Below are 55,584 nucleotides of genomic sequence, written 5' to 3'. Positions count from 1 at the left end.
GCGCCGCGGATCTCGATCTCCGCCCGGCCGGCCGCGACCGCCTGGACCACTTCGGACAGTGCCACGGGTTCGAGCCGGTCCGGCCCGGCGTGGTCGAGCTTGCCGAGCAGCACGAGGTCGGCGACGAGGTCCTGCAGGCGGGTGACGTCGAGCAGCGCGTTCTCGCAGGAGTGCCGCCAGTCGAGCCGGTCCGGGTGGGCCAGCAGCACTTCGAGCTGGGTCCGCAGCGAGGCGAGCGGCGTGCGCAGCTCGTGCGAAGCGTCGGAGGTGAACCGGCTCTGGCGCGTGACGGCTTCGTCGAGCCGCGCGAGCATGGTGTTCATCGTCCCGGCGAGGCGCGCGATCTCGTCGCCGGTGCGCGGCGCCGGAACGCGGCGGCTCAGGTCGTGCGCGCCGATCTCGGCGACCTCCCCGCGGATGGCCTCGACCGGGCGCAGCGACCGGCGGACGGCGAGCCACGCGATCACGCCGATGAGCAGCGCGACCGCGGGGACGCCGAAGGTGAGCACAGTCCGGACGGAGTCGACGGCCGCCTGGCCTTCGGGGTCGAGCTGCGCACCGGCGTAGACCTGGTACCTGCTGTCGCCGCTGGTGGCGTGGACGACGTGCAGGGTCAGGTCGTCGTCGAGCCCGCGCAGCTCGGGAGCACATCCCACCGACCGCTGGTCGGCGCGGTCGATTTCGTACGGCCGCAGAGTGACATCGGCGTCGTACGCCGTAAGGGTGGCGCCGCTCAGGACGGGGCAGGACGCGACGCTCTTGCCCGTCCGGTCCTTGACCTCGTAGATCGAGTCACGCACGAGCAGCGTCAGGTCGCCGGGCCGGGCGCCGGTGTTCAGGAGCTGGACGATCGCGTCGGCGTGGGCGTCGGCGAGCTGGGTGGCGGCGTTCCGGAGCCGGCTCTCCGCCTGGAGCACGAACCACAGCGACACCGCCCCGAGCGCCACGGCCGAGGCGGCGAAGGCCGTCACCGCGACGCGGAACCGGGTGGAGCGAAGGAAGCTAGGCACCCGAGCCGGCCACGTGGTAGCCGGCGCCGCGGACCGTCCGGATGGTCTCGGCGCCGAGCTTGCGCCGCAGGGCGCTGACGTGGACCTCGACGAGGTTGGCGGTCGCGGAGGCGGCGAAGTCCCAGAGGTTGTCGAGCAGCTCGGCCTTGGTGACGACCTGCCCTGGCCGTTGCATGAGGTAGGCGAGGAGGGCGAACTCCTTGCCGGTGAGGGTGATGTCGGCGGTGCCGCGCCGGCACGTCCGGCCGGCCTGGTCGAGTTCGAGGTCACCCAGTTTGAGGACCCCCGGGCGGGTGGCGCCGCCGCGCCGGATGAGGGCGCGCAGCCGTGAGAGCAGGACTCCGTAGGAGAAGGGCTTGGGCAGGAAGTCGTCGGCGCCGGTGTCGAGGGCTTCGATCTCGTCGTCCTCGCCGTCCTTGGCGGTGAGCATGAGGATGGGGGTGCTGTCGCCCTGGTCGCGCAGCCGCCGGCAGACGCGGTAGCCGTTCAGGCCGGGCAGCATGATGTCGAGGATGATCGCGGAGTAGGGGTGCTCGGTGGCGAGCCAGAGGGCATCCCGCCCGTTGTGGGCGACATCGACGGCATAGCCCTCGGCACTCAGCCCGGCCCGCAGCGCTTCGGCGAGCCGCCGTTCATCTTCCACGAGCAAGATCCGCACCGCGCAACGATGCCACAAGCCACACGAAAACACCGAGACCACCAAATGGCCACCCGTCCCCGGCCAACGCCGGGAGCTGCGCCCGAGGCACCGTGAGGTCCAAGCACAACCCGGGCGGCCTACCCGGACAACGCTGGGAGGTGCACCCGAGGCACCGTGAGGTCCAAGCACAACCCGGGCGGCCTACCCGGACAACGCTGGGAGGTGGGCCCGAGGCACCGTGGGGGTCCGGGGGCTCGGCCCCCGGGCAACATGGAGTGAGTTGCCGCTGAGGAGCGAAGCCCGAAGCGGAAACGTAGCGGCGACCCGCTCAACCAACCTGGGGGTCATTGGGAGCGGGCCGCCAAGGACAAGCTTAGAGGGGTTCGCCGGACTTTGCTGCACCGGGTCGGCAAGTCGAACGAATTCTTTACCAAGTTGATCTGCCCTCCAGCGCACCTCGACCGCGAAACCTGAGGTCAGCGCCGTGCAAGCGCCACGCAGGGCGACCGCTTCCGGTAGCGGAACGTGACGAACGTCGCTCTCCGCGGGTTCGGCCGTTCCGTGCGCGCGGGCGGCGCGGTTAGGGCAGGATGACGCCGCATCAGCGGGGAACGTTAGGGGACGGTATGCACGACGGCAGTGGCCGGATTGTGGTGCAGAACCTGAGCAAGCAGTTCGGCGCGGTGAACGCGGTGCAGAACCTCAGTTTCACGGTCGAGCCGGGTTCGGTGACGGGTTTCCTGGGCCCGAACGGCGCCGGGAAGACGACGACGCTGCGGATGCTGCTCGGGCTGGTGACGCCCACGGCGGGGCAGGCGACGATCAACGGGCGCCCGCACTCGCAGCTGGGGAACCCGGCGCGGGTGGTGGGCTCGGTGCTGGAGAACGAGGGCTTCCACCCGAGCCGCACGGCGCGCAACCACCTCCGCGTCTACGCGGCGGCGATCGGGGTGCCGGACCGGCGCGCGGACGAGGTGCTCGGCCTGGTCGGCCTGGGGGCCGTCGCGGACCGGAAGGCCGGCGGTTTCTCCCTCGGCATGCGGCAGCGGCTGGCGCTGGCGACGGCGTTGCTGGGTGACCCGCAGGTGCTGGTGCTGGACGAGCCGACGAACGGCCTCGACCCCGAGGGCATCCTGTGGCTGCGCAACTTCCTGCGCTCGTACGCGCGGGAGCAGCGGCGGACCGTCCTGGTCTCGAGCCACCTGCTCAACGAGGTCGAGCAGCTGATCGACCAGGTCGTGATCATCAGCCAGGGCGTCACGCGGTACTACGGCTCGCTGGACCAGCTGCGCAAGAGCCAGCAGTCGCGCGTGCTGGTGCAGCCGGCGGACCCCTCCGCGCTCGTGAAGGCGTTGCAGGAGAACGGCATCACCGCCGTCTCGCCGACGCCGGACGGCCGGGTCGCGGTCGCCGGGTCGAGCGTCCAGCAGATCGGGGACATCGCCGCGAAGGCCGGCATCGCCGTCTACGGGATGCAGGAGGACCACGCCGACCTGGAGCGGATGTTCTTCCAGCTGACGCAGGGCCAGTACGCCGGCGGCCCCCAAGGTTACCCGCCGCAGCCGCAATACCAGGGTCCGCCGCCGGGGTATCCGCCGTCGGGTCCGCAGCAGCAGTACCGGGGAGGACCGCAGCAGTGATGGGCAACCTGATCAAGGCGGAGTTCCGCAAGACGCTGTCGCTGAAGACGTGGTGGGTGCTGCTGATCCCGCTGGCGCTGGTGGCGTTCTGGCTGACGTTCGCGTGGGGCAAGATCACCAACGACTTCGCCGACTTCCTGAGCTCGGACAGCGATGCCCGGCAGGTCACCCGGCTGATCGGCCTGGACCCGAGCCAGGTGCCGGTGGGGCTGCTCGCGCTCGCGCACGGCGTCAACATCGCGCAGCTGGTCCCCGGGCTGTTCGGGATCTTCGCGCTCGCCGGCGAGTACCGCAGCAAGACGATCACGACGACGTTCCTGACCGCGCCGAACCGGATTTCGGCGCTGACGGCGAAGATGCTCACCTACGTCGGGTGGGGCGCGATCTACGGGCTGGTCAGCTTCGGCGTCTCGGCGATCGCCGTCATGTCGTCGGTCGACTCGGGCCGGTGGCCGTCGGCGGGCCAGTGGCTGGCCGCGCTCGGCGGGACGATCCTGGCCTCGGTGCTGGTGACGTTGTTCGGCATCGGGTTCGGCGCGGTGCTGCGCAACGTGCCGCTCGCGGTGGTGCTGTTCCTCGTGTGGTTCCTGATCGTGGAGAACGTGCTGGTGATCCTGCTGTGGGGGCAGACGACCCTCCTGGGCGGGATCCTGCCGAACGGCACCGCGAACGGGATCGTCGGCGGGATCGCCGCGGACGCGTTCGGGTTCAACTCGCTCAACCTGCCGGACGACGTCAACTCGGGCGCCCAGCTGCTGCTGCAGTACACGGCGGCCGCGCCCGGCGTGCTGTCCTGGTGGGCGTCGGCGCTGATCTTCTTCGCGTGGACGATGCTCTTCTTCGGCCTCGGCTGGGCGGGCAACCAGAAGCGCGACATCACGTAGTTTCACCCGTCCGGGAAGGCCGTCTCGAAGTCTTCGAGGCGGCCTTCCTCGCGTTCGGGGAAATATTTTGTCGGTGGCGGCGCTTAGTGTGACAACGTGACCATCGCTCCTCCTCGCTCCCGTCAAGAGCTCCCACCCGCTGAGACCGTCGGCTGGGTCCGCCGGCTGTCCGCCGCGGCTTGGGAGCACCGCGCCATCGTCGTGCTGTCGCTGCTCGCCGCCGTGTTCAGCGTCGGCGTGCAGGCGGCGAGCCCGCTGCTGGTGCGCACGGCGGTGGACGACGCCGTGGCGGGGCAGACCGGTGCGCTGCCCGGGATCGCCGTCTTCCTGGTGTCGTTGCAACTGGTCGCGTTCGCCACCGCCTTCCTGCGCCGCTACTTCGGCGGGAAGCTCGCCCTCGACGTCCAGCACGACCTGCGGCAGAAGGTCTTCAACGCGGTCTCGCGCCTCGACGGCGGCAAGCAGGACGCGCTGCGCACCGGCCAGGTCGTCTCGCGCGCGATTTCGGACCTGCAGCTGGTCGTCGGAATCCTCATGCAGATCCCGCTGTCGTTCGGCTCGGTGATCTTCGCGGTGCTGTCGTTCGCCGCGATGCTGTGGATGTCGCCGGTGCTGACGCTGATCGCGCTGGTCGTCACGCCCGCGGTCGGCGTCGTCATCGCCCGCAGCCGCAAGCGCCTCTTCCCGGCGACGTGGTCGGCGCAGCAGCGCGCGGCGGACGTCGCGCAGCAGGTCGAGGAGACCGTCACCGGCGTGCGCGTCGTGAAGGGCTTCGGCCAGGAGACACGGGAGGTCTCGAAGCTCGAAGGAACCGCGCGCAAGCTGTTCGCGGAGCGGCTTCGCGCGGCGAAGCTGTCGGCGGTGCCGACGGCGACCACCGCGGCCCTGCCCGCCGCCGGTCAGGTCGCCGTGCTCGGCATCGGCGGCGTCCTCGCGCTGAACGGCTCGATCACCCTCGGCACCTTCCTCGCCTTCGCGACCTACCTCGCGACGCTGATCGGCCCGGCCCGGATGCTGTCCGGCCTGGTCGTGCAGGCCCAGCTGACCCGCGCCGGCGCCGAGCGCGTGTACGAGCTGATCGACGCGCAACCCGAGGTCGTCGACGCCCCCGACGCGCGGCCGCTGCCGCCGGGGCCGCTCGGCGTCGAGCTGGCCGACGTCCGATTCGGCTACACGCGGACCGACCCGGTGCTGGCCGGGCTGTCGGTCACCGCGAACCCGGGCGAGACCCTCGCGCTGGTCGGCACCGCGGGCTCCGGGAAGTCGACGATCTCCCTGCTGCTGCCCCGGTTCTACGACGTGCACGCGGGCTCGGTGCGGGTCGGTGGTCTCGACGTCCGGGACGTCCCGCTGCGGCAGCTGCGGCAGGCGATCGGCGTGGTGTTCGAGGAGGCATTCCTGTTCTCCTCGTCGATCCGGGACAACATCGCCTACGGCCGTCCGGACGCGAGCGAGGAGGAGATCGTCGCGGCCGCGCGCGCGGCCGAGGCGGACGAGTTCATCCGCGCCTTGCCCGACGGCTACGACACGCTGGTCGGCGAGCGCGGGCTGACGCTGTCGGGCGGGCAGCGGCAGCGGCTCGGGCTGGCCCGGGCGCTCATCACCGACCCGCGGATCCTGATCCTCGACGACGCGACGTCGGCCATCGACACCGTCACCGAAGCGGCGATCCACGAAACCCTGCGCTCGGTCACCGCGAGCCGCACGACACTGCTGATCGCGCACCGGCGCTCGACGCTGGCGCTGGCCGACCGGATCGCGGTCCTGGACGAGGGCCGCGTCGTCGACGTCGGCACCGAAGCCGAGCTGACGGCGCGCTGCCCGCTGTTCCGCGAGCTGGTCGCGGGCCCGGGCGACGACGTCGAGGAGAAGCACCGCTGCGAAGGCCTCGACCGCGGCCCGGCGGGGATCACGCGGGCGCTGTGGCCGCGGGACGAGAGCCGCGACGAGGTCGACGACCTGGCCGACGCGGCGCGGCAGCGCAGCGGCAACCCGAACAGCAGCGGGTTCGTCGGCGGGGGCGGGGGCGGCGGCCTCGACGTGCCGCCGACGCCGGAGCTGATCGAAGGCGTGCGCAAGCTCCCGCCCGCCGCGGACGAGCCGCGGATGTCCGATGTGGACGTCACCGCGCCCGACCCCGGCTTCCGGCTGGGCCGGCTGCTGCGGCCCGTCCGCTGGCCCCTGGCGCTGGTCATCGGGCTGGTGGCGGCGGACGCGCTGGCGTCGATCGCGCTGCCGGGGCTCTACCAGTTCGGCGTCGACCACGGCGTCCGCGCGGGCGTGGAGTCGATGATCTGGCTGGCCGCCGGCATCGGCGCCCTGGTGATCGCGGCCGACTGGGCGGTGGTGTTCGCCCAGACGCGCCTGACGTCGCGGGTCGGCGAGACGGTGCTGTACGCGCTGCGCGTCCGCAGCTACGCGCACCTGCAGCGGCTCGGGCTCGACTACTACGAGCGGGAGCTGTCCGGGAAGATCATGACCCGGATGACGACGGACGTCGACGCGCTCTCGACGTTCCTGCAGACCGGGCTCGCGACGGCGGTGGTCAGCGCGCTGACGCTGGCCGGGATCACGGCGGCGCTGCTGGTCACCGACGCCGGGCTGGCGATGTTCGCGCTGGCGATGGTGCCGGTCCTGGCGGTGGCCACGGTGATCTTCCGGCGGGCGGCGTCGAAGGCGTACAACGAGGCCCGCGAGCGGGTCAGCGTCGTCAACGCGGACATGCAGGAGAACGTCAGCGGGCTGCGCGTCGCCCAGGCGTTCACGCGCGAAGACCGTTCCGCGGAGGCGTTCGCTTCGCGCAGCGACGACTACCGGCGCTCGCGGCTGCGGGCCCAACGGTACGTCGCGACGTACTTCCCGCTGGTGGCGCTGCTGTCCGACCTGGCGACGACGACCGTGCTGGTCGCGGGCGCCGACCGCGTCTCGGCCGGGACGCTGTCGGCCGGCGTGCTGCTCGCGTTCCTGCTGTACCTGCAGCAGTTCTTCTCGCCGATCCAGCAGCTGTCGTCGGTGTTCGACGGCTACCAGCAGGCCCGCGTCGGCCTGAACCGGATCGGCGACCTGCTGCGGACGCCGACGTCGGTGCCGGCGGCGGAGAACGCCGTCGCGGTGCCGCCGCGGCTGCGCGGCGAGGTCTCGTTCAAGGAGGTCGACTTCTCCTACACCGGCGCCGAGACCCCGGCGCTGGAGCAGTTCTCGCTGGACGTCGCGGCCGGGGAGACGATCGCGCTGGTCGGTGCGACCGGCGCGGGCAAGTCGACGGCGGTGAAACTGGTGGCGCGCTACTACGACGTCACCGGCGGCGAGGTCCGGATCGACGGCACGGACGTCCGCGAGTACCAGCTCGACGGCCTGCGGCGCCGGATGGGCGTGGTGCCGCAGGAGGCGCACCTGTTCTCGGGCACGGTGGCGGACAACGTCCGCTACGGCCGGCCGGCGGCGACCGACGCCGAGGTGGAGGCGGCGGTCCGCGCGGTGGGCGCGTTCGACGGCGTCGCGGCCCTGCCGGCGGGCTTCCTGCAACCGGTGGGCGAACGCGGCCGGTCGCTGTCGGCGGGGCAGCGCCAGCTGGTGGCCCTGGCGCGGGCGGAGCTGGTGGACCCGGACGTCCTGCTGCTCGACGAGGCGACGGCGGCCCTGGACCCCTCGACGGAGGCGGCGGTCCTGCGCGCGACGGAGACGGTGTCCCGCCGCCGCACGACGTTCGTGGTGGCCCACCGCCTGGCCACGGCGGCCCGTGCGGACCGCATCGTGGTCCTGGACCACGGCCGCATCGCGGAAACCGGAACCCACGAGGAACTCCTGGCGGCCGACGGCCTCTACGCCCGCCTCTGGTCCCTCGGCTGAACGCCGAAAGTCCGTGGCCGGGCGGCCGGGGCGCTGGGAGCATGGCAGGCATGTTCGAAGAGAAGCGGGTCCCCGACCGGCAGGTGCGAGCTGCGCAGACCGAGACGACGGTCCGCGTCTACCAGGCGTGCTCACCGGCCGTCGCCGACGCCGCGCTCGAGAAGCAGACCTTCGGGGAGCCGGACCGCACCGTCTGGCTCGACCTGTCCTTCCGTCTGGCCGCCTACCACAGCGGCAACGGGAGCAAGCCCGGCCACGAGCGCGTCCTGGCCGTCGACCTCGAGCGCGAGGGCTTCGAGTGGGCCCTCTCGCATGAGGGTCCGGTGCTCATCCAGTGGGACGCCGAGCGAGATCTCGACCACACGCCGCTGAACTTCGAAGCGATCCGCATCGGCCTCACCGGCGAAGCGGTCGGCCACTACGTCGATGAATGGATCCAGTCGATCACCGACGTCACCCCGGTGGTGCGCGACATCTCCGGCCTCCTGGCCACCGACCAGCTGCACAAGGCGGTGAAGCTCGTCCCCCACGAGCCGCCGTACGAGCTGTCAGCCGAGGTGAAGAAGGCCATCGAGGCCACCGTCTAAGGCAGCGCCCGCCACTTCAGGGAGCCCAGCCCCGCCGCCTCGACGTCCGGCCGCGAAGCCCACCGGACCGTCCCCGGGCGCACGTGCACCCCGGCTCCGACCAGCCAGTCCGGCTCGTCGGGCTCGACCCACTCCATCTCCTCGAAGTCGGCCAGCGTCGGCCAGACCGCCTGGCACGAGTCGCACCGCAGCACGACCGTGCCGGACTCCGTCACCAGCGGCCGCACCAGGCCCTGGTCCCAGAACGAAGGACATTCGACCAGCCACATCCCTCCAGTGGAACCCGCCATGGTGAACGTCCCCACACCGGAGGACCAACCCCGGCGAAAGAGCCCGCGAACCCTGTACCGGGTACAGCGCTTAAGGTTCCCTTAGCACATCTTGATCGAGTCAGTGACCGATCCCCTAGTGCGCCACGCCTCACACAGGCCGGTTCCATCACATCGCGGTCACCGAGGGGGTTAGCCTGGTAGGCGCATCAGCGGATTCATGATCGAGATCGAGACGGATAGAGGCGAGCCCCAGCCGTGTCCAGCAGCAGCCCTGCGTCACAATTCGGCCCCAACGAGTGGCTGGTCGAGGAGATGTACGACCAGTTCCTCGCCGACCCTTCCTCAGTCGATGCCGCCTGGCACGACTTCTTCGCGGACTTCAAGCCGACGCAGAACGCGCAGGCCAAGGCGGACAACGCCCGGCAGCAGGCCGAAGCCAAGCCGGCCACCAACGGCCAGGCTTCGCAGCCGTCGCCCAAGGCCGTGCAGAACGCCGAGTCGGCGGCCAAGCAGGCGGCCACCAAGCCGGCCCCGGCGAAGGCGGCCCCCGCGAAGACCGAGCCGAAGGCCGCGCCGAAGCCGGCCGCAGCCAAGGCGGAGCCGAAGGCCGACGCGAAGAAGGACGAGCCGGAGTCGAAGCAGCTGCGCGGCGCCGCGGCCGCCATCGCGAAGAACATGGACGCCTCGCTGAGCGTCCCCACCGCGACCAGCGTGCGCGCGGTCCCGGCCAAGCTGATGGCCGACAACCGCATCGTCATCAACAACCACCTCAAGCGCACCCGCGGTGGCAAGATCTCCTTCACGCACCTCATCGGCTACGCCATGGTGCGGGCGCTGAAGAACTACCCGAACATGAACCGGCACTACCAGGTCATCGACGGGAAGCCGTTCGCGATCACGCCGGAGCACGTCAACTTCGGGCTCGCGATCGACATGAAGGGCAAGGACGGCTCGCGCAACCTCGTCGTGGCCTCGGTCAAGAACACCGAGGACATGTCGTTCCTGCAGTTCTGGCAGGCCTACGAGGACGTCGTCAAGAAGGCCCGCAACAACAAGCTGACCGCGGACGACTTCGCCGGCACCACGATCTCGCTGACCAACCCGGGCGGCATCGGCACCAACCACTCGGTGCCGCGCCTGCAGGCCGGCCAGGGCGCCATCATCGGCGTCGGCGCCATGCAGTACCCGGCGTCGTTCGAGGGCACCAGCGAAAAGACGCTGGTCGACCTGGCCATCAGCAAGATCATGACGCTGACCTCGACCTACGACCACCGCATCATCCAGGGCGCGGAGTCCGGCGAGTTCCTCAAGCGCATCCACCAGCTGCTGCTCGGCGAAGACGGCTTCTACGACGACGTCTTCACGAGCCTGCGCCTGCCGTACGAGCCGATCCGCTGGGTCGCCGACATCCCCGAGGGCCCGGTCGACAAGACCGCCCGCGTGATCGAGCTGATCGACGCGTTCCGGATGCGCGGTCACCTGATGGCCGACACCGACCCGCTGAACTACCGCCAGCGCAGCCACGCCGACCTGGACGTCCTGTCCCACGGCCTGACGCTCTGGGACCTCGACCGCGAGTTCCCGGTCGGCGGCTTCGCCGGCCAGGAGCGGATGAAGCTGCGCGACATCCTGGGCGTGCTGCGCAACTCGTACTGCCGCACGGTGGGCATCGAGTACACGCACATCCTCGACCCCGAGGAGCGCCGCTGGATCCAGGAGCGCGTCGAGATCCCGCACGAGAAGCCGGACCCCGCGGTCCAGAAGTACGTGCTCTCGAAGCTGAACGCCGCCGAGGCGTTCGAGACGTTCCTGCAGACCAAGTACGTCGGCCAGAAGCGCTTCTCGCTCGAAGGCGGCGAGACGGCGATCCCGCTGCTCGACACGCTGCTGGACAAGGCCGCCGAGCACGAGCTCGACGAGGTCGTCATCGGCATGCCGCACCGCGGCCGGCTGAACGTGCTGGCCAACATCGTCGGCAAGCCGATCAGCCAGATCTTCCAGGAGTTCGAGGGCAACCTCGACCCGGGCCAGGCGCACGGCTCCGGTGACGTGAAGTACCACCTCGGCGCGGAGGGCAAGTACTTCCGCATGTTCGGCGACGGCGAGACGAAGGTCTCGCTGACGGCGAACCCGTCGCACCTGGAGACCGTGGACCCGGTGCTCGAGGGCATCGTCCGCGCGAAGCAGGACCTCCTGGACAAGGGCGGCGAAGGCTACACCGTGCTGCCGGTCCTGATGCACGGCGACGCGGCCTTCGCGGGCCAGGGCGTCGTCGCCGAGACGCTGAACCTGTCACTGCTGCGCGGGTACCGCACCGGCGGCACCGTGCACGTCATCGTCAACAACCAGGTCGGCTTCACGACCGCGCCGGAGCACTCGCGCTCGTCGCAGTACGCCACCGACGTCGCGAAGATGATCGGCTCGCCGATCTTCCACGTGAACGGTGACGACCCGGAGGCGGCGCACTGGGTGGCCAAGCTGGCCGTCGAGTACCGGCAGGCGTTCCACAAGGACGTCGTCATCGACCTGATCTGCTACCGCCGCCGCGGCCACAACGAGGGCGACGACCCCTCGATGACGCAGCCGGCGATGTACGACATCATCGACACGAAGCGTTCGGTGCGGAAGACCTACACGGAGTCGCTGATCGGCCGCGGGGACATCTCCGTCGAAGAGGCCGAAGCCGCGCTGCGCGACTTCTCGAGCCAGCTGGAGCACGTCTTCAACGAGGTCCGGGAGCTGGAGAAGCACCCGGCGAAGGCGAGCCCCTCGGTCGAGGAGGAGCAGCAGGTCCCGGCCAAGGTCGCGACGGCGATCACCAAGGAGACGCTGGAGCACATCGGCGACGCGTTCGTGAACGTGCCCGAGGGCTTCACGCCGCACCCGCGCGTCAAGCCGGTCATGGAGCGCCGCCACAAGATGTCCCGCGAGGGCGACATCGACTGGGCGTTCGGCGAGCTGCTCGCGTTCGGGTCGCTGGCGATGGAGAGCCGGCTCGTCCGGCTGTCCGGCCAGGACTCCCGCCGCGGCACGTTCACCCAGCGGCACTCGGTGTTCATCGACCGCAAGACCGGCCAGGAGTACTCGCCGCTGCAGAACCTGGCCGAGGGCCAGGGCCGCGTGATGATCTACGACTCGGCGCTGTCGGAGTACGCGGCCGTCGGCTTCGAGTACGGCTACTCGGTGGCGAACCCCGAGTCGCTGGTCATGTGGGAAGCGCAGTTCGGTGACTTCGTCAACGGCGCGCAGACCGTCATCGACGAGTACATCTCCTCCGGCGAGGCCAAGTGGGGCCAGCGCTCGGACGTCGTGCTGCTGCTGCCGCACGGCCAGGAGGGCCAGGGCCCGGACCACACGTCGGGCCGCATCGAGCGGTTCCTCTCGCTGTGCGCGGAGGGTTCGATGACCGTGGCGGTGCCGTCCACCCCGGCGAACTACTTCCACCTGCTGCGCCGGCACGCCCTCGACGGCATCCAGCGCCCGCTGATCGTCTTCACGCCGAAGTCGATGCTGCGCAACAAGGCCGCGACCTCCTCGACCGAGGACTTCACCGGCCAGAGCCGGTTCATGTCGGTCATCGACGACGTGACGCCGGACCCGGCGAAGATCCGCAAGGTGCTGCTGACCTCCGGGAAGCTGTACTGGGAGCTGGTGGCGGAGCGGACGAAGCGCGAGGCGGACGACGTCGCGATCGTGCGGATCGAGCAGTACTACCCGCTGCCGAAGAAGAAGCTGCTGGCGGCGCTGGAGCGCTACACGAACGCTTCGCAGGTCGTGTGGGTCCAGGAGGAGCCGGAGAACCAGGGCGCGTGGCCGTTCTTCGGCCTGAACCTGCCCCGCAAGTTCCCGGAGCTCTTCTCGAACCTGGAAGTCGTCTCCCGCCGCCCGATGGCGGCGCCGTCGGCGGGTTCGTCGAAGGTGCACGAGGTGGAGCAGAAGGCGCTGATCTCGAAGGCGTTCGACTGATCGCTTGACCACGACGAAGGCCTCTTCCCGCCGAGCCGGGAGGAGGTCTTCGTCGTCTGCGAGGTGCTACGCCGAAAACCGGCTTTCGCCCGCGACCGGTTCGAGGCAAGGTGGCGGACATGCTGATCCGCCGCGAGACGCCCGCCGACCGGACCACCGTGTACGCGATCCACAGCGAGGCCTTCCGGCGCGAACCCGGCGTCACCCCGGTCGAAGCACCCCTGGTCGACGAGCTGCGCGCGGACGGCGACCTGCTCGACGCGCTGTCGCTGGTGGCCGTCCGCGACGGTGAGCTCGCCGGGCACGTGTGCTGCAGCCGGGCCCGCATCGGCGACGACACGACGTCGGCCGTCGGGCTGGGGCCGCTCGGCGTGCTGCCCGGGCACCAGGCCGTCGGCGTCGGGTCGGCGCTGGTGCACGCGGCGCTCGGCGCGGCGGACGCGCTCGGGTACGGCGTGGTCGTCCTGCTCGGCGACCCGGCGTACTACGCGCGGTTCGGCTTCGTCACGGCGTCGACGCTCTCGATCGCGGCGCCGGATCCGGCCTGGGGCAAGCACTTCCAGGCCCGCACGCTCACCGGCTACAAACCCACGCAGGCGGGCGCGTTCGAGTACGCGCCGGCGTTCTCCCGGATCTGAGGAGTTGCATGTACGTACCGAGCTCGTCCGTCGGCGTCCGGATCAACCGCGAGCAGCCGCCGGCCAAGCTGGTCGAGCTGGCCCGCCAGGCGGAGGCCGCCGGTCTCGACGAGGTCTGGCTGGTCGAGGACTGTTTCTGGGCGGCGGGCATCGCCACGGTGGCGACGGCGCTGGCGGTGACGTCGACGATCAAGGTGGGCATCGGCGTCCTGCCGGCGGTGGCCCGCAACCCGGCGATCGCGGCGATGGAGCTGGCGGCGCTGGCGGAGCTGCACCCGGGCCGGCTGATCGGCGGGCTGGGCCACGGGGTGGCGTCGTGGATGCGCCAGATCGGCGCGTACCCGGCCTCGCCGCTGGCGGCGCTGGAGGAGACGCTGGTCGCGGTCCGCCGTCTGCTGGCGGGAGACCGAGTGTCGGTGCGGGGCCGGCACGTCGACCTGGACGAGGTCGAGCTGGTGTTCCCGCCTGCGGTCGTGCCGCCGGTGCTGGCGGGAGTGCGCCGCCCGAAGTCCCTGGCCGTGGCGGGATCGTCGGCGGACGGGACGATCCTCGCCGAGCCCGCGCCGCCGGAGTTCGTGCGAACGGCGCTGACGGGGATCGCCGCCGGGCGGTCGGCCGAAGGTGCCCCACCGCGCCACACCCTGGTGACGTACAACTGGCTCGCGTTGGGTGACCCCGATCGAGCGCGGGTGACGATCGCGGAGTCGCTGACCCCCGGCGCGCGCGTGCAGGTCGAGGGGCTGCCGTTCGCTTCGGAGCTGCTGGAGCTGGTGGACTCGGCGTCCACTGTGGACGAGCTGGCGGCCGGGCTGGATCCTTCGTGGCTGTCGCGGTTGGCCGTGTGCGGCGATGTGGACGAGTGCGTGGCCGCGGTTCGCGCGTTGCACGAGGCCGGCAGCGGCTCGGTGGTGCTGCTGCCGCTGCCGGAGGAGCCACCGGAGCGGGGCATCGAGGACGCCGGCCTGGTCGCGGCGGCCTTACGTCGTTAGGCGGCCTCGAGGACGAAGAACAGGAAGCCCAGGAAGGCCCCCGATGGGAATCCCGCGAGTTCGTCGGGGAACAGGTCCCGGGCCTCCGGCGCGAACGGCGGTTCGCTGACGACGGCGGTGCGGAAGCCGGCCGCGGTGAAGGCGTCGGTCATCGCGTGCAGCGGCCGGTGCCAGTAGGTCAGGACGGTCTCCCGGCCGTCGAAGGTGTACTCCTCGGACCACCGGACGGTCGCGAAATAGTCACCTTCGGGATGGATGAGCTTGTAGAGGAACGGGTGGTTGACGGCCGCGATCAGCCGGCCGCCGGGCGTGAGCACGCGCCGCAGCTCGCCGAGCGGCGCGGTCCAGTCCTCGAGGTAGTGCAGGACGAGGGCCGCGACGACGTCGTCGAAGGCGCCGTCGGGGTAAGGCAGGGGTTCGCCCAGGTCGGCGACGCGGAGGTCGGCATCGGGTCCGAGACGCCGACGGGCCAGCTCGACCATCTTGGCGCTGGCGTCGAAGCCGGACACGGCGGCGCCCCGCTCCCGCAGTGCGGCGGCGAGGGGCCCGGAGCCACAGCCGGCGTCGAGGACCCGCCGCCCGGCGACGTTCCCGGCCAGGTCCAGGACGGCGGGCAGCGTGTAATAGGCGTTCTGCAGACTGGTCTCGTTCTCGGCGGCATACGCCTCGGCGAAGGTGTCGTAGTCAGTGGCCACGCACCCCATCGTGGCAGCGCGCCGGGAGCGGAAAACAAGTTCGTCCACTCCGCCCCGCGTGTCAGGATCGGGGCATGCCGGTCGACCCGCACCTCCTCCTGGCCTTCGTCCTCACCACCATCGTCGCGATGGTCACCCCGGGCCCGGACATGCTCTTCATCCTCGGCTGCGGCATGCGCGGCGGCCCGAAAGCCGGGTTGCTCGCCACCGCCGGGGTCGCCACCAGTGAAGCCATCCACGTCGCCGTCGCCGCCGCCGGCCTCGCCGCTCTCTTCGCCGCCGTTCCCGTCGCCTTCACCGTCGTCCGGATCACCGGGGCCGCTTATCTCATCTACCTCGGCGTGCAAGCCATCCGGAACCGGAAGCCGCTCGTCGAGCGGAAGAGCGACCGCGCCTACCTCAGCGGCCTGCTGACCAACCTGCTCAACCCGAAGATGGTCACCTTCACCATCGCCTTCCTCCCGCAGTTCATCGACCCCGCGCGAGGGCACGTGGCCCTGCAGTTCGCGGTCCTCGGCGCCATCATGATCGTGTTCGAGTTCCTCGTCGACGGCGCCGTCGGGGTGCTCGCCGGCCGCGTCGGCGGGTGGGTGCGCCGGAAGAAGAACCAGCGGCGCATCGAGGTCGCCACCGGGGGCATCTTCATCGGGCTCGGCGTCAAGCTCGCCCTGGACTAGGACTTCAGGTTGTTGCGCGCCAGGAAGTCCTCGGCGATGTCCAGCGGGTTGCGCTTCTTCTCGGTGAACTCGACGTTCAGCTCGGTCAGCTGCTCGGTCGTCAGCGCCGCCGAGACGCGGTTCAGCGCGGCCACTTCGGACGGGGACAGCGTTCCGCGCGCCACCAGGGGGACGATGTTCTGCGCCGGGAACATGTTCTTGTCGTCGACCAGCGGCACGAACCCGTTCGCCGCGATCGTCGACGACGTGCTGAACAGGTCCGCCACCTGGACGTCGCCCGACTTCAGCGCCGCCACCGTCACCGGCCCGCCCGTGTCGGTCGTGCGGATCTCCTTGAACTCGCAGCCGTACAGCTTCTTGATCTGGTCCTTCCAGCGGCTGCTCCACTGGCCCGGCCCGCCGAACACCAGCTCGCCGCAGCGCTTCCCCAGGTCGGAGAACGTCTTGACGCCCGAGGCCGCCAGCTGCGCCCCGACGACCAAGAGGTCCTTGTCCTCGGCCGGCGCCTGGTCCAGGACCTCGAATCCGGCCGGGATCTTCTGCTTCAGCTGCGCGTAGACGTCCTGGGACGTCGTCGCGGACGTCTCCTTGTCGAAGTAGCGCAACAGGTTCCCGCTGTAGTCCGGCACCACCGACAGCGACTTGTCCTGCAGCGCCTTGACGACGACCTCGCGGCTGCCGACCGGCGGCCGCACCGTCACGTTCGTGGCGCCGGCGTTGCGAAGCGCGCCGGCGTAGATCTGGGCCAGCAGCAGGCTTTCCCCGACGTCGGACGCGCCGATGATGATGTCACCGGACGCGCCGCCCTCGCCGCCGCCCGCCAGCGGGTTGCCGCACCCGGCGGCCAGGACCAGAGCAAGCACCACGACCAGCCGTTTCACGCCGTCACCTTCTTCACGGCCGCCGCGAGCCGGACGCCCCGCGGCACCAAAGCCCGGTTCAGCAACGAAAAGAGCAGATCCAGGACGATGGCGAGCAACGTCGTCAGCAACGCGCCCGCGATCACCTCGGAATAGTCCAAAATGGCCAGTCCGTCGAGCAGGAACCGGCCCAGGCCACCGAGTCCGACGTACGCGGCCACCGCGGCCGTCGCCACGAGCTGGAGCACGGCGTTGCGGATGCCGCCGAGCACGAGCGGCAGCGAGATCGGGACCTCGACCTTCCAGAGCCGCTGCCAGCCGGTCATCCCGACGCCCTCGGCGGCGTCGACCACGCCGTGGTCGGTCGCCTGCAGCCCGGCGTACGTGCCGGCCAGGATCGGCGGCACGGCCAGCACGACGAGCCCGATGATCGTCGACGTGACGCTTTCGGTGAAGAGCAGGAACAGGAACGTCACGAGCCCCAGCGTCGGCAGCGCGCGGATCGCGTTGCCCGCGCTCACCAACGCGACACCGCCGCGTCCGGTGTGCCCGACGAACAGTCCCAGCGGGACAGCGATGACCAACGCGATCACCAAGGACAGCAAGACGTAGCCCAGGTGTTCCAGCAGCCGCTGCGGGACGCCGTCCGGGCCCGACCAGTGCGCCGGGTCGCCGAACCAGTGGAAGAGGTCGGTGATCATGCGACAGCCACCCTTTCCCACAGCGTCAGCAGGTTCCGGATCCCCACCAGGACCAGGTCGACGACCAGCGCGAGCAGGAGCGTCAGCACGATGCCGACGACGATCGGCGAGAAGTACTCACGCTGGAAGCCGTCGGTGAACAGGACACCGAGGCCGCCGGTGCCGATCAGCGCACCGACGCTGACCAGGCTGATGTTGCTCACCGACGCCACCCGCACGCCGGCCGCGAGGACCGGCACGGACAGCGGAAGCTCGACGGCGAAGAACTTGCGCACCGGCTTGTACCCGACGGCGGTGGCGGCGGCGATCACCGACGGCGCCACCGCGTCGAGCGCGTCGAGGACCGGGCGGACCAGCAGCGCCGTGGTGTAGATCGTCAGCGCGACGACGACGTTGACGCTGTCGAGGATCTTCGACCCGATCAGGCCGGGGATGACGACGAACAGCGCCAGCGACGGGATCGTGTAGAGCAGGTTGGCCAGCACCATCAGCACCTGCCGGGCGGGCCGCCAGCGGTGGCCGAGCCAGCCCGCCGCGATCGCGAGGACGATGCCCAGGACCAGCGGGAGCAGGGCCAGGTAGATGTGGTCGCCCAGGTCACCGAGGATTTCGACGCGCGTGTTCGCGCTGCTCAGGTACTGCCCGAGCTCGTCGAAGAAGCTCATGACGCCTGGGGCGTCGCCTCGATCACGTCCAATACCTGTCTCGCGACGACGCCACCAAGCACACGGTGGTCTTCGTCGACGACCACGCCGAGACTGGCGGGCGAGGACAGCGCGGCGTCGAGCGCGCCGCGGATCGGCGTCCCGTGGACCCACAGGGAACCACCGGCGACGAGGTCGTCTTCGGACAGTGCGCCGTCCACTGTGGAGTTCGGGCGCAGCCAGCCGCGGGGTTGCTTGTCGGTGTTGACACCCAGCCGCCAGCCGTCGCTCGCGGCGACCGGGGAGCCGATCTCGACCAGCTCGATCTCCTTGACCTCGACGCCCTCGGCGGAGAGGAAGGACAGGCCGCGGTAGCCGCGGTCGCGGCCGACGAACGACGCGACGAAGTCGTCCACCGGGTGGCGCAGGACGTCGGCGGGGGTGCCGTACTGGGCGAGCTTGCCGCCGACGCGCATCACCGCGACCTTGTCGCCGAGCCGGACGGCCTCGTCGATGTCGTGGGTGACGAACACGATGGTCTTGCCCAGCTGCGACTGCAGCCGCAGCAGCTCGTTCTGCAGGTCCTCGCGCACGATCGGGTCGACCGCGGAGAACGGCTCGTCCATCAGCAGCACCGGCGAGTCCGCGGCGAGCGCGCGGGCGACGCCGACGCGCTGCTGCTGGCCACCCGAGAGCTGGGCCGGGTACCGCTTGCCGACCTCGACCGGCAGGCCGATGGTCTCGAGCAGCTCGGCCGCCCGCTTGCGCGCCTTCGCCTTGTCCCAGCCGGACAGCAGGGGCACGGTGGCGATGTTGTCCAGGACCGTCCTATGTGGAAAGAGCCCGGCGTGCTGGATGACGTAGCCGATGCCGCGGCGCAGTAGCGCCGGGTCGCCCTCGGCGACGTCCTTGCCGTCGAGCAGCACCTGGCCGCCGGTGGGCTCGATCATCCGGTTGATCATCCGCAGCGACGTCGTCTTGCCGCAGCCGGACGGGCCGACGAACACGGTGATCGTGCCGTCCTCGACCGTCAGGTTCAGCTTGTCGACGGCGACCGTCCCATCGGGATACTGCTTGGTCACGTCGCGGAATTCGATGGTCACTTGCCCACTCCCCATGTCCGGTGCAATCGACCGTAGCCGAGTTGGCGACGGTTGGCACGGTGTTCCGGCAGGTGGTGACTGAGGCTTGTTCTGGTCAGGCCGCCGCTTCCCGCGCGCGGGCCGACTGGTCGGCGCAGCTGTCATGCGGCGGCCGACGGCTTAACAAGCCTCACTACGCTCAGAGCCTGTGAAGGCACTCGACGATGTCCTCGCCGCGCACGGCGTCGGCGTCCGCCCGCTGCACCGCGTCATCGACCTCCTGCGCACCGGCGACCACGACCTCGGCGAGCTGGTGCGGCTGAGCACGGCGCCCCGGCGCAGCGTCGAGGACGTCCTCGCGGCCCTGGGCGACGACCTCGACCGCAGCGGCGACCGGCTGCGGCTCTCCCCCGGCGTCGCGGCGTCGTACCTGCAGTACAGCACCCCGCGCTACGCCGACCCGCTCGACGAAGCCGTCGCGACCCACGAGCTGCTGCCGAAGGTCGCCGAGTGGGTCGCGGAGGTCCCGCCGCCGCTGGCCGCGCTCGACCACGTGCAGGCCACGCCGGAGACGGTGCTGCGCCGCGCGTTGTGGCTGGACGCGCGGTACGACCTCGCGTCGGCGCGGCTGCTGTTCCTCGGCGACCACGACCTGACGTCGCTGGCGGTGCGCGCGGTCTGCCCGGCGGCGTCGCTGACCGTCGTCGACCTCGACGAGCGCGTGCTGGCCTACCTCGACGAGCGCGGCGGGCGCGAGATCGCCACCGCCCACGCGGACCTGCGCGTCGGCCTGCCGCCGGCCTTCAACGGCGGCTTCGACCTGGTGTTCAGCGACCCGCCGTACACGCCCGAGGGCATGGGCCTGTTCGCGGCGCGCGGCGTCCAGGCGCTGCGGGAGCCGTCCGAGGGACGGCTGCTGTTCGCGTACGGCTACAGCCCGCGCCACCCCGCGCTGGGCGCGCAGGTGCAGCGTTCGCTGGCCACGCTCGGGCTGACGTTCGAGGCGATCCTGCCGGACTTCAACCGCTACTTCGGGGCGCAGGCGATCGGCAGCGCGGCGGACCTGTACGTCTGCCAGCCGACGGCGAAGGCCAAGAAGATGCGTGGCGCCAAGGGGAAGTCCGCGATCTACACCCACGGGCCGCAGTCGGTGGAGGCGTCCGGGACGAAGCCGGCACTGCTGGAGAAGCTGAAGGAGATCGCCGTCTCGGGCGGGCTTTCGCCGGAGACGCGGCCGGTGGACTGGTCGATCTCCGGGCCCGAGGGCGACGCGGTCGCGATGGACCTCTCGGCCGACCCGGGCCCGTGGCTGCTGCGCGTCCTGCTGGGCACGAACGCCCGGCGCCTGGCGCTGCTGGTGCCGAACGCGCACCCGGACCTGGCGGACGAACGGTCCCAGACGGCGCTTTCGGAGCTGATCCGCGGGAAATACGCGCTGCGGTACCTGCGCAGCACGCCGGACAACCGGCACGCGGTGGTGGTCGCGGACGCCGTCGAAAACCAGGAAGAGGTGCTCACGCGCGCGCACGCCCGGCTGGCGAACGTCTCGCTCGACGTCCCCGGCGACCTGACGGACCTGCGCCTGGTCGACGTCCCCCGCCACCGCCTCACCGAACTGCTCTGAACACGCCGAAGGGCGGCACTTTCCGTGAAAGTGCCGCCCTTCGGACCAACGTCAGGCCGTGACGCCGTCCGCTTCCGCGGCCTTCGCCACCGCGGCCGCGACCTCGGGGGCGACGCGCGGGTCGAGCGGCGAGGGGACGATGCGGTCCGGGCCCAGGTCATCCATCGCCACCGACACGATCGCCTCGGCGGCCGCCAGCTTCATGCCCTCGGTGATCGCCCGCGCGCCGGAGTCCAGCGCGCCGCGGAACACGCCCGGGAACGCCAGCACGTTGTTGATCTGGTTGGGGAAGTCGCTGCGCCCGGTGGCCACGATCGACGCGTAGCGCGCCGCCACCTCGGGGTGCACCTCCGGGTCCGGGTTGGACAGTGCGAACACGATGCCACCGCCCGCCATCCGGCCGAGCAGCGTCTCGTCGATCGTCGCGCCGGACAGGCCGAGGAAGACGTCGGCACCTTCGAGCGCCTCGGCGAGGCCGCCCTTCAGGCCGGCCTTGTTCGTCGTCGCGGCCAGGCGTTCCTTGACCGGGTTCAGGCCGTCGCGGCCCTCGTGGATGATGCCGCGCGAGTCGAGGACGGTGACGTCGCCGATGCCGGCCTCCTGCAGGATCCGCGCGCACGCGACACCCGCGGCGCCGGCGCCGGAGACGACCACGCGCTGGTCGGCGATCGCCCGGTCGAGGACCAGGTTGGCGCCGCGCAGCGCGGCCAGCGTGACGATCGCCGTGCCGTGCTGGTCGTCGTGCATGACCGGGCAGTCCAGCGCCTGCTTGAGCTTGTCCTCCAGCTCGAAGCACCGCGGCGCGGAGACGTCCTCCAGGTTGACGGCCCCGTAGGACGGCCGCAGCCGCACCATCGTTTCGACGATTTCGTCGACGTCGGTGGTGTCGAGCACCAGCGGGATCGAGTCGAGCCCGCCGAAGGTCTTGAACAGGACCGACTTGCCCTCCATGACCGGCAGTGACGCGCTGGCGCCGATGTCGCCGAGGCCCAGCACCGCCGTCCCGTCGCTCACCACGACGACGAGCCGGTCCGCCCACGTGTACCGCTTGGCCTTGGCCGCGTCCTCGGCGATCGCGCGGCTCACCTTCGCCACACCCGGGGTGTACGCGATCGAAAGGTCACGCGGGCTGGCAATCGGGCGGGTGGCCGCCACCGAGAGCTTGCCGCCCTCGTGCCCGGTGAAGATCTCTTCGTCGGTGACCGGCGCTCCGGCGCCGGTGGGGTCGCTCATGGGGATTCCTGTCGTCGTTTCCGTCATTCCCCCAGTGGGAATGACGGAACTCGCGGATCGGACTTGGGTCACTGGAATTTCTCCTGGGCATGCGAGACGGGACCACGGCTACAGGGGAAACCGTGGTTGTTCCCGGCACGGCAGCCCAGCGCGGTAGCGCCGGCCTGTCGGCGAGGCGTCACGTCGGCCATCGGTGCCGTGGGTCTGGCGATGGCCGCGGACGCGGCGGTCCAGTCAGTGTGACAGGTCCGGTCCGGAAGGTGACCCCTCGGTGCGGCTGATGTCACATCGGACCCCTATTCCGGCAATTGCCAAGACGTCCGTTCGGTTTTTTAAGCGCCCGATATGGTGACGCCATGGAATTCCGCCGGCTGAGCGTCCCGGACGCCTTCGAGTTCTCCCCCCGGGCGTTCCCCGACGAGCGAGGCCTGTTCGTCGCCCCCTTCCAGGAGGGCGTCCTGCGCGAGGCGACCGGGCACCCCCTGCGGCTGGCCCAGGCGAACCACAGCGTGTCCCGGCGCGGCGCGATCCGCGGCATCCACTTCGCCGACACGCCCCCCGGCCAGGCGAAGTACATCTACTGCGCACGCGGCTCGCTGCTGGACGTCGTCGTGGACCTCCGCGTCGGCTCGCCGAGCTTCGGCACGTGGGACGCCGTCCGGCTCGACTCCGAGCGGTTCAACTCGGCGTACCTCGCCGAAGGTCTCGGACACGGCTTCATCGCCCTCGAAGACGACACGGTGATGGCCTACCTGTGTTCCGAGCCGTACAACCCCACGGGCGAGCACGGCATCACCCCGCTCGACCCGGCACTGGGCCTGCCCTGGCCGGCGGACATCGAGCCGATCCTGTCCGAGAAGGACCGCACGGCGCCGACGCTGGCCGAAGCCCAGGAGCAGGGCCTGCTGCCGTCCTACCAGGACTGCGTCGCCTACTACGACAAGCTGCGCTCGGCGCACTGACTCAGCGCACGACCGGGTCCGCGTGACCCCTTGCGCAGTTAATATGCGCGCATATAGTCTGCCCGCATGGCACCTTACGAGTACGAGCACAGCGAGACCTCGACCGCCCCCGCCGCCGCGATCTGGCCGCTCTGGGCCGACACCGCCCGCTGGCCCGAGTGGGACGCCGGCGTGCGCTCGGTGGCCATCGACGGCCCGTTCACCGCCGGGACCAGCGGCACCATGACGATGGACGGGATGCCGCCGATCCCGTTCACACTGACCGAGGTCACCGAGGGCCGGAGCTTCACCGACGAGACTCGCCTGCCCGACGCCCACCTGCGGTTCGAGCACGTCCTGACCGACGTCGACGGCGGCACGCGCATCACTTATCGCGTCACGATCGACGGGCCCGAGGGCTTCGGTGAGCAGGTCACGTCGGACACTCCGGAGGCGATGCAAGCGCTTGCGCGCCTCGCTGAGGCTGAGACATCCGGGGCTTCGCCCCAGGCCGGGGGCTCCGCCACCCGGAACCCCCGAAGGGCAGGATCACGAGTATGACCGCCCCGGAGTCCAGCCTGCCCGGCCCCGACCGCAGCCCCGGCTTCCTGCTGTGGCGCGTGACGCTGGCCTGGCAGCGGGCGATGCGGGCCGCGCTGGCCCCGCACGACCTCACGCACGTCCAGTTCGTGCTGCTGACCACGACGTGGTGGCTCACCCGCTCGGGCGAGCCACCCACGCAGCGACAGCTGGCCGAGCAGGCCGGCACGGACACGATGATGACCAGCCAGGTCGTCCGCAAGCTCGCCGAACGTGGCCTGCTCGCCCGCGCCGACGACCCGGCCGACGCGCGCGCGAAGCGCCTCGAAATCACCCAGGCCGGCCTGGACCTGGTCGCAAAGGCCCTGAAGGACGTCGAAGCCGCCGACGCGTCCTTCTTCGAAGCCGCCGACGACGGGTTCGTCGACTCGCTGGCGAAGCTCAGCCCCTGAGGTCTTCGGCGAGGACGCGCTCGATGTTGCGCTCGGCCAGCGCCGTGATCGTCACGAACGGGTTGACGCCGGTGCTGCCCGGGATGAGCGAGCCGTCGGTGACGTACAGGTTCCGGTAGCCCTTCACGCGGCCGTAGTCGTCCGTCGCCTCGCCGAGCACCAGCCCGCCCAGCGGGTGGTAGGTGAAGCGGTTCTCGAAGGCACGGGTGTCGCCGAACAGGTCGTAGCGGTAGATCGTCCTGTTCGCCCGGTTGACCTTGTCGAACAGCGCCTTCGCGGCGTCGATCGACGGCTGCCCCTGCGACGCCGTCCAGTGCAGCTTCGCCGAGTCGCTCGCGGCGTCGTAGGTGAAGTGGCCGCGTTCGGGGTTCTTCGTGATCGCCAGGTAGAGGCTGACCCAGGTCTCGAGGCCGGCGGGCACCGGCGCGATCTCGGCGAACGCCGGGTGCACCGGGTCCGCCCAGTTGTCGATGCCGAGCGCGGGCATGCCGGACTGCAGGCTGCCGGTGGTGTCCCAGACGTGGTTGGCGCGGCCGCACATGACGTTGCCGTTGGTGCCCCAGCCCCGTCCGACGGCTTCGCCCAGGCCGGGGAGGCGTCCGGTGTCGCGGGCGCGCACCAGCAGCTCCGTCGAGCCGACACTGCCCGCGCCGAGGAACAGGTACCGGGTGTTCACGTGCCGCGTGCCCAGGACGGTGCCGTGTTCGTCGATCTCGCGGACGACGAGCGTGTACGTCCCGTCGGGCTGATGGAGGATCTCGCGGACCTCGCGCAGCGTCTCGATGGTCACCTTGCCGGTGCCGAGCGCGGCGGCCAGGTAGGACTTGTCGAGCGAGCGCTTCCCGTGGTTGTTGCCGTAGATGACCTCGGACGCGTCCGCCGAGCGCGGGACCTCGCCCGCCTCCTCCCGCCGCAGGTAGTCCATGTCGTACACGCTGGGCACGAACACCGTGCCGAACCCGGCCCGGCCCGCGGCCTTCCGCGAGACGCGGGCGTACTGGTAGGACCGGCACGTCTCGAACCAGCCGGGGTCGACGACGTTGACGCCCAGCGCCGCGTTCGCCCGCGGGAAGTACTTGCCGTACATCTCGGCGGCGTCGACGCGCGGGAGGATCTCCTCGAAGTAGGACCGCTTCGGCGTCACGGCCATCGCGCCGTTGACCAGGGACCCGCCGCCGACGCCGCGGCCGAGGTACACCGCCATGTCGCCGAAGTTCACCCGGTCGAGCACGCCGGCGTAGCGCCCGATGTCGCGGTTGGCCAGGTCGAGCCAGAGGAACGACGCGAGCGGCGCCTCGGTCCGGTCCTTGAACCACATCGCGCGCTCGTCCGGGTTCAGCATCGGGCAGAAGACCTTGCCGTCGGCACCGGGCGTGGTCCACAGCTTGCCCATCTCGAGCATCAGCGTCGGGATCCCGGCCTCGCCGAGCCGCAGGGCCGTGACGGCGGCGCCGTAGCCGGTGCCGACGACCACCGCCGGCGCGTACTCCGGGAGCGGCGACGCGGCGGCGGGCCGCGTCGAGACCGTGGTCAGCCCGAGGGCGGCGGCGGAGTTCAGGGCGGCGAGGCCGAGGAACCGGCGGCGGGAGAACGCAGACATGGTCCCGAGCATGCCCGAGGTCAGTAAACGGCGTTAACTAAATGAAACGTGTTTCACTCGATCGAGGGAAATCTCGGGTGTCCCCTGGGGGCGATCCCGGATGTCCGGTCCGCGCGGGACGAGCAGGCTCACGGCCATGAAACTTCTCGCACTGGGGGCGGCCGCGGTCGCCGTCGCCGCACTGGCGGTCATGCCAGGGGCGGCGTCCGCCGACGAGCTGCCGACGTTCGACTTCACGGACTGCCCGGCACCGCCCGCGAACGCCGACCCGGGCACGTGGCGTTGCGAAGCCTTTGTCTCGCAAGGGAAACTGACGATCGACGGCAAGGAGATCCCGCTCGGGGAGATGCGGCTGACCTTCAGCGAAGGCCGGGTGAACGGCCAGTACGCGCAGGTCTTCGGCTCGCTGCGACACGCTCCCGTGAGCGTTCCCGGCCTGGCCGGCACGACGATCCAGCTGCGCTACGGCGGTCACTCCGACTTCCAGAGCAACGACGAGCGCCGCGGCGAGCTCGACGTCTACGCCGTGCTGCGGCACCCGTTGCTGCGCGAGGACTGCGGCATCGGCTCGGCGTCCGCGCCCCTGCACACCGTCGTCCACGACGACCCGGCCGTGCCGCCGCGGCTGATCTCGGACAACCCGAAGACCGCGTTCTTCGGCGTCGTCGACTCGGACCTCGCCCTCCCGGCGACCCACGGCTGCGGCCCGCTCGGCAAGCTCGTCGACCGGCGCCTGGGCCTGCCGTCGCCGTCCGGCGAGAACGCGTTCTACCAAACCACGTACGTGCAGTACAAGCCGCTTTAACGCCTCTTGGGCGTCACCCAGATCGTGATCGTCCCGGTGACCACCGGCTTGCCCCGCGAGTCCGAAATGGTCACCGGGACGTCGATCTCCGCACCTTCGTCGCCGAACTCCGGCAGCGCGGGCAGCGACGCGATCGCGCGCAGGCCCGTCTCGGCTTTCGCGACGTACTGGACGTTCATGCCCTTCGGCAGCCAGCGGTGCGTCGCCGGGACCGTCGCCTCGGCGAGCATGCCCATCGCGATCTCGGCGAGGTTGCAGGCGGCGATCGCGTGGAACGTGTGGATGTGGTTGTAAACACCCCACCACTTCGGCGCGGTGACCTCGCAGTGGCCCGGCCGCAGCTCGCGCACCGAGGGCAGCACCGTGCGGAAGTACGGCACGCGCAGGCACATCGCGGCGCTGAACAGCTGTTTCCCGCCCGGCTTCGCGGCCAGCTTGTGCCACAGCGCGAACGTCGGCGTGTCGGACATCGGGGTCTCCTCCAGCTAAGCTACTGCTCAGTAGCCAAGCAGACGACCGGCCGCCACGCAAACCGCCGGATATATTCGCCCGTGTGGCGAACCGTCTCTTCCTCCTCCGGCACGGCCAGACCGAATGGTCGGTGAACGGGCGGCACACCGGCCGCACCGACATCCCGCTGACGCCGGCCGGGGAAGGTCAGGCGCTGGCCGCGGGCGGCACGCTCCGGAGCCTCGTCGGCGGGCCGTCGCTCGTGCTGTCGAGCCCGCGGACCCGGGCGCTGCGGACCGCCGCGCTGGCCGGCCTGCGCGTCGACGAAGTGACCGAGGACCTGTCCGAATGGGACTACGGCGAGTACGAGGGCATCACCACGCCGGAGATCCGCAAGACCGTGCCGGGCTGGACCGTGTGGACCCACCCGATCCCCGGCGGCGAAAGCGCTGCGGAGGTCTCCGACCGCGCGGACCGCGTGCTGGCGCGCGCCCGGAAAGACATCGAAGCCGGCGACGTGATCCTGGTCGGCCACGGCCACTTCAGCCGCGTGCTGGTGGCCCGCTGGATCGGCCTGCCCGCCACCGCGGGCGTCCACTTCGGACTCGACGCGGCCGGCATCGCGGTGCTCGGCGACGAGCGCGGCGAACCCCAGATCGAACACCTCAACCTGCCGCCCGCCCTGGAGGACTGACGTGCCCGACGACCGCATCCGCCGGATCCGGCCCGACGACGTCGAGGCCGCCGTCGGCTTGGCGTACGCGCTGGCCGACTACGAGCGTGCCCCGGACGAGTGCCACCTGACGGCTCCGCAGCTGCACGAGGCACTGTTCGGCGACGCGCCGAAGCTGTTCGGGCACGTGGCCGAAGTGGACGGCGAGATCGCCGGCTTCGCGGTGTGGTTCCTCAACTACTCGACCTGGCGCGGCGTGCACGGGATCTACCTGGAGGACCTGTTCGTCCTGCCGTCCCACCGCGGGTCCGGCCTGGGCAAGGCCCTGCTGGCGGCGCTGGCCGCGGAGTGCGTCGCGAACGGCTACGCGCGGCTCGAGTGGTCCGTCCTGGACTGGAACCCGGCGACGGAGTTCTACAAGGCCCTCGGCGCGGTCCCGATGGACGAATGGACGGTCAACCGCCTCACCGACGAACCCCTGAAGGCGCTGGCCGCCCAGGCCTGACCAGCCGTCGTGAGTGAGAAACTGGGTTAGAACACTGTTTCTCACTCACGACCACCACGTGCTCAATCCTCTTCGTGGCCTTCGCGCTCGGCGCGGCGGCCGGCCAGCCCGCCGCGTTCGGCGGCTTCCGTCTCCGTCTCGCCTTCGCGCAGGCCCAACGCCCAGGCCCGGGACGGGGCGCGGAACAGCAGCACCAGCGTCGCGATGCCGAACAACGCGATCGGCACGCCCCACGCCGGCTCGCCCGACGGGCCGAGCAGGTACCAGCCCAGGCCGACCACGATCAGCGCGATCACCACCCCCGGCGAACGCGCCCACGTCTGCCCCAGGACCAGCCCGCCCGACGCGGCCAGGAACGCCAGCGCCACCACGATGAACGTCCCCGACTCGACGTAGACGTTGTTGCCCGGCTGCGCGGGCGAGCCCAGGCCGTTCACCAGCACCACCACCCCGAACACCAGCAGGGCGAGCGACGGCACCGCGGTGACCACGCCGGCCAGCCGGACCTCACGGGGAGCGGGCGAGAGCTTCACTGCGACAGCCTTCCGGAGGTCTTTTTCGCGGGAGCACAGTGGACTCGACCAGGGCGGGTCACCGTGCGTGAGCTGATTCGATCGTATGCCACCCGGTCGGCCGTTTTCGCGGGACCGCCCGGGCGCTGAGAATTCAGGTGTCGTCGATGAGCGGGCGGTCGGCCCGGGTGCACTTGTCACGACGAGCGGACACTCGTCACACGAAGGAGGGCCGCCCGGCACAGGGTCACAGGTGCGGTTCGGAGCGTCGCCACGACCGGTGCTTCCGGTCACCTTGCGCCGTCGAGAGGTTCTCGGGGCGGTGGGCGTCACCTACCCTGCGGTAGTGCGCGCAATCCTCGTCGTGAACCCCCAGGCCACCTCGACCACCGCCGGTGGCCGGGACGTCCTGGCGCACGCGCTCGCCAGCCAGGTCAAGCTCGACGTGGTCGAAACGGACTACCGCGGGCACGCCATGGCCATCGCGCGCTCGGCCGCGCGGGACGGGATCGACCTGGTCGTGGCGCACGGCGGCGACGGCACGGTCAACGAGGTCGTCAACGGTCTCCTGGCCGATTCCGATGGCGACCCGACCCAGATCGGGCGGGTCCCCGCGCTCGGCGTCGTCCCCGGCGGCTCGGCCAACGTGTTCGCGCGCGCCCTCGGCATCTCCTCGGACCCGGTCGAAGCGACTCACCAGCTGCTCCACGCGCTGGAGAACGACCGCTCGCGCCGGGTCGGGCTCGGCCTGGCCGACGGCCACTGGTTCACCTTCAACTCCGGGCTCGGCTGGGACGCCGACGTCGTCGGCCGCGTGGCGAAGCGCCGGGGCAAGCAGACGACCGCGGGCCTCTACATGAGGGCCGCCGTCCGCTCCTACTTCCGGCCGCCGCTGGGCCGGCCGGCCCTCACCATCCGCGTCCCGGGTGAAGAGCCCACCGAAGCGCTGACCGCTTTCGTGTCGAACACCGATCCGTGGAGCTACCTGGGCCAGCGTCCGATCCACCTCAACCCGGGTTGCTCGTTCGAGACGGGATTGGGTCTGTTCGCGTTGAACGGTCTGGGGTTGCCCACGGTGTTCAAGCATGTACGGCGTGCTTTGGCTACGAAGAGCAACCAAAAAGGGAAACGTCTCGTGCGTCACGACGACGTGCCGATGATCCGCATCGACGCTGCTGAACCGGTAAACTTCCAGGTGGACGGCGACCTCGTCGGCCAGCGGACCCGAGTGGAATTCTTCAGTGTCCCCAGTGCACTCACGGTAATCGTGTGACGACGGGACCGCTGATCGCCTGCGGCAAAGTGCAATCTGCCGTTCGTCGACGCAGAAGCTCCACTCAGCGCATCAGCCTTCCCTTCGGGCGGCTGTTTCGGAGAGAAACCGCAGGTCAGAGGGGTCGCTCGGCCGGGTGACCTGACTCACCGATCTTCAAGAAACCCTTGTCGAACGCGGTGCTTCGTGAAAGCATTCACAAGCACCCAAGAACACGACCGCCATTGACGACTGTGGCGCGGCCCTCCCGCGCCCTATGAAGGAGCTCACGAACATGGACTGGCGCCACGACGCGGCCTGCCGAGACGAGGACCCCGAGCTGTTCTTCCCGGTGGGAACCAGCGGTCCTGCTCTGTCGCAGGTAGCTCAGGCGAAGGCCGTGTGCCACCGCTGCACCGTCGCTTCCGACTGCTTGGCCTGGGCTTTGGCCAGCGGCCAGGACGCCGGCGTGTGGGGCGGAATGAGCGAAGACGAGCGACGCGCGCTCAAGCGCCGCCGTACGCACATTGGCACGCGTACCAACGCCTGATTTCACCAAGATCCACCGAGCCGAGTAGGAAAAATCACCCGGCGGGCATTTTTCGTGCCCACGCCGTCTGGGGTGATACCTACCCAGCTCAAGTTTAACAACCGAGGTGAAACCGCCCCACGACGGGTGTGCTGAAACCTCACCAGGACTTCAAGTCCTCGAAAACGTTGAACGGCCCGGCACACGAGCACCACGTGCCGGGCCTTCAACGTCTCCTGGTTCCCCGCCGCCGGTTCCCTCCCGCGATCCGCACCCGATCACGTCCACCGAGACGGATATGCCCGGCGGTGATCAAGTCCAAACAGGACGGTCTACAAGCGCCTCGAAAGAGGGATGCGCAGCGCCGCTTCGGTACCCGTCACCCGGGTGGACGACGTCTCGGCGTGCACCTTCCGCAGCGACAGCGAGCCGCGCAGCTCGGACTCCACCAGCGTCCGCACGATCTGCAGGCCCAGGCCGTCCGAACGCTCCAGCGAGAACCCCGCCGGCAGGCCGCGCCCGTTGTCGCGGATGACGACGTCGAGCCAGCGGGCCGAGCGCTCCACGATCAGCTCGACCTTGCCCGACCGGCCCGCCGGGAACGCGTGCTCGATGGCGTTCTGCACCAGCTCGGCCAGCACCATCACCAGCGGCGTCGCGATCTCCGCGACCACCACCCCGAACGAGCCCTTCCGCTTCAGCCCGACCTGCGACTCCGCCGTGGCGACCTCGCCGACCATCGGGAGCACGTTGTCGAGCAGCTTGTCGAGGTCGACGCGCTCGTCCACCGAGATCGACAGCGCCTCGTGCACCAGCGCGATCGACGTCACCCGGCGCACCGACTCCGCCAGCGCGAGCCGCGCCTCCTCCGACGACGTCCGGCGGGACTGCAGGCGCAGCAGCGCGGCCACCGTCTGCAGGTTGTTCTTCACCCGGTGGTGGATCTCCCGGATCGTCGCGTCCTTCGACAGCAGCGCCCGGTCGCGGCGCTTGACCTCGGTCACGTCGCGGACCAGCACCAGCGCGCCCGCCGCCTGCCCGGCCGGCCGCAGCGGCAGCGCGCGGAACAGCACCACCGCGCCGCGCCGCGAATCGGCCTCCGTGCGGCTCGACGGCTTCCCGTCGAGCGCCTCGATGATCCGGTGGGACACCTCGGTCGCGTCGAACGGGTCGCGGATCAGCGACCGCGTCAGCGGCGCCAGGCGGGTGCCGACCAGGTCGGACTCGTGCCCCATCCGGTGGTAGGCGGACAGCCCGTTCGGGCTGGCGAACACGACGGTGCCGCTCGAATCCAGCCGGATCAGCCCGTCACCCACCCGCGGCGAGGTGTGCGTGTCGGTCGCGTTGGTGCCGCTCGGCGGGAACGTGCCGTCGACGATCATCTGGCACAGGTCGCCGGCGCTGCCCAGGTACGCGATCTCCAGCGGCGAAGGCACCCGAGGTGCGGCCAGGTTCGTCTCGCGGCTCATCACGGCGACGACGTCGTCGTGGAACCGCACCGGGATCGCCTCGCGCCGCATCGGTAGGTCGCGGTACCAGTGCGGGTCCTCTTCACGGCAGATCCGCGCCTCGCGCATGGCCTTCGCCAGCTGCGGGTGCTCCTCCACGGTGAACCGGGTGCCGACGACGTCCTCGGGGTGCGCGGTGGGCGCCGTCGTCGGCCGCGCGTGCGCGACGCAGACGAAGTCGCCGCCGTCCGGCTGCAGTTCCTCGGTCACCGGGACCCAGAGCAGGAAGTCGGCGAAGGACAGGTCGGCCAGCAGCTGCCACTCCGCGACGACGGTCTGCAGGTGGTCCGCGGCCTCCCCGGGGAGGCCGGTGTTGTCGGCGAGCAGTTCGGCGAGCGTCGACACGGTTACTCGACCGTCCCGAGGACGTCGCCCTGCTGGACGCGGTCGCCCTTCGCCACGGCGAGGCTGGTCAGCGTGCCCGCCTTCGCGCTCACGGCGGGCAGCTCCATCTTCATCGACTCCAGGATCAGCACGGTGTCACCGGCGTTCAGCGTGGCGCCCGGCTCGGCGACGACCTGCAGCACGGTGCCGACCATTTCGGCCCTGATCTCGGCCATCCGGCACCCCTCCTCGCGCTCGCCCGGCCACCCCATCCAACCAGAACGGGACGTCATGACACACTTGAGAGGTTGACCAGCTTTGACGACGAGGAGTGAACATGTCGAAGCGCGCCCGCAAGCGTCGCAGCCGGAAGAAGAACAGCGCGAACCACGGCGGTAAGCCCAACTCCTGAACCCGGCGTCGGCACGCAAAAGGCCCCCGCACACCTGCGCGGGGGCCTTTGTCGTGCTCGGGCGCTATTCGGACCGCTGCTCGATGGTGACCTCGGTGCGTTCGACCGTGACGCCACCGCGGGTGGCGACGGTCTGGCGGATCGACGCGCGCAGCCGGCTCTTCAGCTCGGCCGGGGCGTGGTCACCGCCACACTTGCGGGCCAGCAGCTGCTTGAGGTGCTCGTCGATGCCGTACTCCTCGAGGCACGGCGGGCAGTCCTCGATGTGGGCGCGCAACGCGGCGTCCCGCTCGGCACTGCACTCGCGGTCGAGCAGCAGGTAGATGTCGGCGAGCGCCTCTTCGCAGCGGACCTTGTCCGAAGCGCCTTCGCACATGTCGTTCATCGCCCGGCCACCTCTTCCTTGGCCCCCCGGATGAAGCCGCGCTCACGCGCGACGTCGGCGAGCAGGTCGCGCAGCTGGGCGCGGCCTCGGTGCAGGCGGGACATCACGGTGCCGATGGGCGTGTCCATGATCTCGGCGATCTCCTTGTACGCGAAGCCCTCGACGTCGGCCAGGTAGACGGCCAGCCGGAACTCCTCGGGCAGCTTCTGCAGGGCGGCCTTCACGTCGGTGTCGGGCAGGTTGTCCATCGCCTCGACCTCGGCCGAACGCAGCCCCACGGAGGTGTGACTCTCCGCCTTGGCGATCTGCCAGTCGGTGATTTCCTCGGTGGGCTGCTGCACGGGCTGCCGCTGCCGCTTGCGGTAGCCGTTGATGTAGGTGTTGGTGAGGATGCGGTACATCCACGCCTTGAGGTTCGTGCCCGCCTTGAAGGACGCGAAAGCGGCATACGCCTTCAGGTAGGTCTCCTGGACCAGGTCCTCGGCGTCAGCGGGGTTGCGCGTCATCCGCATCGCGGCCGAGTACAGCTGGTCGAGCAGTGGCATCGCGTCCCGCTCGAAGCGCTCGGCGCGCTCGGCCTCGGTCGCTTCTTCCGACGCTGGGTTCTGCGTGCTCGGCAAACCGTTCCCTTCCCGCTCGGCGTCGATGCGCGTGCGCGCATACGGCGACGTCGAGTTTACGCGGGGGCCGGGCACACCGCGGTTCGCCGGTGCCTCAAGGCGGCGGCGGCTGCGAGAGCGTGTGGTGGCGAGGGTTGGTGTCACGTCCCGTACAACCGATCGGGGGGTGCGGGCATTCCCTAGACTCCGGCCCATGGCTGGCAAGGGCACCCCGGCGACGGCGCTGCTGGGGAAGCAGAAAGTGGCGCACACACTGCACGCGTACGACCACGACCCGCGAGCGGAGTCGTACGGCCTGGAGGCGGTGGAGGCACTGGGCCTGGAGCGCGCCCGGGTGTTCAAGACGCTGGTCGCCGAGGTGGACGGCCGTCTGGTGGTGGGCGTGGTCCCGGTCACGGGACAGCTGGATCTCAAGGCGCTGGCGGCCGCGGCCGGGGGCAAGAAGGCGAAGATGGCGGACCCGGCGGCGGCCCAGCGGGCCACGGGGTACGTGCTGGGCGGGATCTCACCCTTGGGCCACCGGAGCCGGCTGCCGGTGGTGATCGACGCCTCGGCTCCGACGTTCGAGACGGTGTTCTGTTCGGCCGGACGCCGGGGCCTCGAAGTCGAGCTGGCCCCGGGCGAGCTGATCCGGCTCACGGCGGCGGTGGTGGCGCCGATCGCGGCCTGACCAGCGGGTTCAGGCCAGCGGGCGCAGCACCCGGGACAGCCACTCCGTCGCCGCCCGGGACACCGTCTCCAGGTCCTTCGACAGGCTGTGGTCGCCGTCGACCATCACGATCTCGTGGTGCGGTCCCGCCTTCGGGCGCCCGAACGGGTCCCGCTCCCCCTGCACCACGAGGACCGGCACCTCCACCGCGTCCAGCTCCGGCTGGCGCGTCTTCTCCGGCTTGCCCGGCGGGTGCTCCGGGAACGCCAGGCACAGCACCGCCACCGCCTGCCCGGCCGACGCCGTCCGGCAGGCCACCCTGGCCCCCGACGAACGGCCGCCGAACACCAGGGGCAGCGCGTCGAAGCGCTCCGAAAGCTCGTCCGCGATCGTCAGCCACGCCGTGTCCAGCTGGTTCGCCGGGGCCGGCGCGCGGCGGCCCGCCACCCGGTACGGCTGCTCGACCAGCGCCACGTGCACGCCGGCCGTCTGCGCCGCCCGTGTCACCGCGACCAGGTCCTTCGCGCCCAGGCCGCCGCCCGCGCCGTGGCCGAGCATGAGCACCGCCACGCCCTCCTCGGCGCAGTGCAGGTAGACCCGGGCCGGGCCGTACGCGGTTTCGATCGCGAGGGCGGTCATGACTTCGGCGCGTCGAAGAGGGCGCCCTCTTGCGCCGGGTCGACCCGCTCCAGCAGCTCGGGCCCGTTGTTGCGGACGTTGTTGACCAGGGTCGAGATCGGCCGCAGCTCCAGCGACGCCACGATGTCGTCGGGCGTCGGCACCAGCAGGTCCTTGACGTCCTCGCGGTCCGGGTCGAGCCAGCCGTCCCAATGGGACCTGGGCACGATCAGCGGCATCCGGTGGTGGACGTCGGTGAGCTGGCCGGCGGCGTCGGTCGTGATGATCGAGAACGTGATCAGCGGCGCCGCGTCCTTGTCGTCCTTCGGGTGCCAGCTCTCCCAGATGCCGCCGAACGCGATCGAGGAGCCGTCCGGCTCCGTCATGTAGAACGGCTCCTTCTCCTTGCCGGTGCGGCGCCACTCGAACCAGCCGTCGGCGGGCACTAAGCAGCGGCGGGACACCAGCGCGCGGCGGAAGGCGGGCTTCTCGGCGGCCGTCTCGGCGCGCGTGTTGATCATCCGCGAGCCGACCGACGGGTCCTTCGCCCAGAACGGCACCAGGCCCCACTTCATCATCCGCAGCGAACGCACGGCGGGCTCGTCCTCGAGGACCTGGCCTTCGTCGTCACGAGGGTGACGCTGCACGACCGTGACGACGTTCTTCGTCGGCGCGACGTTGTGGTCGGCGCGCGCGTGCCCCTCGGTGAGGTCGATCGCCTCGAACTCCTCGATCAGTTTCGCCGGGTCCTTCGTGGCGGCGTAGCGGCCGCACATGACCAACCTCCTCGCCCGCCGGATACATCTTGGACGCCATCGTTACACGCAGGCCAGGGCCCTGGCGAGCGACGTGGGATCATTCGGGTGGGCACCGGTGCACGAGAGGACGACGGGTTTGGCGCGCAACGACTGGAGCAAGCTGGACGAGTCCGACGTCCGCGTGCGTCCCGGCAAGGGCACCCGGCCTCGCAGCAAGCGCCGTCCCGAGCACGCCGACGCGGTCAACGCCATGGTCATCGGCAAGGACCGCGGCCGCTGGACCTGCGCGATCGACGCCGATCCCGGGCAGGTGATCACCGCGATGCGAGCCCGTGAGATGGGCCGGACCCCGGTGGTCGTCGGCGACCGGGTCGGGATCGTCGGCGACGTCTCCGGCAAGCCGGACACCCTCGCGCGCATCATCCGCGTCGACGAGCGCACCAGCTCGCTGCTGCGCACGGCCGACGACACCGACCCGTTCGAGCGGCTGGTCGTCGCCAACGCGGAACGCCTGCTGATCGTCACGGCGCTCGCCGACCCGCCGCCGCGGACCGGCTTCATCGACCGCTGCATCGTCGCTTGCTACGCCGGCGGCGTCGAGCCGGTGCTGTGCCTGACGAAGGCCGACCTGGCCAGCCCGGACGAGCTCCTCGCGGGCTACGCGGGCCTCGACATCCCGGCGATCGTCAGCCGCTTCGACGAAACTCCCGAAGGCCTCGCCGAGATGCTGAAGGACCGGGTGACGGCCCTGGTCGGCCACTCCGGTGTCGGCAAGTCGACATTGGTCAACCGCCTGGTCCCGAATGCCGACCTGGCCGTCGGCGTGGTGAGCGGAGTCGGGAAGGGGCGGCACACGTCCGTCGCCGCGGTGGCGCTGCCGCTGCCGGACGGCGGCTGGGTGATCGACACCCCGGGCGTCCGGTCGTTCGGCCTGGCCCACGTCACCGCGGACGACATCGTCGACGCCTTCGAAGAGTTCGCCGAAGCCGCCGAGGAGTGCCCGTCGGGCTGCGGGCACCTCGGGCCGCCCGAGGACCCGGACTGCGCGCTCGACGACGTCGTCACCGAGGGCCGGGCGGGCGCCGAGCGGCTCGCGTCGCTGCGCCGCCTGCTGCAGTCCCGCGGGGGCCACGAAGTGACTCGCGTCACAGACGCCTGAGACAACCGGGAACCGAACTCGGATCGTCACCGTCACATCGGTAACCATTCGCCCGTTCGGGCGATATTCCGAGCGGAAGTTCCGAGATCTGAGGGGAATTCGATGCGCAAGACCACCCTGGTCGCGGCGGGCGCCGCACTGGTGCTGACGTTGACGGCGTGCAGCACCTCCGGCACCGCCGCGCCGGCCGGCGCGGGCAACCAGCCGCAGGCCAACGGCGGCGGGCTGCTCGCTTCGCCGTTCACCGACGCGATCCAGCTGGCGTCGGCGTCCAAGCAGGGCACCGAGAAGTCCAAGTCGGCGAAGTTCACCATGGAGGGCTCCGCCGCCGGCCAGACCATCAGCGCGACCGGCGCGATGGCCATCGACGGCGCGAACACCAAGTTCTCGATGACCAGCACCGCGGCCGGCGAGACCACCGAGATGCGCATGGTCGACAAGGTCATGTACATCAAGCTGCCCGCCGAGCAGCAGAAGCAGATGGGCACCGACAAGTCGTGGGCCAAGATCTCGGCCGACGGCACCGACCCCGTCTCGCAGGCGATGGGCGCGTCGCTGACGCAGTCGGCCGAGCAGAGCGACCCGAGCAAGATGCTCGACCAGATCTCGAAGGCGGGCCGGATCATCTCGTCCGACCAGACCGAGCTGAACGGCGAGCAGGTCAACCACTACAAGGTCGAGCTGGACGTCGCCAAGGCGGTCGACCAGTTCACCGGCCAGCTCCCGGCCGCGACCCGCGACAAGGTCGCCGGCATGCTCAAGGGCAAGGACATCAAGATCCCGGCCGAGCTGTGGCTGAACAAGGACAACCTGCCGGTGCAGGTCACCATGGACCAGGGCCCGATGATGCAGGCGATGGGCGTGCCCGCGGGCGACGCGAAGTTCACGATGAAGTACAGCGACTGGGGCACCCAGGTCGACGTGTCGGCCCCGCCGGCCGACCAGGTCGTCGACCTCGGCGAGCTGATGAAGAAGGCCGGTCGCTGACCGGAGACTCTCAGTAGCAGCGGCTCCCCCGAACGGGTTCGGGGGAGCCGCTGTGTTTTTGTTGGCGCCATGCGCAAAGCCGCCGTCGTGCTGCTGTTCGGGTTCTTGCTGGGCTCGTGTTCTTCGCCGCCGTCACCACCGGCGTTCACCGACGCGCGAGCGCTGGCCGACGCCGCCACGGCGGCCACGACGAGCGGCGGCTCGGCGAAGTTCACCACGGACGTCGCGGTGGGCCAGGTCCGTTCGAAAGGCCAGGGCCAGGCGCGGTTCGGCGCGGGCGGGACGTCCCAGGTGATGACGACCGACTTCATCGGCGAGCCGATGGAGCTGCGGCTGGTGGCCGGCAAGCTGTACGCGAAGGTCCCGGAGGGGTCCCGCGACGAGGTCGGCACGGGCAAGCCGTGGGTGGTGGTCACGGCGGCCGGGACCGACCCGTTTTCCCAGGTCCTGGGCGGAAGCCTGGCCCAGCTGACGACCCAGAACGACCCGGCGCACACCCTGGGCGAGATCCGGACGGCGGGCTCGATCGTCTCGTCAGAGCACGGGAAACTGGACGGCGTGGCCGCGGAGCACTACCGGGTGGAGCTGGACTTGGCCCGGCTGGGGGCGGATTTGCCGGCGGGGCTGTCCGCGGATTCGGCTGGGCGCCTCGGCGGGAAGTTCCCGGTGGAGCTGTGGCTGGATGAGGGGCATCGGCCTTTGCAGGTCGTGCTGGATCTTTCGCCGATCCTGCAGGGTGGGGAGGCTCGGATCACTACCCGGTACAGCGAGTGGGGGGTTCCGGTGGATGTTCAGGCGCCGCCTGCGGGCGAGGTGGGGTAGGTGTTCTGTCCGGGGAACGCGATCCGCTGCGGCAAAGTCGCGGTGGCTCGCTCACCCGCAGCTCCGCCGAAACCGCCCCTTCGGCTCCGCCCCGCCGGACAGCCCCCGCCCTTCCCTGGGGGGCGTCCCCGGTCCCAGTCTATCGGCCGCCCCCGACCACCCAGACCGGAATCCACCGGTTGTCCACAGGTCATTCCACCTGTGGACAACTCAGAGCAGCTCCAGCAAGAACGGCAGTTCCTGCGGCGCGTACCAAGCCAATTCGTGGTCCTCGGCATCCCCCAGGGTGAACTCCGCGTCCGGGTCGCCCAGGTCTGCCGCGTCGATCACCGCCGCGGCCGCCGAGACCGCGTCGGCCGCCTCCGGGGCGTCCACGTGGATCGCCGCCACCGCCGACAGCGGGATCGGGCCGCCGATGCGGACCACCGGGGCGTCCAGGTCCGGACGCAGCGTCAGGCCCTCGACGTCCGCCGAAATCACCACTCGACGTGGCTCGCCCTTCTCCTCCGCCGCGATCAGCCGCAGCGAAGCGCGGGCCGCGTCCAGCAGGGCCGCGTACTCCAGCTCTTCGTCCGACCCGCTCGAATACGCCTCGCGCAAGGCCGGCGTCAACGCGAACGCCGTTCCGCTGCGGGCGCGGAACTCCCCCGAGGATTCGAGGTCGCGAAGCATCGCGATGGTCGCAGGCAGATAGACCCTCACCAGTGCGCACCCTTCAGCTCTTCCACGGACTCTTCGATCATCCCGGCCACGAGGTCGACGTCGAACGCGGCCTTGCGGTCGCCGTTCAGTCCGAAGTAGACGCCGCCGTGGTACGACGTCACCCCGATCGCCAGCGCCTGGGTGCGCATCAGCGGCATCACCGGGAACATCTCGACCAGTCTGGCCTCTCCCGCGTACATCGGCACCTGCGGGCCCGGCGAGTTGGTCACCATGACGTTGAAGATGCGCCCGGACAGCGACCCCGCCGCGCGCGCCCCCAGGGAGTGCAGGGTAGCCGGGGCGAAGCCGCCCACCTTGAGCAGCCCGCGCGCCGCCACCGGGCGGCCCGAGTCCAGGTGCTCGGTCATCGCGTGGCCGATGTGCTGCAGCCGCAGCACCGGGTTGGGCTCGCCGACCGGCAGGTCCACCAGGTACGCGGCCACCTGGTTGCCGACCAGGGCCGGCGTCGAGTACTCCGCCGTCTCGGCGTCGCGGACCGCCAGCGGGACCAGCGCGCGGATCGTCGCGTTCGGGGTCAGCGACTCCTCGCGCGACAGCAGCCACTCGCGCAGGGCGCCCGTGATGGCCGCGAGGACGACGTCGTTGACCGTGCCGCCGTGGGCCGCGCGGATCTTGCGGAAGTCCTCGAGCCGCGTGCGCACCACCGAGAACACGCGCCCGCCGGACACCCGGACGTTCAGCGGCCCGGTCGGCGCCGGCTTCACCAGCGTGCGCAGCGTCGACGCCACCCCGCCGACGGTCTCGGCGAACTTGCCCGCCGCCGCGAACGCGTCGTTCGCCGCCGAGCGGACGTTCTCCACGACCACGCCCGGCCGCTGGACGCCCTCGCTGACCGCGTCCAGCACCAGCTGCGCGCGGCTCGGCTCGCGCCGCGGCGTCCAGATGTCCTCGAACGGCTCCGGCTCGGCCGGCGTCGGGTCGAGGATGAGCTGGCCGAGCTCGATCGTGCCGACACCGTCCACAACGGACTGGTGAGTCTTCGTCACCAGCGCCACCCGGTCACCGGAGAGCCCCTCGATGAAGTACGCCTCCCAGAGCGGCCGCTCCGGCGCCAGCCGCCGCGACATCAGGCGCGCGACCAGGTCGAACAGCTGCTCGTCACTGCCCGGCTGGGGCAGCGCCGAGCGCCGGACGTGGTAGTTCAGGTCGAAGTCGACGTCGTCCACCCACACCGGCCGCGCGAGGTGGCCGGGCACCTCCGCCACGCGCTGGCGGTAGCGCGGCAGGTACGCCAGCCGCGCCCCGACGAGGTCGAGCAGCTGCGCGTAGGTGAACCCGGAGCGCGGCCGCTCGAAGATCGCCACCCCGCCGACGTGCATCGGCGTCGCGTGGTCCTCGACGTAGAGGAACGAGGCGTCCAGCGCGGACAGGCGGTCGGGCATGAGCCGATCCTTACACAGTGCGAGACTGCCGGGTGTGGGTGATGAGTCGACTGTCTCGCCGAAAGACCGCTTCCTGACCGTCTACGGCCGGAAGCCGGTGCTCGAAGCGCTGGCCGACGGCGGCCTGCGCGTGGACAAGGTGATCCTCGCCGACACCGCTCGCGGCCCCGGCGCGGCGGAGATCCAGCGCGCGGCGAAGGACGCGGGCGTGGTCGTGCAGCGCGCCAGCGCCCACCGGGTCAAGGTGCTCGCGGGCAACGGCAAGCAGGACCAGGGCGTGCTCGCCGACGTCGTCGCGCCGCGGATGCGCGCGCTCGAAGCGGCGCTTTCGGACCGTCGCCCGCCGTCGCGCGTGCTGCTGCTCGACGGCATCACCACGCCCGCGAACGTCGGGATGATCCTGCGCACGGCGACCGCCGCCGGGCTCGACGGCGTGATCGTGCCGCGCCGCGGCGTCGCGGCCCTCGACCCGCTGGTGGTCAAGGCTTCGGCCGGCGTCGCCTTTCGCGCGCCGGTGCTGCGGTGCGGTTCCGCGCGCGATGCCGCCGAAATGCTCACCGAAGCCGGTTACGGCCTTTACGCGCTCGGCGCGTCGGCGCGCACCACGGTTTTCGACGTCGACCTGCCGCAGCGCGCCGCGTTCGTGCTCGGCGGCGAGACAGGCGGAGTCGGCGCCGAAGTCGGCGAGCTCGTCACGGAATGGGTGTCCATTCCCATGCCGGGTGACGTCGAGTCGCTGAATGTCTCAGCCGCGGCGGCGGTCCTGTCATTCGAACTGGTCCGCCGCGCGCGGTGACGCTCACCCGTCCGGGAACAGCGCGTCGAGCTCGGTGAGCGTTTCCTCGACCGACCGGTGGTGCACGCCGACCATGCCCGCCTGGACGGCGCCGCGGATGTTCGCGGCGGAGTCGTCGACGAACGCGCAGCGCACGGCGGGCAGGCCGAGCTGGTCGGCCGCGATCAGGTAGACGGCCGGATCCGGTTTGGCGACCCCCACCTCACCGGAAAACACGAGTGCGTCGAAATAGTCGAACATCGTGTTCTTGACCTCGGCCGACGCCCCGGGGGCGTTCGACAGCAGCGCGGTACGGACCCCTCGCTCACGCGCGGCCACCAGGTAGTCGTAGAAGCGGCCGGCGTCGGGATCCGTGAGAACTCCGGCGAAATCGACCAATAACCCCTTCAGCACCCGGCACACCATAGCCGGGGCGCCGACGCGTTGTCTCGCATAGCGCAACAACGGCTCGCGCCTACCGCACCGGCGTCGGCGAATCCATCGCTTCGGCGGTTCTTTCCCGAATCGGGCGATTCCCATCGCCTTTCCGGCCGGTTCCCACCTCTAAGCGGCGGCGACGGCGAAATGCCGTGCCCGGGAGGGGAGGAAATGTCCGAGGAACACAGCGTGAGAACGCTGGTCCACACCGAAGTGCCGCGCCGGGCCGAACGGCCGCCGGCGATGCCCCGCCGAGAACACCGGCGCGGCGACGCCCGGTTGCCGGTGCCGAGGCAGCTCGAAGCGAGCGAGGTCCACCGCGTGCTGAACATGCTGCTGGAGGCGTACGACGGACGGCGGCCGGTCCCGCAGATCCGCGGGCTGGTGGGGCCGGAGGTCTTCGCCGGCCTCAGCGGGCCGCACCGCGCGGGGCCGCGCCACCGGATGCGCCGGGTGCACGTGTGCACCCCGGTGGCGGGGGTGATCGAGGCGTGCGCCCGGGTGGAGGTGGCAGGCCGGTCGTTCGCGCTGGCGGCCCGCTTCACCCGGACCCCGGCAGGCTGGCAGTGCGTGCGTTTCGCGCTGCTGAAGCCGGGCCGTCCGGACCAGCAGGCGCGCCGGCAGGCGGCGGCGTGAGCGGGGCGCACGCTGCCCGCGCACCGCCTGCGACGGCGCAGCCGGGCGCCCACCGGCGGTCAGTCGAGCCGGGCGGCACCGGCGATCCGGCAACACCGACCAACGCAGCCGGTCGGTCGGTGCCGCCGGCCAGGCCGGTCGGCTGCTGCAGCCGGTCGGCCGGTACAGCCGGTCGGCCGGTACAGCCGGTCGGCCAGTGCAGCTGGCCAGGCCGGTCGGCCAGTGCAGCCGGTCGCCGGTGCGGATGGTCGGCCGGTGCGGATGGTTGCCGCGAGCCGAGCGTCGGAGGACTCACCCGAGGCCTCCGGCGCCCGACCGACCGCGGCCGAGCCGGCGCGACCCGAGATGCGCCGCCCCAGCGAGGGCGGCCGCGGCTCCCCTCGGTCCTAAGAGGCCACGACCGGGAGCGTCGCCAAACCGCGCAAGGTCGTCGTCGCATTCCACTCGGGATCGCCCGCCAGCCTCAGCTTCGGCAGCCGGCGAGCCAGCTCCCGGAACACGATGCGGCCCTCCAGCCTCGCCAGCGGTGCTCCGAGGCAAAAGTGGATCCCCTGGCCGAACGCCAGGTGCCGGCCCGGCGTCCGGGACGGGTCGAACACGTCGCCGCCCGTCGACGGGTCGCGGTTGGCCGCTCCGATCAGGACTATCGCCTGGCTGCCCGCCGGGACCTTCACCTCGCCCAAAGCCGTGTCGCGCAACGCTGTGCGGGCCGTCAGCTGGACCGGGGAGTCGTAGCGCAGCGTCTCCTCCACCACCCGCTCGGGAGCCGCCGCCCCCACGCCGTCGTGGCGCAGCAGCGCCAGGACTCCGTTGCCGATCAGGTTCGTCGTCGTCTCGTGGCCGGCGATCAGCAGGAGCGTGAGCGTCACCAGCAGCTCGCCCTCGCTGAGCACGTCGCCCGCGTCCGACACCGCCACCAGCGCCGACAGCAGGTCCTCCCCCGGCTCGCGCCGCCGCTCCTGCGCCAGCGAACGGAAGTAGCGGACGAACGACTGCCGTGCCCGGACCGCGGGCTCGACCGAGTCCGGGTGCTGCAGGAACGGCGGGTCCAGCGCCCGCGCCATCGCGTGCGACCACTCCGCGAAGCGCTCGCGGTCGTCCAGCGGCACGCCGAGCAGCTCCGCGATCACCTCGACCGGCAACGGCTTCGCCAGCGACGTCATCAGGTCGAACCCGGCCGGCGCGCGGTCGACGAGCGACGCGGTGATCTCCTCGATCCGCGGCGTCAGCCGCTCGACCATCCGCGGCGTGAACGCCTTCGCCACCAGCCGCCGCAACCGCGTGTGGTCGGGCGGGTTCAGCGACAGGAACGCCCGGACCACGCGTCCCGATTCGTCGACCGGCTGGTCCGGAAGCCGGTCCGCCGGATCCAGGTACTCCGGTTCGGGGTGCCCGAACGCCGGGTCGCGCAGCACCTGCGTCGCCTCGCCGAGACCGCTGACCGCGAACATCCGCTCGGCCAGCTCGGCGACGGGGTAGCGCTCACGCCACCGGCGGTAGTGCGGGTACGGATCCGGCCGCCGACCGGCGCCGAACAGCGCGAAGAACTCCTGCGGGTCCACCGGCTTCTCCCCTCGCGCAAGAACGGGGCCGGGGTGCGCGTGCACCCCGGCCCCGGAAAACTTCGTCAGCGACGCGGGCCCTTCTTGCCCTTCTTCTGGGCGTCGCGCTGGGCGGCCCGGCGGTCCCGGCGGGTCCCTCCGCCGCCACCGCCCGCGGCCTGCGCCGCGCCGTCGGCGTGCGACTCGACCTCGCCGTCCTCGCCAGGGCCGGACAGCGTCACGCCCGACTGCTGGCCACCGCCGCCGAGGCCCTTGCCGCGCAGCGCGGCCGGGACGGACTCGGTGTCGGTCGTCGGCGGCTGCGGCGGCGCCGGCCGCGCGTGCCGGCCCTCCGCCGCCTGACCGTTGCCCGAAGCGACGCCCGTGGGCAGCGCGGCGGCGTCTTCGGCCGGAGGCGCCTCGGCCCGCTCGACCTGGAGGTTGAACAGGAAGCCGACGGCCTCCTCCTTCAGCGAGTCGAGCATCGCGCGGAACATGTCGAAGCCCTCGCGCTGGTACTCGATCAGCGGGTCGCGCTGCGCGAGCGCCCGCATGCCGATGCCCTGCTTGAGGTAGTCCATCTCGTAGAGGTGCTCGCGCCACTTGCGGTCGAGGACCGTCAGCATCACCTGGTGCTCCAGGGTCCGCATGCCGTCCGGGCCGACGAGCGCGTTGATCTCCGCTTCGCGCTTGTCGTAGGCGTTGCGGGCGTCCTGCACCAGGGCGTCACGCAGGCCTTGCGCGTCGAGGTCGCCGTCCTCCATCAGGTCGTCCCAGTCGATGCTGACCGGGTAGAGCTGCTTCAGCGCGGTCCACAGCTTCTCGTGGTCCCAGTCCTCGGCGTAGCCGTTGGAGGTCGCGCCGTCCACGTAGGCGTTGACGACGTCCACGAGCATGCCCTCGATCTGCTCGCGCATGTTCTCGCCGGCCAGCACGCGGTGGCGCTCGGCGTAGATCACCTTGCGCTGCTCGTTCATGACCTCGTCGTACTTGAGGACGTCCTTGCGCTGCTCCATGTTGATCTGCTCGACCTGGGTCTGCGCGCTCTTGATGGCCTTGGAGACCATCTTGTGCTCGATCGGCACGTCGTCGGGCAGCCGCATGGTCGTCATGACGCGCTCGACCATCGTCGCGTTGAAGCGGCGCATGAGCTCGTCACCGAGCGACAGGTAGAAGCGGGACTCGCCGGGGTCGCCCTGGCGGCCCGACCGGCCGCGGAGCTGGTTGTCGATGCGGCGCGACTCGTGCCGCTCGGTGCCCAGCACGTACAGGCCGCCGGCCTCGCGGACCTCCTCGGCCTCGGCCTTCGACTCCTCCTTGACCTGCTCCAGGACCTCGGGCCACGCGGCCTCGTACTCCTCGGAGTGCTCGACCGGGTCCAGGCCGCGCTCGCGCAGCACGTGGTCGGCGATCAGGTCGGGGTTGCCGCCGAGCACGATGTCGGTACCGCGGCCCGCCATGTTCGTGGCGACCGTGACGGCGCCCTTCTGGCCGGCGCGGGCGACGATCAGCGCCTCCCGGTCGTGGTGCTTCGCGTTCAGCACCTCGTGCGGCACGCTCAGCTTCACCAGCAGCTTCGACAGCCGCTCGGACTTCTCGACGCTCGTCGTGCCGACCAGGACCGGCTGGCCCTTCTCGTGCCGCTCGGCGATGTCCTCGGCGACGGCCTCGTACTTCGCGTCCTCGGTCTTGTAGATCAGGTCGGGCTGGTCGGCGCGGACCATCGGCCGGTTCGTCGGGATCGGCACCACACCCAGCTTGTAGGTCTGGTGGAACTCGGCGGCCTCGGTCTCGGCCGTACCGGTCATGCCGGCGAGCTTCTTGTAGAGGCGGAAGAAGTTCTGCAGCGTGATCGTCGCCAGGGTCTGGTTCTCGGCCTTGATCTCGACCTTTTCCTTGGCCTCGATCGCCTGGTGCATGCCCTCGTTGTAGCGGCGGCCGGCCAGGATGCGCCCGGTGAACTCGTCGACGATCATGACTTCGCCGTTGCGGACGATGTAGTCCTTGTCCCGGTGGAAGAGCTCCTGGACCTTCAGCGCGTTGTTCAGGTACCCGACCAGCGGGGTGTTCGCGGCCTCGTACAGGTTCTCGATGCCGAGCTGGTCCTCGACGAAGCGGACGCCCTTTTCGGTGACGGCGACGGTGCGCTTCCGCTGGTCGACCTCGTAGTGGTACTTCGAGTTGATCAGGTTGGTCTTCTCGGTGCGCTCGCGCGAGCCCATCGTGGTGGTGTCGATGCCCTGCATCAGCGGCGCGAGCCGGGCGAACTCGACGTACCAGCGCGACGACTGGTCCGCCGGGCCCGAGATGATCAGCGGCGTCCGGGCCTCGTCGATGAGGATCGAGTCCACCTCGTCGACGATGGCGAAGTTGTGCCCGCGCTGCACGCAGTCGTCGAGGCTCCACGCCATGTTGTCGCGCAGGTAGTCGAAGCCGAACTCGTTGTTCGTGCCGTAGGTGATGTCGGCGTTGTACTGGGCGCGCCGGACCTCCGGCTGCTGCTCCGAGAGGATGACGCCGACCTCGAGGCCGAGGAACCGGTGGATGCGGCCCATCCACTCCGAGTCGCGCTTGGCCAGGTAGTCGTTCGTCGTGACGACGTGGACGCCCTTGCCGGGGATGGCGTTGAGGTAGGCCGGGAGGACGCAGGTGAGCGTCTTGCCCTCCCCGGTCTTCATCTCGGCGACCTGGCCGAGGTGCAGCGCCGCGCCGCCCATGAGCTGGACGTCGAAGTGGCGCTGGCCGAGCACCCGCTTGGCCGCCTCCCGGACGACCGCGAAGGCCTCCGGCAGCAGGTCGTCCAGCGACTCGCCGTCGCCGTTCCGCTTGCGGAACTCCTCGGTCTTGGCCCGCAGCTCGGCGTCGGTCAGGTCCTTGACGTCGTCTTCGAGGGTGTTGATGTGATCGGCGATGTTGCGCAGCCGCTTCACCATCTTGCCCTCACCCGCGCGGAGCAGGCGGTTCAGCACCATCCGGTCGACCTCACTAGCTGATCAAGAGTGCGCCCAGGCCGGTCCCGGGCAGGTTTTCCCGTGGCGGCCGCCGTGGTCGGCGCCACCTTCCCACCCCATCGTAGGGAACGGTGGGCGTCGTGTGCACACGCCGTAGGTCCTGACATGCGGATGGCCCGCACGCGAGCCGCGTGCGGGCCATCCGGCAGGCCTCCTTAAGACCGGCTCAGCCGAGCCGGATCACGCCGTAGTCGAAGCCTTTCCGCCGGTAGACCACGCTGGGCCGGCCCGCCTCCGAGTCGTTGAAGAGGTAGAAGTCGTGGCCGACCAGCTCCATCTCGTAGAGAGCCTGGTCCACCGTCATGGGCTCCGCGGTGTGCTGCTTCTCGCGAACGACGCGACCGGGCTGGTGACCCAGGTCGTCGTCGGCCCAGCTCTGCTGCTGGGGCAGGTGGATCTCTCCGGCGACCGCGAAACCGTTCGTCTGCGGCTCGGCTTCGGGTGCTTCCAACACCGCGGTAGTCGCGGCGGGACTGGCTGCGGCCGGGGATCCACCACCCGGCAGGGCCGAAGTCGCTTCGGCGACCGATTCCGGGCGGCTGCGCCCGTAGTGAACGCGCCTCCGGTCGTGTGTCCTCCGCAGCCGGTTTTCCAGCTTGGTGACTGCGGAATCGAGCGCTGCGTAGAAGTCGGCGGCACACGCTTCAGCGCGTACGGCCGGTCCTCGCCCCTTTCCGGTGATTTCGACGCGCTGGCAGCTCTTGGCCTGGCGCCGATTGGGTTCGTGGAACAGCTCCACGTCGTACCGGATGACTTTCCTGTCGTAGCGCTCGAGGCGGGCCAGCTTTTCGCTGACGAGTGCCCGATAGTGCTCGGGCACCTCTACGTTGCGGCCCTTAACGACGATGTCCATACACGACCTCCCTCGCTGAGATGACTGCGAGCTGTTGAGTTCACACACGGCGCCGGTGTAGCGGGGACGGAAGCCCGGATCGCGGGCTGAGAAGGAACTCGGGAACGGTTCACGACGTCTCGTGCCGGGAACCCGAGCGCGGACTCAGCGCACCTCCGGCGCCAGGGACATGGGCTCGTCACCTCCCTGCCTGCGGGGATTGCTGATAGCGGAGCACGTTAGCTTCCTCACGCCCGTTGCAACAGCCCCCGAGCCGGGGGATGTCGAGGAATGAGACTCCGTCACCCCGCGCAGTGAGCGGAGGGTGAACAGCCGAAAACACCCGCTGGTCGGACGCGGTGCGTTCGCCGTGGGTTCACACGGACGGCGCACCGCTGCCGGCTGGTGGACGCCGAGGGTGACGGCCAGGTCCGCCGCAGCCGCCACCCCGGTGGAGTGGTGCGGCGGCCGAGTGCTGATGATCGACACCCTCATGCCCGGACAACGGCCGCGGGGCAGCTTGCGTTCCCGTCGGATGTCACTCGTGTAGGTGACATGGGGGTCACCCGCGTGCGGGGTGAGGTGCGGTGTGCGCGGCCGTTCGGGGGCGTTTGCGGTGGTGGACGCGGTCGGGGCGGTCGCTTTACGTGGGAGCCGTTCGGCGAGGGTGTGTGCGGTGTCCGTGAGGCGGTGCGGTTGTGGACCCCGGTTTTCCTGGCCGGAGGGCGCCTCGGCCGGCCGGAGCCGTCGCGGTCGGCCCCGGCTGACGCGGCCGGCGGCTCCGGCGCCCGCGCCGGATCCCGCGGCTCACCCGGCTGCGAGCAGCGTCAGAACCGCGGCCACCTCGATCCCCTCCCCTTCCAACGCTCGCACGCAAGCGGCCGCCGTGGCTCCGGTGGTGATGACGTCGTCCAGCACCACCACCGGGAATCCCGGCGGCGGGCGCCCCGCTTCGCGGAACCGCAACCGGCCGGCGAGGTTGGCCACCCGTTCCGCGCGATCCAGGCCGACCGCGTCGCGCGCGCCGCCGGCCAGCTCCAGCGCCGGGGCGACCGCGACTTCGAAACCCCAGCCCGCCAGGACGCTCGCCGCGGCGTCGGCCAGGCGCTCGACGTGGGGACCGCCGCGAACCCGGGACGCCGATCGGCGGCTCGGCGCCGGAACCAGGCAGATCGCCCGGGCCGCGGAAGCGGTTCCGGCTTCCCGTGCGAAACGCGACCCGTTCGCCGCGGTGACGGGCGGCCCCTTCGGCCGCCGTCCAGGTGACGACGAGAGGCCTACGAGGGCCGGGTCGGGGAAGCTTGGGCTCGCGGGACCGGAACCGCCCAGACGCGAATCGGGGAAGCCCGGGCCGGCGGGGGCGGCGAGCCTCGGATCAAAGCAGGGCCCGGCACCCCCCAGGGCCGGTCCAGGGAGGTCCGATCGAGCCGGACCGGCACCCACACCCGCCACCGAAGCCCTCCGGAGCGGCAGCACCACCAGCGCCTCCGCCATGGCCCGCCCCAGCGACGCCGCCAGATCCCGGCGCCCGCGCTCCTTGTAGGCGATCAGCAACCGCCGCGCCACGCCTCGGTACCTGGCCAGCACGAACACCCTCGCCACGCCCGTCACCGGGGCACGGACGACCTCGGACACCGAACCCCACACCCCCGCGCACCGGGCGCAGCACGGCGCCCCGCGGGCCCCGCAGCCGGCGCACCGGGCGGGGATCAGCAAGTCGAGTAGCAGCACACGGACAGTGTCCCCGTCACCACCGACAGTTTTCGCCGGCTCAGCCCGGGTAGAACGGATCCGCGTCCTTCATCGAGTGGTCGTGCGGCCGCCACACCTCGCCCAGCACCGACGCCGTCCACAGGCCGCTCGCGTCCGCCACCACGATCGGACGGCCGGGGGCCGCCGTCACGCCGTGGACCTGGGGGGTCAGGTTGGAGCTGTTGAACGCGTCCATCCGCTGGCCGTCCACCGTCACGCGGATCACCGGCTGCGACGTCGACTTCGTCACCGCCACCAGCGTGTCCTGGGTCAGCCAGTCCACGTCGACCACGTTCTGGAGGTCGTGCGGCTGCAGCAACCTCGGCTCGCGCAGCGCCACCGAATCGCCCGCACCGACCACCGAAGCCACCCACAGCAGCCCGTTCACCACCGCCGCCACGCGGGCGCCGTCGCGGGAGAACCGCAGCTCCGTGACGTCGCCCTGCTGGGTCAGGTCCGTCGCGTTGACCTGCAGCGGGGTCCACTGGTTGGTCGGGCTCATGACCATCCGGGCCACCGACACCTGGTCGACCACCGTCCACACCTCACCGGTGCCCGGCCGCCACGTCGGGCGGCTCAGCGTGGTCCCGCCCAGGCCGGCCGGCGGGAGGTCGTGGCCCAGGTCGCCGATCCGCAGCCGCACCTTGGGGCCGTCGCGGTCCACCACCGCGAGGCGCTTGCCGTCGATCGACTGGGCCGCGTTCACGACGTCGTAGCCGCCGTTGCCCGCCGGGCCCCCGACCGGGGCGCCGTCGCCCAGCGACCGCACCCGGCCGTCGACCGTCATCAGGCCCTTCAGCTCCAGGCTCGGCGACAGCGAAGCGCCGTACGCGGGCAGTTCGTTCGACCGCCAGTCCGGGTGGTTCGCGACCAGCGGGGCGCCGTCGGCGAGGATCCGGATCCGCGCCGACGTCACGTACTGCAGCGTGAGGACGATCTGCGCCGCGATCAGGTTCCGGATGTCGTCGGCGACGCCGGACAGCCCGGTCAGCGGGACCAGCAGCGTGCCGTCGTCGAGGCTCTTGACGTTCGTGTCGATCTCGACCGGCTCGCCGAGCAGGTTCTTCACCGACCCGGCCAGGCTCGTCGAAGGCCCGTTGACCAGCAGGTACATCACCCGGCTCGGCAACCCCGACTGGGGCTTCGCGACGACGTAGCGCCGGTCGGGGACGAAGGTGGCCGACTGCTCCGAGTAGAAGTTCACCGGCACCGCCGTGTAGTTCTCGCTGAAGTCCGACTCGGTCGCGTACAGGTCGGGCGGCGGGTCGACGATCCGCCACTGGCCGTTCGCCTGCTTGCGGACCTTCACCTTGAGCGCCGCCGGGCTGTAGTCCGGCACGAACGCGCTGTTCTGGTCGAGCGTGCCGACGTCGATCCCGCGCACGTTGACGACGAGGGTGTTCGGGTCGGGCTGCGGGGACGGGTCGTAGACCGTGCCGAAGGTGTCCTGGATGATCGTCAGGCTGCGGCTCGGCCGCCAGTTCGCCCGGCCCTGCTCGTCCAGGTAGGCGCGGGCGGCCGCGTTGTTCTGGCCCGGCTTGAGGGTCGCGCCGACGAAGTCGCGCACGAGGGTCAGCGGGTCGCTGTCCGGCTTCGGCTCCGGGACGACGTCGCCCGAGCCCTGGCCCTGGCGTTCGCCGGAGACGACCACGGGCTGGGACTCCAGCGGCACGTTGGCGCAGCCGGCGACCAGCACCACGCACAGCACCGCGAACACCAAGCGGGGCAACCGAAGCCGCGCCCGGGGCTTCCGAACAGCCTGTCGTTTCACTGACCGATTTCCTCACGTTCGGCGAAGATCGCCTCGGGCGCCGGCGTGATGTCGATCAGCCCGATGGGCACCTCGGCGGCGACGCGGTCGGGCGGCGGCAGCGCCAGCGGCGGGTCGCCGGCGGGCACCTCCTGGCGGCGCGGCAGCACGAGCCGGAAGCACGCGCCGTCGCCGAGTTCGCCCCACGCGTCGAGCTCGCCGCCGTGCAGGCGCGCGTCCTCAAGGCTGATCGCCAAGCCGAGCCCGGTGCCGCCGGTGCGCCGGTTGCGCGACGGGTCGGCGCGCCAGAACCGGTTGAACACCAGGTCGGCCTCGCCGGGCCGCAGGCCGACGCCGTGGTCCCGGACGGTCACCGCGACCGCGGTCTCGTTGGCCCCGACGGTGAGCACCACCGGCCGGCCTTCGCTGTGGTCGACGGCGTTGCCCAGCAGGTTGCGCAGGATCCGCTCGACGCGGCGGGCGTCGACCTCCGCGATGACTTCCTCGTCGGGCAGCACGAGCTCCACCGAGCTGCCCGCGTTGCCGGCGATCACCCGCACCTGCTCGACCGCGCGGGTGGCGATCGGGCGGACGTCGATGAACTCCGCGGACAGGTCCTCGACGCCGGCGTCGAGCCTGCTGATCTCCAGCAGGTCGCCGAGCAGCGACTCGAACCGGTCGAGCTCGTCGACCAGCAGCTCGGTCGAGCGCGCGAGCCCGGCCGGGAACTGCTCGCGGGACGCGTGCAGCACGTCCGCGGCCATCCGGACGGTGGTCAGCGGCGTGCGCAGCTCGTGCGAGACGTCGGAGGTGAACCGGCGCTGCAGCCCGCCGAAGTCCTCGAGCTGGCGGATCTGGCGCTGGATGCTCGCGGCCATCCCGTTGTAGGACACCGCGAGCTTCGCCAGGTCGTCCTCGCCGAGCACGGTGAGGCGCTGGTCGAGGTCGCCCCCGGCGAACTGCTCGGCCGCCGCGGCGGCCTGCCGGACCGGGCGGACCACCTGCCGGGTCACCAGGTTCGTGATGCCGGCGAGCAGGAGCAGCAGCACGAGCCCGCCGACGAGCAGCGTGTTCTGCACGGTGGCGACGGTGTTCTGCTCGGTCGTCAGCGGGAACAGCAGGTAGAGCTGCAGCGGGCTGGCGACGGTGTTGAGCGGCGTGCCGACGATCAGGTACGTCGTGCGCCCGCCGTCGGTGTCGCTGACCGTGTGCTCGAGCCAGCTCATCTCGTTGGCTTCGACGAACTGGCGCAGCCGCGGCGGGACGTTCGAGAACGGCCCGGCGGACGAGGGCTCGTCGCCGGACTGGTCGTGGCCGCCGCTGGCGAGCACCGGGACGAACGTGCCCGCCGCCGAGCCGGCCGCGTCCTGGCTGGTCGGCGTGATCGCGATCTTCTTCAGCGCGTTCTGGAGGCGGTTGCTCATCGCCTCGTCCGTCTCACCGCCGAGACCGACCAGCTCACCGGCGGCGGTGTCGGCGGCGGCGCGGGTCTGTGCGATGGCGGCTTCGCGCTTGGTGTCCAGCAGGCGCTCGGTGATCTGGTTCTGCAGGACCATGCCGAGCACGAAGACCACGGCCGAGGACAGCGCGAGCGTCGACACCGTGACGCGGAACTGCAGCGAGTGCTTCCACAGCTCGTTGAACGCGACCGCCCGACGGCGCGCGAAAACGACGACACGCCGCACCAGGCGTGCCGTCGAACGCGCGAACGCGGGGAGCCGTCTCGGGGTCTCCGTGCTCATCGACTCATCACGGCGGGCCGGCCTTGTACCCGACACCGCGAACGGTCAACACCACCTCGGGGTGTTCAGGGTCCTTCTCCACCTTGGAGCGCAGCCGCTGGACGTGGACGTTCACCAGGCGGGTGTCCGCCGCGTGCCGGTAGCCCCACACCTGCTCGAGCAGCACCTCGCGGGTGAACACCTGGCGCGGCTTGCGGGCCAGCGCCACCAGCAGGTCGAACTCCAGCGGGGTCAGCGGGATGGCCTTGCCCTCACGCGTGACCTCGTGGCCGGGCACGTCGATGGCCAGGTCCCCGATCGTGAGCGACTCCGCCGGCTCGGCTTCGGTGCGGCGCATCCGGGCCCGGACCCGCGCGACCAGTTCCTTCGGCTTGAACGGCTTCACGACGTAGTCGTCCGCGCCGGACTCGAGGCCGAGAACGATGTCGACGGTGTCGCTCTTGGCGGTGAGCATGACGATCGGCACCCCGGACTCGGCGCGGATCGCCTTGCAGACGTCGATCCCGTTCATCCCGGGCAGCATCAGGTCGAGCAGGACGAGGTCGGGCTTCAGTTCGCGCAGCGCGGGCAGCGCGCGCGAACCGTCGGCGACCACAGCCGTGTCGAACCCCTCCCCACGGAGCACGATGGTGAGCATCTCCGCGAGGGCGGGGTCGTCGTCGACCACGAGAACACGTGCCTTCATGTCCACATATTCGCACTAGTTCCGGCGGCCGGACGCGCGACCCGCGTGTTTGACCACCAGAAAGATCAAGATCCGCAGCATCGCCTGCTCCATCCGGGTGCCCCTGGACGGTCCGTGAAGGCCGGCACGCGGCCTTCACGGACCTGCGGGAAAAAGGTCAGGAGACGGCCGGGACCGGCGCGTCGACGTGCACTTCGCCGTCCGCGACGACCACGCGGTGGGTCCGCACCGGCGCCTTGGCCGGCAGGCAGGTGGGCACGCCGGTGCGCAGGTCGAACAGGGCGGCGTGCAGCGGGCACTCGACGAAGCAGCCCTCGAGCCAGCCGTCCGCGAGCGAGGCGTCCTGGTGGGTGCAGGTGTCGTCGATGGCGAAGAAGCCGTCCTCGGTGTGGAACACCGCGATCGGGACCGGGCCGTCGAGGCGGAGGGCTTCGCCAACGGGCAGGTCGGCGACGGCGCACGCTCGGATCATCGGGGCCTCCGGAAAAGACTGGCGGGGTGCCGGGACGGTTCGTGAATGTTGCGCATCGCGCGACTCTGCGCTTCTTGCGCAACAATCCGGCCCCGATGGCGGCCACGTCAAGAGATTCGCCCACTCAGCCGATAGGCGCGGTACAAAACGGATAGTGTTGCGCTATGCGGAACCAGGACTCTGCTGACGCAACCTCGGCGGGAAAGCACGCCTCGGCTGGTGGCAACGCGACGCAAAGCCAGGTGCAGTCGGTCGACCGGGCGATCAGCGTGCTGGAGCTGCTCGCCCGCAACGGCGAAACCGGCATCACCGAGATCGCGGGCGAGCTGGGCGTCCACAAGTCGACGGCGTCGCGGCTGCTCAGCGTCCTGGAGTCCAGAGGCCTCGTGGAGCAGCTCGGCGAACGCGGGAAGTACGCGATCGGCTTCGGCATCGTGCGGCTGGCCGGCGCCGCGACGGGCCGGATGGACCTGGCCAAGCTCGGCCGGGCCAGCTGCCTGTCGCTCGCCGAAGAGCTGGGGGAAACGGTGAACATCGCCATCGCCGACGACGGCGTCGCGATCAACATCAGCCAGGCCCGCGGCTCGGCGGCGATCACGACGCAGAACTGGACCGGCCAGCGGACGCCGCTGCACGCGACCTCCAGCGGCAAGATCCTCTTGGCGTACATGGGCGAAACCGAGCGCAAGCGGGTGCTGAAGCGGAAGCTGGAGCAGTACACGCCGCGCACGACGGTCGAGCCGGACGAGCTGATGACCGAGCTGGAACGAGTGCTCGAAGACGGCTTCGCGGCCTGCTACGAGGAACTCGAGCTCGGCATGCACGCGGTCGCTGTGCCGATCCACGGCCCGGGCGGGGACGTCGTCGCGGCGATGAGCGCATCGGGCCCGTCGTACCGGCTTTCGAAGCAGCGGGTGAAGCAGATCGTGCGGCCGATGACCGAAGCGGCCGACGACCTTTCCGCGCAGCTGGGCTACTTTCGGGACTAGCACCGCTGGGACTAGGGGTACAGCAGCGCCATCGCGCGGATCGTGGTTCCCAGGTGCGCCACCAGTTCCGCGGGCGCCAGCACCTGCGCGTCCGCGCCGAGCCGGAGCACGCCTGCCGCCGCGTGGGCCACGCTCTCCATCGGGATCTCGGCGCGGCGCCAGCCGTCGCCGTCCGCGGGGCCGAGCGTGCGCCGCACGAGCCGGGTGGCTCGCGGGCCCAGGATGTCCGGCAGGGCCTCGATTCCCGCCGGTGACAGCCGTACGACAGCGGTCTCGCCGGCTTCGCTTTCCTCGTAGCTTTCGACGTTCGCGCGCCAGAACTCCGCCAGGTCGAAGCCGTCCGGCCGGGTGAAGTGCTCATCGA

At 70.9% G+C, this 55,584-nt stretch carries 55 protein-coding genes (2 of these 55 only partly in view); 25 read left to right on the top strand and 30 right to left on the bottom strand.

Annotated features, from left to right (window positions below):
- Together AA23TX_RS03525 and AA23TX_RS03520 are read right to left on the bottom strand one after the other, a co-directional pair.
- On the bottom strand, positions 1–1,010 hold the 5' portion of the coding sequence (locus AA23TX_RS03525; protein ID WP_155541146.1) for a sensor histidine kinase. Its footprint begins 343 nt before the window's first position; only the first 1,010 of its 1,353 coding nucleotides appear in the window; it begins with the start codon at positions 1,008–1,010; its stop codon lies off the left edge, out of view.
- Complete coding sequence (locus tag AA23TX_RS03520) at positions 1,003–1,668, bottom strand: response regulator transcription factor (RefSeq protein WP_155541145.1); 666 nt, start codon at positions 1,666–1,668, stop codon at positions 1,003–1,005. Before AA23TX_RS03520 ends, AA23TX_RS03525 begins: the two co-directional genes overlap by 8 nt.
- Positions 1,669–2,276: 608 nt before the next feature.
- On the opposite strand from AA23TX_RS03520, the gene AA23TX_RS03515 reads away from it, so the two are divergent.
- From AA23TX_RS03515 to AA23TX_RS03500, 4 genes are all read left to right on the top strand, one after another.
- A complete protein-coding gene (locus AA23TX_RS03515; protein ID WP_155541144.1) occupies positions 2,277–3,290 on the top strand; it encodes an ABC transporter ATP-binding protein in 1,014 nt (337 codons plus the stop codon).
- Positions 3,290–4,174, top strand: coding sequence for an ABC transporter permease subunit (locus AA23TX_RS03510; protein WP_155541143.1), 885 nt, complete (start codon positions 3,290–3,292; stop codon positions 4,172–4,174). The genes AA23TX_RS03515 and AA23TX_RS03510 overlap by 1 nt, the downstream gene beginning before the upstream one ends.
- A 96-nt stretch (positions 4,175–4,270) precedes the next feature.
- Entirely contained in the window at positions 4,271–8,023 is a 3,753-nt protein-coding gene (locus AA23TX_RS03505) for an ABC transporter ATP-binding protein (protein WP_155541142.1), read from the top strand.
- 50 nt (positions 8,024–8,073) lie between these two features.
- Positions 8,074–8,610 carry a DUF4291 family protein gene (locus tag AA23TX_RS03500; protein WP_155541141.1) on the top strand — a complete coding sequence of 179 codons (537 nt, stop codon included), beginning with the start codon at positions 8,074–8,076 and terminating at the stop codon, positions 8,608–8,610.
- Here AA23TX_RS03500 and AA23TX_RS03495 read toward each other — a convergent pair.
- Entirely contained in the window at positions 8,607–8,879 is a 273-nt protein-coding gene (locus AA23TX_RS03495; protein ID WP_086856909.1) for a hypothetical protein, read from the bottom strand. The genes AA23TX_RS03500 and AA23TX_RS03495 overlap by 4 nt on opposite strands.
- A 258-nt stretch (positions 8,880–9,137) precedes the next feature.
- On the opposite strand from AA23TX_RS03495, the gene AA23TX_RS03490 reads away from it, so the two are divergent.
- From AA23TX_RS03490 to AA23TX_RS03480, 3 genes are all read left to right on the top strand, one after another.
- Complete coding sequence (locus tag AA23TX_RS03490; RefSeq protein WP_155541140.1) at positions 9,138–12,848, top strand: multifunctional oxoglutarate decarboxylase/oxoglutarate dehydrogenase thiamine pyrophosphate-binding subunit/dihydrolipoyllysine-residue succinyltransferase subunit; 3,711 nt, start codon at positions 9,138–9,140, stop codon at positions 12,846–12,848.
- A gap of 119 nt (positions 12,849–12,967) precedes the next feature.
- Positions 12,968–13,486: a GNAT family N-acetyltransferase gene (locus AA23TX_RS03485; protein ID WP_155541139.1), complete on the top strand. Its 519-nt coding sequence runs from the start codon at positions 12,968–12,970 to the stop codon at positions 13,484–13,486.
- Positions 13,487–13,494: 8 nt separating this feature from the next.
- Complete coding sequence (locus AA23TX_RS03480; RefSeq protein ID WP_155541138.1) at positions 13,495–14,475, top strand: LLM class flavin-dependent oxidoreductase; 981 nt, start codon at positions 13,495–13,497, stop codon at positions 14,473–14,475.
- On the opposite strand, the gene AA23TX_RS03475 is transcribed toward AA23TX_RS03480, so the two are convergent.
- The gene (locus AA23TX_RS03475) at positions 14,472–15,179 is read right to left on the bottom strand and encodes a class I SAM-dependent methyltransferase (protein ID WP_155541137.1); all 708 of its coding nucleotides are present in this window, start codon (positions 15,177–15,179) and stop codon (positions 14,472–14,474) included. The genes AA23TX_RS03480 and AA23TX_RS03475 overlap by 4 nt on opposite strands.
- A gap of 65 nt (positions 15,180–15,244) precedes the next feature.
- On the opposite strand from AA23TX_RS03475, the gene AA23TX_RS03470 reads away from it, so the two are divergent.
- Entirely contained in the window at positions 15,245–15,847 is a 603-nt protein-coding gene (locus AA23TX_RS03470) for a LysE family translocator (RefSeq protein WP_155541136.1), read from the top strand.
- On the opposite strand, the gene AA23TX_RS03465 is transcribed toward AA23TX_RS03470, so the two are convergent.
- Genes AA23TX_RS03465 through AA23TX_RS03450 form a run of 4 tightly spaced genes read right to left on the bottom strand, consistent with a single transcriptional unit; the run spans position 15,844 to position 19,155 of the window.
- Positions 15,844–16,728, bottom strand: a complete 885-nt coding sequence (locus AA23TX_RS03465; protein ID WP_155541135.1) for an ABC transporter substrate-binding protein — start codon at positions 16,726–16,728, stop codon at positions 15,844–15,846. The two genes, AA23TX_RS03470 and AA23TX_RS03465, sit on opposite strands and share 4 nt — an antisense overlap.
- A complete protein-coding gene (locus tag AA23TX_RS03460) occupies positions 16,725–17,408 on the bottom strand; it encodes an ABC transporter permease (RefSeq protein ID WP_155541134.1) in 684 nt (227 codons plus the stop codon). Before AA23TX_RS03460 ends, AA23TX_RS03465 begins: the two co-directional genes overlap by 4 nt.
- Positions 17,405–18,073, bottom strand: coding sequence for an ABC transporter permease (locus tag AA23TX_RS03455; protein ID WP_155541133.1), 669 nt, complete (start codon positions 18,071–18,073; stop codon positions 17,405–17,407). Before AA23TX_RS03455 ends, AA23TX_RS03460 begins: the two co-directional genes overlap by 4 nt.
- On the bottom strand, positions 18,070–19,155 hold the full coding sequence (locus AA23TX_RS03450) for an ABC transporter ATP-binding protein (protein WP_155541132.1): 1,086 nt from the start codon (positions 19,153–19,155) through the stop codon (positions 18,070–18,072). Before AA23TX_RS03450 ends, AA23TX_RS03455 begins: the two co-directional genes overlap by 4 nt.
- A gap of 187 nt (positions 19,156–19,342) precedes the next feature.
- Here AA23TX_RS03450 and AA23TX_RS03445 point away from each other — a divergent pair, with 187 nt between their 5' ends.
- The gene (locus AA23TX_RS03445; protein WP_155541131.1) at positions 19,343–20,758 is read left to right on the top strand and encodes a bis-aminopropyl spermidine synthase family protein; all 1,416 of its coding nucleotides are present in this window, start codon (positions 19,343–19,345) and stop codon (positions 20,756–20,758) included.
- A gap of 51 nt (positions 20,759–20,809) precedes the next feature.
- Here AA23TX_RS03445 and AA23TX_RS03440 read toward each other — a convergent pair whose 3' ends face one another.
- Positions 20,810–21,991 carry an NAD(P)-dependent malic enzyme gene (locus AA23TX_RS03440; RefSeq protein ID WP_155541130.1) on the bottom strand — a complete coding sequence of 394 codons (1,182 nt, stop codon included), beginning with the start codon at positions 21,989–21,991 and terminating at the stop codon, positions 20,810–20,812.
- A 356-nt stretch (positions 21,992–22,347) separates the two neighbouring features.
- Between AA23TX_RS03440 and AA23TX_RS03435 the strand changes: the two genes are divergently transcribed.
- From AA23TX_RS03435 to AA23TX_RS03425, 3 genes are all read left to right on the top strand, one after another.
- Entirely contained in the window at positions 22,348–22,953 is a 606-nt protein-coding gene (locus AA23TX_RS03435; protein WP_155541129.1) for a dTDP-4-dehydrorhamnose 3,5-epimerase family protein, read from the top strand.
- Positions 22,954–23,019: 66 nt separating this feature from the next.
- Positions 23,020–23,493, top strand: coding sequence for an SRPBCC family protein (locus AA23TX_RS03430; protein WP_230862322.1), 474 nt, complete (start codon positions 23,020–23,022; stop codon positions 23,491–23,493).
- Positions 23,490–23,924: a MarR family winged helix-turn-helix transcriptional regulator gene (locus AA23TX_RS03425; protein WP_155541128.1), complete on the top strand. Its 435-nt coding sequence runs from the start codon at positions 23,490–23,492 to the stop codon at positions 23,922–23,924. Before AA23TX_RS03430 ends, AA23TX_RS03425 begins: the two co-directional genes overlap by 4 nt.
- On the opposite strand, the gene AA23TX_RS03420 is transcribed toward AA23TX_RS03425, so the two are convergent.
- Complete coding sequence (locus AA23TX_RS03420) at positions 23,914–25,524, bottom strand: GMC oxidoreductase (protein WP_155541127.1); 1,611 nt, start codon at positions 25,522–25,524, stop codon at positions 23,914–23,916. The genes AA23TX_RS03425 and AA23TX_RS03420 overlap by 11 nt on opposite strands.
- A 136-nt stretch (positions 25,525–25,660) precedes the next feature.
- Between AA23TX_RS03420 and AA23TX_RS03415 the strand changes: the two genes are divergently transcribed.
- Positions 25,661–26,329: a hypothetical protein gene (locus AA23TX_RS03415; RefSeq protein ID WP_155541126.1), complete on the top strand. Its 669-nt coding sequence runs from the start codon at positions 25,661–25,663 to the stop codon at positions 26,327–26,329.
- On the opposite strand, the gene AA23TX_RS03410 is transcribed toward AA23TX_RS03415, so the two are convergent.
- Positions 26,326–26,799: a hotdog fold domain-containing protein gene (locus AA23TX_RS03410; protein ID WP_155541125.1), complete on the bottom strand. Its 474-nt coding sequence runs from the start codon at positions 26,797–26,799 to the stop codon at positions 26,326–26,328. The two genes, AA23TX_RS03415 and AA23TX_RS03410, sit on opposite strands and share 4 nt — an antisense overlap.
- A gap of 83 nt (positions 26,800–26,882) precedes the next feature.
- On the opposite strand from AA23TX_RS03410, the gene AA23TX_RS03405 reads away from it, so the two are divergent.
- Positions 26,883–27,473, top strand: coding sequence for an acid phosphatase (locus AA23TX_RS03405; protein ID WP_155541124.1), 591 nt, complete (start codon positions 26,883–26,885; stop codon positions 27,471–27,473).
- 1 nt (position 27,474) lies between these two features.
- Positions 27,475–27,957 (top strand): GNAT family N-acetyltransferase, encoded by a 483-nt coding sequence (locus AA23TX_RS03400; RefSeq protein ID WP_155541123.1) that lies wholly within the window; start codon positions 27,475–27,477, stop codon positions 27,955–27,957.
- Between the two features lie 62 nt (positions 27,958–28,019).
- Here AA23TX_RS03400 and AA23TX_RS03395 read toward each other — a convergent pair whose 3' ends face one another.
- On the bottom strand, positions 28,020–28,490 hold the full coding sequence (locus tag AA23TX_RS03395) for a hypothetical protein (RefSeq protein WP_155541122.1): 471 nt from the start codon (positions 28,488–28,490) through the stop codon (positions 28,020–28,022).
- Positions 28,491–28,815: 325 nt separating this feature from the next.
- Between AA23TX_RS03395 and AA23TX_RS03390 the strand changes: the two genes are divergently transcribed.
- A complete protein-coding gene (locus tag AA23TX_RS03390) occupies positions 28,816–29,742 on the top strand; it encodes a diacylglycerol/lipid kinase family protein (protein WP_155541121.1) in 927 nt (308 codons plus the stop codon).
- Between the two features lie 274 nt (positions 29,743–30,016).
- Entirely contained in the window at positions 30,017–30,271 is a 255-nt protein-coding gene (locus tag AA23TX_RS03385) for a WhiB family transcriptional regulator (RefSeq protein ID WP_072481920.1), read from the top strand.
- Between the two features lie 311 nt (positions 30,272–30,582).
- On the opposite strand, the gene AA23TX_RS03380 is transcribed toward AA23TX_RS03385, so the two are convergent.
- Entirely contained in the window at positions 30,583–32,103 is a 1,521-nt protein-coding gene (locus AA23TX_RS03380) for a sensor histidine kinase (protein ID WP_155541120.1), read from the bottom strand.
- A gap of 2 nt (positions 32,104–32,105) precedes the next feature.
- Entirely contained in the window at positions 32,106–32,318 is a 213-nt protein-coding gene (locus tag AA23TX_RS03375) for a biotin/lipoyl-binding carrier protein (RefSeq protein ID WP_155541119.1), read from the bottom strand.
- A gap of 101 nt (positions 32,319–32,419) precedes the next feature.
- Between AA23TX_RS03375 and AA23TX_RS51205 the strand changes: the two genes are divergently transcribed.
- Entirely contained in the window at positions 32,420–32,494 is a 75-nt protein-coding gene (locus AA23TX_RS51205) for a 50S ribosomal protein bL37 (protein WP_371827656.1), read from the top strand.
- Positions 32,495–32,558: 64 nt separating this feature from the next.
- On the opposite strand, the gene rsrA is transcribed toward AA23TX_RS51205, so the two are convergent.
- Both rsrA and AA23TX_RS03365 read right to left on the bottom strand, forming a co-directional pair.
- Positions 32,559–32,879 (bottom strand): mycothiol system anti-sigma-R factor, encoded by a 321-nt coding sequence (gene rsrA, locus AA23TX_RS03370; protein ID WP_155541118.1) that lies wholly within the window; start codon positions 32,877–32,879, stop codon positions 32,559–32,561.
- Positions 32,876–33,499 (bottom strand): sigma-70 family RNA polymerase sigma factor, encoded by a 624-nt coding sequence (locus AA23TX_RS03365; protein WP_155541117.1) that lies wholly within the window; start codon positions 33,497–33,499, stop codon positions 32,876–32,878. Before AA23TX_RS03365 ends, rsrA begins: the two co-directional genes overlap by 4 nt.
- A gap of 193 nt (positions 33,500–33,692) precedes the next feature.
- On the opposite strand from AA23TX_RS03365, the gene ybaK reads away from it, so the two are divergent.
- Complete coding sequence (gene ybaK, locus AA23TX_RS03360; protein ID WP_155541116.1) at positions 33,693–34,169, top strand: Cys-tRNA(Pro) deacylase; 477 nt, start codon at positions 33,693–33,695, stop codon at positions 34,167–34,169.
- Positions 34,170–34,178: 9 nt separating this feature from the next.
- Here the strand turns inward: ybaK and AA23TX_RS03355 are convergent, their stop codons facing one another.
- The gene (locus tag AA23TX_RS03355) at positions 34,179–34,787 is read right to left on the bottom strand and encodes an alpha/beta hydrolase family protein (RefSeq protein WP_155541115.1); all 609 of its coding nucleotides are present in this window, start codon (positions 34,785–34,787) and stop codon (positions 34,179–34,181) included.
- Positions 34,784–35,542, bottom strand: coding sequence for an SOS response-associated peptidase (locus AA23TX_RS03350; RefSeq protein ID WP_155541114.1), 759 nt, complete (start codon positions 35,540–35,542; stop codon positions 34,784–34,786). Before AA23TX_RS03350 ends, AA23TX_RS03355 begins: the two co-directional genes overlap by 4 nt.
- Before the next feature lie 118 nt (positions 35,543–35,660).
- Here AA23TX_RS03350 and rsgA point away from each other — a divergent pair, with 118 nt between their 5' ends.
- The 3 genes from rsgA to AA23TX_RS03335 all read left to right on the top strand — a co-directional run bounded on the left by rsgA (position 35,661) and on the right by AA23TX_RS03335 (position 38,492).
- A complete protein-coding gene (gene rsgA / locus AA23TX_RS03345; protein ID WP_155544229.1) occupies positions 35,661–36,683 on the top strand; it encodes a ribosome small subunit-dependent GTPase A in 1,023 nt (340 codons plus the stop codon).
- A gap of 102 nt (positions 36,684–36,785) precedes the next feature.
- The gene (locus AA23TX_RS03340; protein ID WP_155541113.1) at positions 36,786–37,670 is read left to right on the top strand and encodes an SCO4651 family lipoprotein; all 885 of its coding nucleotides are present in this window, start codon (positions 36,786–36,788) and stop codon (positions 37,668–37,670) included.
- Between the two features lie 69 nt (positions 37,671–37,739).
- Positions 37,740–38,492, top strand: a complete 753-nt coding sequence (locus AA23TX_RS03335) for an SCO4651 family lipoprotein (RefSeq protein ID WP_155541112.1) — start codon at positions 37,740–37,742, stop codon at positions 38,490–38,492.
- Positions 38,493–38,702: 210 nt separating this feature from the next.
- Here AA23TX_RS03335 and AA23TX_RS03330 read toward each other — a convergent pair whose 3' ends face one another.
- Both AA23TX_RS03330 and AA23TX_RS03325 read right to left on the bottom strand, forming a co-directional pair.
- On the bottom strand, positions 38,703–39,194 hold the full coding sequence (locus AA23TX_RS03330; RefSeq protein ID WP_155541111.1) for a DUF6912 family protein: 492 nt from the start codon (positions 39,192–39,194) through the stop codon (positions 38,703–38,705).
- Entirely contained in the window at positions 39,191–40,597 is a 1,407-nt protein-coding gene (locus AA23TX_RS03325) for a WS/DGAT/MGAT family O-acyltransferase (protein WP_155541110.1), read from the bottom strand. Before AA23TX_RS03325 ends, AA23TX_RS03330 begins: the two co-directional genes overlap by 4 nt.
- 34 nt (positions 40,598–40,631) lie before the next feature.
- Here AA23TX_RS03325 and AA23TX_RS03320 point away from each other — a divergent pair, with 34 nt between their 5' ends.
- The gene (locus AA23TX_RS03320) at positions 40,632–41,393 is read left to right on the top strand and encodes a TrmH family RNA methyltransferase (protein ID WP_155541109.1); all 762 of its coding nucleotides are present in this window, start codon (positions 40,632–40,634) and stop codon (positions 41,391–41,393) included.
- A gap of 3 nt (positions 41,394–41,396) precedes the next feature.
- Here AA23TX_RS03320 and AA23TX_RS03315 read toward each other — a convergent pair whose 3' ends face one another.
- On the bottom strand, positions 41,397–41,771 hold the full coding sequence (locus AA23TX_RS03315) for an HAD-IA family hydrolase (protein ID WP_155544228.1): 375 nt from the start codon (positions 41,769–41,771) through the stop codon (positions 41,397–41,399).
- 228 nt (positions 41,772–41,999) lie between these two features.
- On the opposite strand from AA23TX_RS03315, the gene AA23TX_RS03310 reads away from it, so the two are divergent.
- A complete protein-coding gene (locus AA23TX_RS03310) occupies positions 42,000–42,446 on the top strand; it encodes an Rv3235 family protein (protein ID WP_230862321.1) in 447 nt (148 codons plus the stop codon).
- 386 nt (positions 42,447–42,832) lie between these two features.
- Here AA23TX_RS03310 and AA23TX_RS03305 read toward each other — a convergent pair whose 3' ends face one another.
- The 8 genes from AA23TX_RS03305 to AA23TX_RS03270 form a co-directional block, all read right to left on the bottom strand.
- A complete protein-coding gene (locus tag AA23TX_RS03305) occupies positions 42,833–44,008 on the bottom strand; it encodes a cytochrome P450 (protein ID WP_155541107.1) in 1,176 nt (391 codons plus the stop codon).
- A 65-nt stretch (positions 44,009–44,073) separates the two neighbouring features.
- Positions 44,074–46,959, bottom strand: a complete 2,886-nt coding sequence (gene secA / locus AA23TX_RS03300; RefSeq protein WP_155541106.1) for a preprotein translocase subunit SecA — start codon at positions 46,957–46,959, stop codon at positions 44,074–44,076.
- 205 nt (positions 46,960–47,164) lie between these two features.
- Positions 47,165–47,851 (bottom strand): ribosome hibernation-promoting factor, HPF/YfiA family, encoded by a 687-nt coding sequence (gene hpf / locus AA23TX_RS03295; RefSeq protein WP_155541105.1) that lies wholly within the window; start codon positions 47,849–47,851, stop codon positions 47,165–47,167.
- Positions 47,852–48,637: 786 nt separating this feature from the next.
- The gene (locus AA23TX_RS03290) at positions 48,638–49,561 is read right to left on the bottom strand and encodes a ComF family protein (protein WP_338422485.1); all 924 of its coding nucleotides are present in this window, start codon (positions 49,559–49,561) and stop codon (positions 48,638–48,640) included.
- A gap of 40 nt (positions 49,562–49,601) precedes the next feature.
- The gene (locus AA23TX_RS03285) at positions 49,602–51,311 is read right to left on the bottom strand and encodes an LpqB family beta-propeller domain-containing protein (protein WP_155541103.1); all 1,710 of its coding nucleotides are present in this window, start codon (positions 51,309–51,311) and stop codon (positions 49,602–49,604) included.
- Positions 51,312–51,349: 38 nt separating this feature from the next.
- The gene (gene mtrB / locus AA23TX_RS03280; protein WP_155541102.1) at positions 51,350–53,074 is read right to left on the bottom strand and encodes an MtrAB system histidine kinase MtrB; all 1,725 of its coding nucleotides are present in this window, start codon (positions 53,072–53,074) and stop codon (positions 51,350–51,352) included.
- Positions 53,075–53,081: 7 nt separating this feature from the next.
- Positions 53,082–53,759 carry an MtrAB system response regulator MtrA gene (gene mtrA, locus AA23TX_RS03275; protein WP_005150760.1) on the bottom strand — a complete coding sequence of 226 codons (678 nt, stop codon included), beginning with the start codon at positions 53,757–53,759 and terminating at the stop codon, positions 53,082–53,084.
- A 157-nt stretch (positions 53,760–53,916) separates the two neighbouring features.
- A complete protein-coding gene (locus AA23TX_RS03270) occupies positions 53,917–54,231 on the bottom strand; it encodes a bifunctional 3-phenylpropionate/cinnamic acid dioxygenase ferredoxin subunit (protein ID WP_155541101.1) in 315 nt (104 codons plus the stop codon).
- Between the two features lie 164 nt (positions 54,232–54,395).
- Here AA23TX_RS03270 and AA23TX_RS03265 point away from each other — a divergent pair, with 164 nt between their 5' ends.
- Positions 54,396–55,220: an IclR family transcriptional regulator gene (locus AA23TX_RS03265; RefSeq protein WP_155541100.1), complete on the top strand. Its 825-nt coding sequence runs from the start codon at positions 54,396–54,398 to the stop codon at positions 55,218–55,220.
- An 11-nt stretch (positions 55,221–55,231) separates the two neighbouring features.
- On the opposite strand, the gene AA23TX_RS03260 is transcribed toward AA23TX_RS03265, so the two are convergent.
- On the bottom strand, positions 55,232–55,584 hold the 3' end of the coding sequence (locus AA23TX_RS03260) for a helix-turn-helix transcriptional regulator (protein ID WP_155541099.1). It continues 616 nt past the right edge of the window; only the last 353 of its 969 coding nucleotides appear in the window; its start codon lies beyond the right edge, outside the window; its stop codon occupies positions 55,232–55,234.

Origin of the sequence: Amycolatopsis camponoti, from assembly GCF_902497555.1 — a bacterium.
GTDB classification, from domain to species: domain Bacteria; phylum Actinomycetota; class Actinomycetes; order Mycobacteriales; family Pseudonocardiaceae; genus Amycolatopsis; species Amycolatopsis camponoti.
The sequence above is the reverse complement of the archived record's forward strand: the minus strand, read 5'-3'. Positions and strand labels throughout refer to the sequence as shown.

What these genes read in the sequence shown, in the direction of transcription:
- AA23TX_RS03515 (WP_155541144.1), top strand. Translation starts at nt 2,277, where the DNA reads ATGCACGACGGCAGTGGCCGGATTGTGGTGCAGAACCTGAGCAAGCAG.
- AA23TX_RS03510 (WP_155541143.1), top strand. Translation starts at nt 3,290, where the DNA reads ATGGGCAACCTGATCAAGGCGGAGTTCCGCAAGACGCTGTCGCTGAAG.
- AA23TX_RS03500 (WP_155541141.1), top strand. Translation starts at nt 8,074, where the DNA reads ATGTTCGAAGAGAAGCGGGTCCCCGACCGGCAGGTGCGAGCTGCGCAG.
- AA23TX_RS03495 (WP_086856909.1), bottom strand. Translation starts at nt 8,879, where the DNA reads ATGTGGCTGGTCGAATGTCCTTCGTTCTGGGACCAGGGCCTGGTGCGG.
- AA23TX_RS03485 (WP_155541139.1), top strand. Translation starts at nt 12,968, where the DNA reads ATGCTGATCCGCCGCGAGACGCCCGCCGACCGGACCACCGTGTACGCG.
- AA23TX_RS03480 (WP_155541138.1), top strand. Translation starts at nt 13,495, where the DNA reads ATGTACGTACCGAGCTCGTCCGTCGGCGTCCGGATCAACCGCGAGCAG.
- AA23TX_RS03475 (WP_155541137.1), bottom strand. Translation starts at nt 15,179, where the DNA reads ATGGGGTGCGTGGCCACTGACTACGACACCTTCGCCGAGGCGTATGCC.
- AA23TX_RS03470 (WP_155541136.1), top strand. Translation starts at nt 15,245, where the DNA reads ATGCCGGTCGACCCGCACCTCCTCCTGGCCTTCGTCCTCACCACCATC.
- AA23TX_RS03460 (WP_155541134.1), bottom strand. Translation starts at nt 17,408, where the DNA reads ATGATCACCGACCTCTTCCACTGGTTCGGCGACCCGGCGCACTGGTCG.
- AA23TX_RS03455 (WP_155541133.1), bottom strand. Translation starts at nt 18,073, where the DNA reads ATGAGCTTCTTCGACGAGCTCGGGCAGTACCTGAGCAGCGCGAACACG.
- AA23TX_RS03440 (WP_155541130.1), bottom strand. Translation starts at nt 21,991, where the DNA reads ATGAGCGACCCCACCGGCGCCGGAGCGCCGGTCACCGACGAAGAGATC.
- AA23TX_RS03435 (WP_155541129.1), top strand. Translation starts at nt 22,348, where the DNA reads ATGGAATTCCGCCGGCTGAGCGTCCCGGACGCCTTCGAGTTCTCCCCC.
- AA23TX_RS03430 (WP_230862322.1), top strand. Translation starts at nt 23,020, where the DNA reads ATGGCACCTTACGAGTACGAGCACAGCGAGACCTCGACCGCCCCCGCC.
- AA23TX_RS03425 (WP_155541128.1), top strand. Translation starts at nt 23,490, where the DNA reads ATGACCGCCCCGGAGTCCAGCCTGCCCGGCCCCGACCGCAGCCCCGGC.
- AA23TX_RS03420 (WP_155541127.1), bottom strand. Translation starts at nt 25,524, where the DNA reads ATGTCTGCGTTCTCCCGCCGCCGGTTCCTCGGCCTCGCCGCCCTGAAC.
- AA23TX_RS03415 (WP_155541126.1), top strand. Translation starts at nt 25,661, where the DNA reads ATGAAACTTCTCGCACTGGGGGCGGCCGCGGTCGCCGTCGCCGCACTG.
- AA23TX_RS03410 (WP_155541125.1), bottom strand. Translation starts at nt 26,799, where the DNA reads ATGTCCGACACGCCGACGTTCGCGCTGTGGCACAAGCTGGCCGCGAAG.
- AA23TX_RS03385 (WP_072481920.1), top strand. Translation starts at nt 30,017, where the DNA reads ATGGACTGGCGCCACGACGCGGCCTGCCGAGACGAGGACCCCGAGCTG.
- AA23TX_RS03375 (WP_155541119.1), bottom strand. Translation starts at nt 32,318, where the DNA reads ATGGCCGAGATCAGGGCCGAAATGGTCGGCACCGTGCTGCAGGTCGTC.
- rsrA (WP_155541118.1), bottom strand. Translation starts at nt 32,879, where the DNA reads ATGAACGACATGTGCGAAGGCGCTTCGGACAAGGTCCGCTGCGAAGAG.
- ybaK (WP_155541116.1), top strand. Translation starts at nt 33,693, where the DNA reads ATGGCTGGCAAGGGCACCCCGGCGACGGCGCTGCTGGGGAAGCAGAAA.
- AA23TX_RS03355 (WP_155541115.1), bottom strand. Translation starts at nt 34,787, where the DNA reads ATGACCGCCCTCGCGATCGAAACCGCGTACGGCCCGGCCCGGGTCTAC.
- AA23TX_RS03350 (WP_155541114.1), bottom strand. Translation starts at nt 35,542, where the DNA reads ATGTGCGGCCGCTACGCCGCCACGAAGGACCCGGCGAAACTGATCGAG.
- AA23TX_RS03340 (WP_155541113.1), top strand. Translation starts at nt 36,786, where the DNA reads ATGCGCAAGACCACCCTGGTCGCGGCGGGCGCCGCACTGGTGCTGACG.
- AA23TX_RS03335 (WP_155541112.1), top strand. Translation starts at nt 37,740, where the DNA reads ATGCGCAAAGCCGCCGTCGTGCTGCTGTTCGGGTTCTTGCTGGGCTCG.
- AA23TX_RS03325 (WP_155541110.1), bottom strand. Translation starts at nt 40,597, where the DNA reads ATGCCCGACCGCCTGTCCGCGCTGGACGCCTCGTTCCTCTACGTCGAG.
- secA (WP_155541106.1), bottom strand. Translation starts at nt 46,959, where the DNA reads ATGGTGCTGAACCGCCTGCTCCGCGCGGGTGAGGGCAAGATGGTGAAG.
- hpf (WP_155541105.1), bottom strand. Translation starts at nt 47,851, where the DNA reads ATGGACATCGTCGTTAAGGGCCGCAACGTAGAGGTGCCCGAGCACTAT.
- mtrB (WP_155541102.1), bottom strand. Translation starts at nt 53,074, where the DNA reads ATGAGCACGGAGACCCCGAGACGGCTCCCCGCGTTCGCGCGTTCGACG.
- mtrA (WP_005150760.1), bottom strand. Translation starts at nt 53,759, where the DNA reads ATGAAGGCACGTGTTCTCGTGGTCGACGACGACCCCGCCCTCGCGGAG.
- AA23TX_RS03270 (WP_155541101.1), bottom strand. Translation starts at nt 54,231, where the DNA reads ATGATCCGAGCGTGCGCCGTCGCCGACCTGCCCGTTGGCGAAGCCCTC.
- AA23TX_RS03265 (WP_155541100.1), top strand. Translation starts at nt 54,396, where the DNA reads ATGCGGAACCAGGACTCTGCTGACGCAACCTCGGCGGGAAAGCACGCC.